A 57,671-nucleotide genomic window follows, 5' to 3' on the forward strand; every position below is an offset into this window, starting at 1 on the left:
GGCAGGGCGATGTCGGTTTCACCGGGAAGGACCTTTGCACCGAGCAGGGGATTGACCGGATGGCCGGACGTCACTCCGCCGGGGCACACCGAACAGGCCACGCCGGTGGGGGCACCAATACGTACCCCGGCTGAACCCTGAACAATGCTACCGCCATACTGCGTCATGTCACCCTGACGCGCCGCCGGTTTTCCGCTCATCGTAAAATCCTTTTCTATTATTTTAATGACAGTATCTTCATACGAAAAAGCGAAGAAAAACTTGTGGTCACAATGAATTGAAGATTTTTAGGAATATATTTAGAACGTTACAAAAGAGAAGGTTCGGATAGGGTATTTAGAGAGGAATCAGGTGTGCTAGTGGCCCTTTGTTGATCGTTCACCAAAGGACCCAATAATAGACTCAATCTTCCTTCGGCAAGCACTGCAAATGCCCGTGCCGCACGCCGCGCTGGGCGATAACGTCATCGGCAAAATGCTGCACGTCACCCATGTCACCTTTCAACACGGCGATTTCCAGACAGTCGTCGTGGTTGATGTGCACATGCAGCGTGGCGACGGAGAGGTCGTGGTGATGATGCTGGGTGGAGACAATGCGGCTGGCTAAGTCGCGTTTTTCGTGTTCATACACATACGACAGCACCGCGAAACCTTGCGTGCCGTGCTGCTGGGTGGCCTCTTGCGCCAGGGCGCTACGCAGAATGTCGCGGATAGCTTCGGAACGGTTGTTATAACCACGACGCTGGCTCAGGCTGTCCAGCGTCTCCAGTAAATCGTCATCAAGCGTGATGGTGACTCGTTGCATTTGCGTTAAACCTTTTCTGTGGTGCGACGGCGCACGGGGAATGCGGGTAATACCGCGTTTTGTAGCACACGTCCGGCGTCAGAGGAAAAGGTTAATTTCTCTCCCACCACCTGGGTTTCGACGATTTGTCCGTTGTCCATAACCATTACCCGCTGGCAAAAGCGTTCTACCAGGCGTAAGTCGTGGGTGATGAACAGGCAGGCGGTGCCAAACTGTTGTTGTAGCTTTTTCAGCAGGCGAATGACACCCGCCTGTAACACGAGATCAAGGTTAGAAACGGCTTCATCCAGAATCAGTAGTTTCGGTTCGACCGCCAGCGCGCGAGCCAGGCAGACGCGCTGGAGCTGGCCGCCGCTTAACTGCGGTGGGCGTTTGTCGAGAACGCTGTCATCGAGATCGACCGCCTTCAGCATTTCGCTGGCGCGCGCCAGTTGTTCGGATTTTTTCAGTGATAGCAGGTGGCGCATCGGTTCACGCAGGATCTCGCGCACGGTTTTGCGCGGATTCACGGCGCTGATGGAGTCCTGAAATACCATCTGAATATCGCGGCGGAACGCTTTACGCTGGGCGCGATTGAGTTTCGCCAGCGGTTCGCCACGCCAGCTAATATTCCCCTGCGCGGGCGATTCTAAACCCACCAGCAACCGCGCGAGGGTACTTTTCCCGCAGCCGCTGCGCCCCAGCAGGGCGACGGTTTCGCCGCTTTTCAGGGTCAGGGAAACGTTATTCAGCACCGCCTGATGTTGATGTTTTCCGTTAAATCCACCGTGCGCATAGTGATGGGAAAGGCCGGAGATGTTAAGTAAAGTCATGATGCCAGCTCCATACCGTAGAGGGCGAGATGAGCGGAAACCAGGCTGCGCGTCACTGTATGTTTGGGGGCGTTAAACAGCGTTTCTACATCGCCCTGTTCGACAATCTTACCGTCAGACATCACCGCCACGTCATCCGCCAGACGCGCCACAACGCCCATATCATGGGTCACCAGCAGCATTCCCGGCGCTTGTTTTTGCATAATGCTTTCCAGCAGATCGAGGATGCGCGCCTGTGCTACCACGTCGAGGTCGGTGGTCGGTTCATCGGCGATGATAAACGGTGATTCACACAGCACCGCCATCGCAATCATCATGCGCTGCAACATGCCGCCGCTCATCTCGAACGGGTACAGCTTCAGCACGCGCGCGGCGTTTTCCAGCCCCACCGCTTCTATGGCAGCGGTAAGCGTAGCGTCATCGGCGGGTTTCCCTAACGCCAGGCAGGTTTCCCGCGCGTGGGTGTGCATGGTGTGCAGTGGATTAAAGGCGCTGCGCGGGTTCTGCATGATGGTGGCAATTTTGATGCCGCGCAGGGCGCAAGGCGAAACCGGTTTGCCATCGGCTAAAATTTCCCCCGCCGTCTGGCGAACGCCAGCGGGCAAAATGCCCAGCGTCGCGGCGCAGGTTAATGATTTCCCGCTGCCGCTACCGCCGACTAACGCCAGCACGCGCCCGCGTTGCAGGGTTAACGATACACCGTGTACCAGCGGCTGCGCGGCCTGTAGCGCGATATTACGTAGTTCAATCTGTTGCGGCATTAGTGTGCGTGCTCCGTCACCAGATGAGGGTCCAGATGATCGCGCAGTGCGTCACCCACCAGGTTAAAGGCCATCACGCTGATAAACAGCGCCAGCCCCGGCCAGAACATTTGCAGCGGCTGGGTCCAGATATACTGGCGCGCGTCGTTAATCATCACGCCCCATTCGGCGGTCGGCGCGGTCACACCGAGGCCAAGGAAAGACATCCCCGCGACGTGCAGCATCATATGGCCGATATCCAGCGTTGCCAGCACCAGCAGCGAAGGGATCACCGCGCCTGCCAGATGATCGACAAACACCCGCACATGGCCCGCACCGGAAAGCCGTGACGCCAGCACAAACTCGCGTTGGCGTAGTGAAATCACCAGGCTGCGCACCATGCGTGCATACCACGCCCAGTGCGACAGGGCGATGGCGATAATTACGTTGGTCAGCCCGGTGCCGAGCACGCCAACCATAAAGAACGACAGAATCGAGGTCGGGAAGGTCATAAACATATCGGCGACGCGCATGGTGGCCTGATCAACGCGCCCGCCAATCAACCCGGCGCTGCCGCCAATAACCAGCCCTAATGTCAGCACCAGCAGCAGGCAGGCCATTACCGAACCGAGCGACACGCGGGTCGCTGCCATCAGCCGCGAGAAAATATCGCGACCTAAGTGATCGGTGCCCAGCCAGTGCTGCGCATCCGGCGAAAGCAGGCGCGACGGCAAATCAATCGCCTGGGGGTCATACGGCAGCCACCACTGGCTGGTGAGCGCAATCAGCGCCAGCAGGGCGATAATGATCAGCGCCAGGCGTACCGACCAGCGGGAAGAGAGGAAAAAGTTCACGCGTGCGCTCCTTCATGACGACGAATGCGCGGGTCCAGCGCGGCGTTGAGCAAATCGACAATCAAATTACAGACCACAAAAACCACCACCATCATCAGCGTAAAGCACTGGATCACCGGATAGTCACGGTTAAAAATCGCCGACACCGCATAGCGCCCGACGCCCGGCCAGGCAAAGATGTTTTCGATAATCATCGTCCCGCCAATCAGTTCGCCGATATGCATCCCCACGGCGGTGATCATCGGCAGCGAGGCATTGCGCAGAATATGGCGGCGTTCGGTCTGTTTGTCATTCAGGCCGCGTAGCCGCGCCCAGGTGACGTGACGCTGACCGGCGACGTCCAGCATACTGGCGCGCAGCAGTCGCGCGTTAATCGCCAGCGACATAAAGGCGATGGAAACCGCAGGCAAAATGATGTGCTGCCAGCCGCCGTAGCCCATCGCGGGTAGCCATTGCAGATACACCGAAAACGCCATCACTAGCAAAAATGCCAGCCAGAAGTTGGGCATCGACACGCCAAGAAACGCGATAAAGCGCACGGCGAAATCCGGCAAACGATCGCGGTGGCGCGCCGCCCAGATACCGAGCGGTACGGAAGTGAGCAGAATTAATACCAGCGCCGCACCTGCAAGTTCCAGCGTGGCGGGCAGGAAGTTCAGCATATCGTCCAGTACCGGGCGTTGGCTGGCGAATGAGATACCAAAGTCAAGATGCAGCGCCTTCCACAACCAGGTACCGTACTGGACGTACAGCGGCTGATCCAGCCCGAGCATGGTGCGGGTAGAGGCCAGCATCTCCGGCGTCGGCGGCAGGTTAGATAAACGCAGATAATCGAGCGCCGGGTCGCCGGTACCGAGGCGCAGCATCAGAAAAATGATCACCGAGGCGGCGAGCACCATCGGGATCAGCAGCAGAAAGCGGCGTAATACGTAACGCAACATTAAGGTTTCACCGGTTTAATCTGTTCGAACGGAATTTCGGTGGCGATCGGCGCGTAGGGGATGTTACCCAGCTCCGGTTTTGATACCACCATCATTGAGATGTAACTGATAGGCAGATAAACCGCCTCGTCATGCAGACGGGTCAGAATGTCGCGATACAGCGCCTGACGTTGCGTTTCGTCATGGGTCGCCAGCACTTCGCCGATCTCTTTATCAATCAGCGGTTTGTCGGCTAATCCTTGCTGTGCCTGGAAGTCAGCGTGTGACGGTACGCGCATTGAACTGAGGAAGGCGTGTGGATCATATGGCGCGCCCCAGGTGCGGTGGAAAATCATGCCAAAACGACCGTCGCGCTGACGAGCATAGATACTGCTCTCTTCTTCGCCAATCAGCGAGACATCTGCGCCAATCTGGCGCATATCAGCCTGAATGATTTCCGCCATCGATTTGCTTAACGCATCGGTGCCGATGAACGACAGTTCAATGCGCAGCGGCTGACCATTTTTCTCGCGGATGTCTTTGCCCGCAGGCAGCGTCCAACCGGCTTTTTCCAGCAACGCTTTCGCTTTCTGCGGATCGTACTGGCGCGGTTTCAGGCCGAGGTTGGCGTAGGGCACAGAAGGGGCAAACAGGGTGTCGGCGACCTGCTGGGTGCCATACAACGCGTTATCAATCAGCGATTTTTTGTTTACCGCGTAATTAAGAGCTTCACGTACTGCCAGCTCATTGGTGGGGGCTTTGGCGGTATTAAGCGCCAGCATCACGGTTTCGATCGGCTGTGACAGTTGGGTATGGTAAGCCGGGTTCTGGCTAAAGCGGGCGAAGGTATCGAGCGGTAATAACCCTTCGTTTCCGTACAGCAGGTCGATATCGCCAGTTTCAAACGCCACCGCGCGGGTAGTCGGGTCCGGGATGACGTTAAAGGTGATCTTTTTAATCGCTGGCTTTTCGCCCCAGTAGTTTTCGTTACGGACGAAGACATCGTACTGATTCAGTTTCGATTCCTGCAAAATCCACGGTCCGGTGCCAATCGGCGCTTTAATTCCGTTCATGGTTTCATGGTTTTTAAACTGCGAGGGGGCGATAAAGCGGAAAGGGCGCGGCAGGGCCAGTTCTTGCAGGAAAGGATAGTAGGCGCTTTTCAGGGTGATTTGCAGCTCTGTTTTACTGAGTGCTTTAACATCAACAATCTGGTTTGCCAGCTCCAGCCAGGCGTGACGTTGACGGTTATCGAGCACTGCGCGGAAGTTTTCTGCCGCCGCCTCGGCATCGAACGGTTCACCGTTGGAGAATTTCACGTCATCACGCAGGGTGAAGGTCCAGGTTTTACCATCTTCTGAATGAGTCCAGCTTTTTGCCAGCCACGGGATCACCGAACCGTCTGCCTGATATTTCACCAATGGTTCATAAACCATGCTCTGGGCGAACATCTGGTTAGGCGTGTAAAGGTGCGGGTTTAGTGGCCCGACATTCACCGGCCAGGCGGTGGTGATTTCATCTGGTGCAGCGGCATGGACGATAAAAGACGCACAAGCCAGCAGCGCAAATAGAGTGCGGCGGAGTGTGGAGAGCATGGTAACCCCAATGGATTAAAATAGATGGCGGAAATAAGTATGACGATTTTAAGTATTCGTCATACTGATTACCTGTTCTGGATCAATAGATGGGCAGTCGGGTGGGCGGATCAGTTAACTGAATCGATCCATTGCACACTCTCGGCGGTGAGCGTAAAGGGGGTGGGGGTGCAGATCGCAAGGCTTAAATTTTCTAGCTGGCAATGGCTGACTGACAGCGAGGAGTGATAGGTGCTATCTACGCTGACGATTTGCCAGGCGCTGCCGCCACGCTGTTTAACGATGGCTTCTTTGCGCGTCCAGATGCGCCAGAACATTTCCAGTTGCTGCTCAGGATGCACGGCGTCCATTTCAGCGTGTTCCCCGAGGCTGAACACGGCGTTCGCCAGCCAGCGCCAGTTGGCGCGCGGGCGAATCACTTCGATATCGCAGCCGACTTCGCCTTCATCGCTCAACAGCAGAGCGATATCGTCACCGCTATGGCTTAAGTTGAACCATAGCGGCGTTTCCGGCGCGAATGCAGGTTTGCCTTGTTCGCCATAGATGATCTCCGGTAGCGGGGAAAGCGTGTGCGAAAGCAATGCACGCCCCGCCAGCCAGCGTTCGCGTCGTGGACCTTGCGGTGCTTGCTCGCGTAAACCCGGTGGCAGTGGAGCTGCGCTTAAGGTCGAAACTTTCCCCAGAACTATCCGATACATATCAGGGCCAACGTTTAATGGAAAATGAAAGTGCGTATCGTATCACTTGTCGCCTCATCCCGGTAACCGACTTTTCGGTCTGCCTGGCCCCAGTAAAATCGCCAGTTTGCTACCGCCTTTGGTGGTTTCCATCCAGATTTTACACACACTGGTTAATGGCACCGAAAGTAGCATCCCTACCGGGCCGAGCAGCCATCCCCAAATTAACAATGAAAGAAATACCACCATGGTGGACATCCCCAGGCGATGGCCCATCATCCGTGGCTCTAAAATATTGCCGATGACCATATGGACAACTAAAAACAATGCGCCGACCAGAATACATTCGTAAATACCATTAAACAGCAGCACCTGAATCATTGGCGGTACGGCGGAAATTACCGCGCCGATATTGGGCACGTAGTTAAGCAAAAACGCCAGTACTGCCCACATCAGCGCAAACTGTACCCCCATCAGCTCCAGCCCCAGCCAGACGATGACACCTGTCCATAAACTGAGTAGCGTCTTCAATGCAAGATAGTGCGAAACGCCTTTAAGTGCGCGGTGTAATCCCGCGATGTGAATCTGTGGATTATTCAGCGCAAAACGCATTTTGTAAGGGACGTGGCGCACTTCAAACAGCATAAAAACTACGGTCATCACCAGCAAAAGCACGCTCGCCATTGCCCCGGAAAGCCCGGTCATTAGCGCTGTGGTGAAGGTAACCACTTTTTCCGAGTCCATCCGCTGCAGCATTCGCTCCGGCGACATATGCAAATTAAGAAAAGGCAACATCTCCTGCAATTTAAAAAGTTTGCGCGTCAGCTCCTTATTAAACTTCGGCAGCATAGAGATAAATTCGTTAAACGATGCCGCCAGTACGCCGACCAGCGCGGTTAGTGCGATCAGCATCACCACCACTACAATCGTAATGGCAACGGGGCGTTGTACTCCCCGACGAATAAACCAGGTGACGAGCGGGTTGAGGACGATGGCAAAAAACAGCGCCAGTAACAGCTGCACAATGATATCTGCCGCTGCGTGAATGCCCGCGAGGATCACTACCAGCGAGGCCAGCTTGAGCAGAATGTGCATGCCCGTTTTATCGGGTTGAGGGGTTTCCATTGGGGCTTCCTTGTGACTTTTTGTATTAAGTGTAGCGGGAGTCACGCCAGCAATATTCTGATTCTTACTGCTGATTTTCACGTCAGCACATGGTAAAAATGAAACACTGTTGTAAAAATGTGGTGATCCTCATGCCCGAACCCGTAGCCGAACCCGCGCTAAACGGATTGCGCCTGAATTTGCGCATTGTCTCTATAGTCATGTTTAACTTCGCCAGCTACCTCACCATCGGGTTGCCGCTCGCTGTATTACCGGGCTATGTCCATGATGTGATGGGCTTTAGCGCCTTCTGGGCAGGATTGGTTATCAGCCTGCAATATTTCGCCACCTTGCTGAGCCGCCCTCATGCCGGACGTTACGCCGATTCGCTGGGACCCAAAAAGATTGTCGTCTTCGGTTTATGCGGCTGCTTTTTGAGCGGTCTGGGGTATCTGACGGCAGGATTAACCGCCAGTCTGCCTGTCATCAGCCTGTTATTACTTTGCCTGGGGCGCGTCATCCTTGGGATTGGGCAAAGTTTTGCCGGAACGGGATCGACCCTATGGGGCGTTGGCGTGGTTGGCTCGCTGCATATCGGGCGGGTGATTTCGTGGAACGGCATTGTCACTTACGGGGCGATGGCGATGGGTGCGCCGTTAGGCGTCGTGTTTTATCACTGGGGCGGCTTGCAGGCGTTAGCGTTAATCATTATGGGCGTGGCGCTGGTGGCCATTTTGTTGGCGATCCCGCGTCCGACGGTAAAAGCCAGTAAAGGCAAACCGCTGCCGTTTCGCGCGGTGCTTGGGCGCGTCTGGCTGTACGGTATGGCGCTGGCACTGGCTTCCGCCGGATTTGGCGTCATCGCCACCTTTATCACGCTGTTTTATGACGCTAAAGGTTGGGACGGTGCGGCTTTCGCGCTGACGCTGTTTAGCTGTGCGTTTGTCGGTACGCGTTTGTTATTCCCTAACGGCATTAACCGTATCGGTGGCTTAAACGTAGCGATGATTTGCTTTAGCGTTGAGATAATCGGCCTGCTACTGGTTGGCGTGGCGACTATGCCGTGGATGGCGAAAATCGGCGTCTTACTGGCGGGGGCCGGGTTTTCGCTGGTGTTCCCGGCATTGGGTGTAGTGGCGGTAAAAGCGGTTCCGCAGCAAAATCAGGGGGCGGCGCTGGCAACTTACACCGTATTTATGGATTTATCGCTTGGCGTGACTGGACCACTGGCTGGGCTGGTGATGAGCTGGGCGGGCGTACCGGTGATTTATCTGGCGGCGGCGGGACTGGTCGCAATCGCGTTATTACTGACGTGGCGATTAAAAAAACGGCCTCCGGAACACGTCCCTGAGGCCGCCTCATCATCTTAAAACTTACTGAATAACCAGCGTATTAATGATGTTTTCTGCGGTGGTCTGCGCTTTTTGCTGATCGTCAGCGGGCAGCGTAATTTGCATGGTCAGCAGTTGATTACCCACGTTACCCAGAATAACGGAAGAGTACGCCGTCTGGCCTTTCGCGGAGATAATACTGTCTAACTGCTGCATTTTGTGACCTTTCAGCTCAATGGCTTTATTGGTTACCACTTGCAGCTGCGGATCGCGGCTACGTTGCTGATCTTCCAGACGCTTCGCCAGCACCGCCAGATCTTCTTTCGGATCATCGCCCATGATGACGATGACTGCTTTCTGCCCGGTGGCGTCGGACCAGACATGCATGTTATTGGCCTGCGTTCCCAGCTTACCGCTCTGGTCGGTCATATCCGCTGGCAGCGAGAAACTTAACTTGCCATCAAGCAGGTTGACGGGATTCCCGGTAGCGTTACTTTCCGCGACCGAACCCTGCGCCGTAGCGTTAGTGTCTTTATCATCACAGGCCGCAAGCCCCATAACCAGCAGGCCAATTCCGACATATTTAACCAGATTGCGCATTGACTTCTTCCTTTCGATAAACGGCCATAACGGCTCATTCATCCATCTTATCACAACTCTGATAACGAACCTTTAACTCGCCTGCAAAGCGTTGATTTCGGATTTATCTGCCAGTCTTTTCAACAGCATATTGAGTAATACGCCATACATTGGCAGGAAGAAAACGATACTGATTAACACTTTGAAACAGTAATCGACCAGCGCGATTTCCATCCAGTGTTCAGCCATAAAGGCATCCGGGCTACGCCAGAAGGCAATGAAGAAAAAGGCCAGCGTGTCGCTGACGTTACCGAACAGTGTGGACGCTGTCGGTGCCAGCCACCAGCGGCGACTCTGACGCAGGCGGTTAAAAACGTGCACGTCGAGGATTTGCCCCAGCGCGTAGGCCATGAAACTGGCGGTGGCGATACGGGCGACAAACAGGTTGAAGTGGGCGAGTGCGCCGAATCCCTGCCAGGAACCCATATAGAATAGCGACGAGATGACGTAGGAGATTAATAACGCAGGGATCATTACCGCGAAGATAATGCGTCGGGCCAGCGGTGCGCCAAAAATACGCACGGTCAGGTCGGTAGCAAGAAAAATAAACGGAAAGCTAAACGCGCCCCAGGTGGTATGGAAACCCAAAATGGAGACGGGAAGCTGAACCAGATAGTTACTGGAGGTGATCACCAGCAGATGAAATAACGATAACCAGAACAACGCCTTATAGCGTTGAGTTTGCGAGAAAACGTTCATATTGTACCTTTTTGATTAACCATTGGGGTGAGGGAACCCAATACGTACGACACGTCTGTTACCTTAACATAATAACGTGCTTACCCTTTTTTCGAGCCGCCGCATGATACTGCTTTACGTTGACAATGCAATGGTTAATTTTCACGCAATCGTTAACCTGGTTTGCTTACGGACTCACAGGGCGTAAACTAGCGCCGTTTTTTTATGTGATGAGAAGAAAATGACCGATCTCTTTTCCAGCCCTGACCACACACTCGACGCACTTGGCCTGCGCTGCCCGGAACCCGTAATGATGGTGCGCAAAACTGTGCGCAATATGCAGCCCGGCGAAACGTTGCTGATTATCGCCGACGATCCGGCCACTACCCGCGATATTCCTGGGTTTTGTACCTTTATGGAACACGAACTGGTTGCGAAAGAGACGGATGGACTGCCTTATCGTTATTTGATTCGTAAAGGCGGTTGATGGGGGCTGATTGGCTTCGATGCCGCCTTTTCCCCTCACCCTAACCCTCTCCCCAGAGGGGCGAGGGGACCGATCGCGCTCAATGTTGCGATCGGTTTGCCTTATCTCCTGCGCAACAATCTTAACGCATTCGCTGTCACCAGCACCGTCGCACCCGTATCTGCCAGCACCGCCAGCCATAGTCCGGTCATCCCTAAAAGCGTGGTGACGAGGAAGATCCCTTTCAGTCCCAGCGCAATGGTGATGTTCTGGCGGATATTGGCGTGAGTGGCGCGTGCCAGTTCAATCATTTGCACCAGGCCGCGCAGGTGGTTATGGGTTAATGCTGCATCAGCGGTTTCCAGCGCCACGTCTGTGCCACTGCCCATTGCAATCCCAATGGCGGCAGCTTTCATCGCTGGCGCGTCGTTAATACCGTCACCGACCATCGCCAGCGGCGCATGTTGATTCAGCTCGGTCACCGCTTTGACTTTATCTTCCGGCAACAGGCCCGCTTTAAACTCCAGCCCCAGCTCCCCGGCAATTGCCGCCGCTGCGCGTGGATTATCGCCGGTGAGGATCACCCCTTTGACGCCCAGCGCGTTCAGTTCACTGATGGCAGTTGCAGCATCGGCGCGCAGGGTATCCTGTAACGCAATGACACCAAGCACGTCATCGTTACGTACTACCAGCACTACCGTTTGCCCGGCGCTTTCCAGTTCGTTAATTAAACCAGCAAATGCATCAGCGGGATGTTTCCCGGCAGCGCAAATCAATACGCGCTCACCGTTAACCTGCGCTTCAATGCCAGACCCGACCAGCGCCCGCTGTGATTCGGCGGCGGGAATGGCGAGTGCAGCAACCTGTGCTTCGCGCACGATCGCCTGCGCCAGTGGATGCGTCGCGCCTTGCTCGACCGCCGCCGCCAGTGTCAGCAGTTCAGATTCACTAATACCCGTTGCCGGATGAATCGCGGTAACGCGCGGTTTACCGACGGTCAGCGTACCGGTTTTATCAAACGCCACCTGGGTAACACGACCTAGCTGCTCCAGCGCCGCACCGCCTTTAATTAACGCCCCACGACGTGCCGCTGCTGCCAGCCCGGAGGTAATCGCCGCGGGCGTGGAGATAACTAACGCACACGGGCAGCCAATCAGCAGCAGCGTCAGCCCTTTATAAATCCACTCTTGCCAGCTGGCGGCAAACAGCAGCGGCGGCACCAGCGTTACCAGCAGGGCGACGGCCATAATTGCTGGCGTATAAATACGGCTGAAACGGTCGATAAACCGCTCAATGGGGGCGCGGCGCTCTTCGGCTTCTTCGATCAGTTTCAGAATCCGGTCAATGGCGCTGGCACCCGGTTCTGACAGCACTTCCAGCGTTACCAGACGGTCTACGCTGGTGGCTCCTGCAGGAACTTTATCGCCCGTTGCGCGCTCCACCGGAATGGATTCGCCGGTCAGGGCGCTTTCATCAAAACTGGCAAAGGGCGAGAGCAGTTTACCGTCGGCAGGCAAACGCCCGCCCGCCGCAACTTCAATCACATCGCCAGGGCGCAGGCTGTTAATCGCCACCTCTTCCCGCTCACCGTTACGCAGGCGCGTGGCGGTTTCTGGTTTCAGCGCCATTAACGCGCTAACGCCCTGACGCGCGCGGCTGGCGGCCCAGCCTTCCAGTCGTTCACCAATCAAAAACAGCAGCAACACCATCGCAGCTTCAGCCGTTGCGCCAATAAACAGCGCACCAATAGCAGCTACGCTCATTAACGTTTCAATGGCGAAGTAACTGCCGGATTTGATCAGCCGTAATGCCTGACGAGCAATCGGGTACAGCCCAACCAGCGTGGTCGCGATAAACGCCAGTTGCCCGAACGGATGATTGAACTGCTCCAGACCCCAGCTGATTGCCATCATCACGATTAGCGTAATCAGCGGCAGATTCTCTTTCAGGCGCGATGCTTGTGGCTCGTCGGCGGCCTGCTCATCACGCAGGGAATAGCCCGCTTTTTGCACCGCAGATTCAACTTGTGCACGGATGTCATTGTCGGCATCAACCACCAGTTTTTCGGTGGCGAACAGTACCTGCACCTGATTCACGCCTGCAAGCTGGCGCACGGCATTTTCTACCTTGCGCGCACAGGCGGCGCAGTCCATGCCGCTGACTTTCCAGCTATAGCGGGTGCCGGAGACGTTTTCAGAGAGCGTTGGCGTGCTGGAACATGCGCCGTCGCAGCAACAGTCGTTGGCGTTCTGTACCGTGGTTAGCGGTTTGAACGCGGCAAATTGAGGGGCTTTCTTGCCGTGATTGTCAGGAGTCGACATGGCATCCTCCGGTTAAGTTTTTTCTCATTAACCGAAGGATACACTCTGGAGTCGACTCCAGAGTCAAGTTTTATCAGAGATACAGCGAGCGGACGATGAGGAAGTGACCGGCAAAGTAGCAGGCCGCAGCAATCGCGTTATCCGCACGGAAGCGTCGGCGATAGTGGCTACCCAGCCAGACAAAGTTACTGATAAACAGCAACGAAGCGCCGACAAACGCAGAGAGCGCCGGAGCGGTCGGACGGAAGAACCACAGTTCACCTACCAGCCACACCATCACCAGCGTCATGCCGATAAACGTGCAGATAGGCCAACGATACTCTTCCAGCCGCGTCCAGATAATCGCCAGTAACAGCGCGCCCAGAACCAGCAGTACCAACGGCAGAGGCCAGAAGAAAGAGAGCGTCATCTGACTGGCGAAATAGATGGTGTACAGCAGGTGCGAGAGGAAAAACGCGCCGATGGCGTACATCAGACGTTGACGTGGCAACAGGGTTAGCGCATCGCCCAGCAGTGAGGCGCACAGCCCCGCCAGCACCAGATAGCTAATGGCGTCGAACATCGGCGCTTGCCAGGCCAGTAACAACAGGAGAAGAAGGGTTAACGGTTTAAACACCCAGCGTTGCCAGGTTGGCCCACGATACGATGCATCCACAGATAGCCATGCGGAAAGACAGACAGCGATAAACGACCAAAGCATCTTAGTTCCTTGAATTCGTTATTTTTTCGTAAGCGGAATGCCTACGGTCTTGCTTCCAGTTTAGTGGCGAGGGTGGACGGATGACAACACCATAACTGGCAGGGTATGCTTATTTCCGCATTTTCCGATGAGGGATAAAGATGAGCAAACCACCTCTTTTCTTTATTGTTATCATTGGCTTAATTGTCGTCGCCGCATCGTTTCGTTTTATGCAACAGCGACGGGAAAAAGCTGATAATGATATGGCTCCGCTCCAGCAAAAGCTGGTGGTGGTGAGCAACAAGCGGGAAAAACCGATTAACGATCGCCGTTCGCGCCAGCAGGAAGTGACTCCGGCAGGCACCAGTATGCGCTATGAGGCAAGCTTCAAACCGCAAAGCGGAGGAATGGAGCAAACGTTTCGCCTCGACGCCCAGCAGTACCACGCCCTGACAGTGGGCGATAAAGGTACGCTGAGCTATAAAGGAACGCGCTTTGTTAGCTTTGTTGGCGAACAATAAGGTTATTTTTTAACTTTAAATTTCTTCTGCCAGACCAGCAGTTCAAACACGCCGAAAAGGAAAATCCGCACCTTTTCGGCGGTGGTCATCTGCGGGCCATCTTTCGGTAAAGTGGATTTCAATAGCGCCAGCTGCATACCATGCATCAGCACGGTAAAAATCAGCGCCACGTTAACGAAAATATTCAGCGGGCGCGGGAAGGGATGCACCAGGTTGAGGATTAAAAATCCCCAAACGCAGAGCATTAACAAACGTCCAATATTAATCAGCATCACTTTCTCCTTGTGCTTCGCGTTGATACAGCCGATAAGCCACCTGACCCGCCACTTTTTCCCGATGCAATGACCAGTTTGCCGGAACAGTGGGCAGACCGTTTTCGACTTCGCTTTCGACATAAATCAGGGCTTCGTCAGCCAGCCAGCCGTTATCTTCCAGTAAATTTATCGTCTCTTCTAACAAGCCACGGCGGAACGGTGGATCGACAAACACTATATTATGCGGTGTGCCTTTTTGCGCCAGGAATGACATCGCGTTGCTGTTCACTACGCGTGCATTGCCTGCTTTTAGTGTCGCCAGATTCTTAATTAACTGCTGAGAAACTGCACGATCCATCTCAATCAACGTGGCCTCCGCAGCGTAGCGTGATAACGCTTCCAGCCCCAGCGCGCCGCTTCCGGCGAAGCAATCCAGACATTGGGCGTCAACAATGACCGGAGCCAGCCAGTTAAATAACGTTTCGCGTACGCGGTCGGTGGTGGGGCGCAGACCTGGGCTATCAGGAACCGGTAGTTTACGGCCTCGCCACTGCCCGCCAATAATGCGGATTTGGCCGCTGCCGGAATGATTCGGTTTTTTCATGATAAATTGCTCAATCCGCCAGATAACACATACTTGCAGGCGGTGATGTGAATTAAGTTAAGTGATAGACTATTTCATCATTTTTTTAGCTGCTATGTACATAGCGTTAACGCTGTGCCATGAAGCAACAGCGAGGAGTGTAGTCGCAAATGGCGAAAGAAAAAAAACGTGGCTTTTTTTCCTGGCTGGGCTTTGGTCAAAAAGAGCAGACCCCGGAAAAAGAGACAGAAGTTCAGAATGAACAATCGGTTGTAGAAGAAATCGTTCAGGTGCAAGAGCCTGCGAAGGCTTCTGAACAAGCCGTTGAAGAGCAGCCGCAGGCGCATACTGAAGCCGAGGCGGAAACTTTTGCTGCCGACGTTGTGGAAGTCACTGAACAGGTTGCTGAAAGTGAAAAAGCGCAGCCTGAAGCGGGAGTCGTTGCACAGCCGGAACCGGTCGTAGAAGAAACGCCGGAGCCAGTGGCTATCGAACGTGAAGAGCTGCCGTTGCCGGAAGACGTCAACGCCGAAGAGGTTTCGCCAGAAGAGTGGCAGGCTGAAGCGGAAACCGTAGAGATTGTCGAAGCGGCGGAAGAAGAAGCGGCTAAAGAAGAAATCACCGACGAAGAGCTGGAAGCACAGGCGCTGGCTGCCGAAGCGGCAGAAGAGGCGGTGATGGTGGTTCCTCCGGCAGAAGAAGAGCAGCCGGTGGAAGAAATCGCTCAGGAGCAGGAAAAACCGACCAAAGAAGGTTTCTTCGCGCGCCTGAAACGCAGCCTGTTAAAAACCAAAGAAAATCTCGGTTCCGGATTTATCAGCCTGTTCCGCGGTAAAAAAATCGACGATGATCTGTTTGAAGAGCTGGAAGAACAGCTTTTGATCGCCGATGTGGGCGTGGAAACCACACGTAAAATTATCACCAATCTGACGGAAGGCGCATCCCGCAAGCAGCTTCGTGATGCCGAGGCGCTCTATGGCCTGCTGAAAGAAGAGATGGGCGAGATTCTGGCGAAAGTCGATGAGCCGCTGAATGTTGAAGGTAAAACGCCGTTCGTGATCCTGATGGTGGGCGTCAACGGTGTGGGTAAAACCACGACGATTGGTAAGCTGGCACGTCAGTTTGAGCAGCAGGGTAAATCGGTGATGCTGGCGGCGGGCGATACTTTCCGTGCAGCAGCGGTTGAACAGCTTCAGGTCTGGGGTCAGCGCAACAATATTCCGGTGATTGCCCAGCATACCGGTGCGGATTCCGCCTCTGTTATCTTCGACGCCATTCAGGCAGCTAAAGCGCGTAATATCGACGTCCTGATTGCCGATACCGCCGGACGCCTGCAGAACAAATCGCACCTGATGGAAGAGTTGAAGAAAATCGTCCGCGTGATGAAGAAACTCGACGTTGAAGCGCCGCATGAAGTTATGCTGACTATCGATGCCAGCACCGGGCAGAACGCGGTAAGCCAGGCCAAACTGTTCCATGAAGCCGTTGGTTTAACCGGCATCACGCTAACGAAACTGGACGGCACGGCGAAAGGCGGGGTAATTTTCTCGGTGGCTGACCAGTTTGGTATCCCTATCCGCTACATTGGTGTCGGCGAACGTATTGAGGATTTGCGTCCGTTTAAGGCGGACGACTTTATAGAGGCACTTTTTGCCCGAGAGGATTAACAATGATTCGCTTTGAACATGTCAGCAAGGCTTATCTCGGTGGGAGACAGGCGCTGCAGGGCGTTACGTTCCATATGCAGCCGGGTGAGATGGCGTTTCTGACCGGTCATTCCGGCGCAGGGAAAAGTACCCTCCTGAAGCTGATCTGTGGGATTGAGCGGCCCAGCGCCGGGAAAATCTGGTTTAGCGGCCATGACATCACGCGTCTGAAAAACCGTGAAGTTCCGTTTCTGCGCCGCCAGATTGGCATGATTTTCCAGGATCACCATCTACTGATGGACCGTACTGTCTACGATAACGTGGCGATCCCGCTGATTATCGCTGGTGCCAGCGGTGACGATATTCGTCGCCGGGTGTCGGCGGCACTGGATAAAGTCGGGCTACTGGACAAAGCGAAGAACTTCCCTATTCAGCTTTCGGGCGGTGAACAACAGCGTGTTGGCATTGCCCGCGCGGTGGTGAATAAGCCCGCGGTACTGCTGGCGGACGAACCGACTGGTAACCTGGACGACGCGTTGTCGGAAGGGATTCTACGTCTGTTTGAAGAGTTTAACCGCGTTGGGGTAACCGTATTGATGGCAACGCACGACCTCAACCTGATTTCACGGCGTTCCTATCGCATGCTCACCCTGAGCGATGGTCACTTGCATGGAGGCGTGGGCCATGAATAAGCGCGATGCAATCAATCATATTCGGCAGTTTGGCGGGCGTCTGGATCGCTTCCGTAAATCGGTCGGCGGCTCAGGCGATGGCGGTCGTAACGCACCGAAACGCGCGAAATCCTCGCCAAAACCGGTAAATCGCAAAACCAACGTTTTCAACGAACAGGTGCGCTATGCCTTCCACGGCGCATTGCAGGATCTGAAAAGCAAACCGTTCGCCACATTTTTAACGGTGATGGTTATCGCCATCTCCCTGACGCTGCCCAGCGTCTGTTATATGGTGTACAAAAACGTTAACCAGGCGGCGACGCAGTATTATCCGTCACCGCAAATCACTGTTTATCTGCAAAAAACGCTGGACGATGACGCTGCTGCGGGCGTGGTGGCACAGTTGCAGGCCGAGCAAGGCGTGGAGAAAGTGAATTATCTTTCTCGTGAAGACGCGCTGGGCGAGTTCCGTAACTGGTCTGGCTTTGGCGGCGCGCTGGATATGCTGGAAGAAAACCCGCTTCCGGCAGTGGCGGTGGTGATCCCGAAACTCGATTTTCAGGGGACGGAATCACTCAATACGCTGCGTGATCGTATCACGCAGATTAACGGCATTGACGAAGTGCGGATGGATGACAGCTGGTTTGCCCGTCTGGCGGCGTTGACTGGGCTGGTCGGGCGCGTTTCGGCGATGATCGGCGTATTGATGGTGGCGGCCGTGTTCCTCGTCATCGGCAACAGCGTACGTCTGAGCATCTTTGCTCGCCGTGACTCCATTAACGTGCAGAAACTGATTGGTGCGACGGATGGTTTCATCCTGCGCCCGTTCCTGTACGGTGGCGCACTGCTGGGATTTTCTGGCGCATTGTTGTCACTAATTTTGTCAGAAATTCTGGTACTGCGATTGTCATCGGCGGTTGCGGAAGTGGCACAGGTTTTCGGAACGAAGTTTGATATCAATGGTTTATCGTTCGATGAATGCCTGCTGTTGCTGCTGGTATGCTCGATGATTGGCTGGGTGGCAGCGTGGCTTGCCACGGTACAACATTTACGCCACTTTACGCCTGAATAATAAAAGCGTGTTATACTCTTTCCCTGCAATGGGTTCCGTAGCAGGGAAAGAGACCCCGTTGTCTCTTCCCGGTATTTCATCTCTATGTCACATTTTGTGCGTAATTTATTCACAAGCTTGCATTGAACTTGTGGATAAAATCACGGTCTGATAAAACAGTGAATGATAACCTCGTTGCTCTTAAGCTCTGGCACAGTTGTTGCTACCACTGAAGCGCCAGAAGATATCGATTGAGAGGATTTGAATGACTGACAAAATGCAAAGTTTAGCTTTAGCCCCAGTTGGCAACCTGGATTCCTACATCCGGGCAGCTAACGCGTGGCCGATGTTGTCGGCTGACGAGGAGCGGGCGCTGGCTGAAAAGCTGCATTACCATGGCGATCTGGAAGCAGCTAAAACGCTGATCCTGTCTCACCTGCGGTTTGTTGTTCATATTGCTCGTAATTATGCGGGCTATGGCCTGCCACAGGCGGATTTGATTCAGGAAGGTAACATCGGCCTGATGAAAGCAGTGCGCCGTTTTAACCCGGAAGTGGGTGTGCGCCTGGTCTCCTTCGCCGTTCACTGGATCAAAGCAGAGATCCACGAATACGTCCTGCGTAACTGGCGTATTGTCAAAGTTGCGACCACCAAAGCGCAGCGCAAACTGTTCTTCAACCTGCGTAAAACCAAGCAGCGTCTGGGCTGGTTTAACCAGGATGAAGTCGAAATGGTGGCCCGTGAACTGGGCGTAACCAGCAAAGACGTTCGTGAGATGGAATCACGTATGGCGGCACAGGACATGACCTTTGACCTGTCTTCCGACGACGATTCCGACAGCCAGCCGATGGCACCGGTGCTCTATCTGCAGGATAAATCATCTAACTTTGCCGACGGCATCGAAGATGATAACTGGGAAGAGCAGGCGGCAAACCGTCTGACCGACGCGATGCAAGGTCTGGACGAGCGTAGCCAGGACATCATCCGCGCGCGCTGGCTGGACGAAGACAACAAGTCCACGTTGCAGGAACTGGCTGACCGTTACGGCGTTTCCGCTGAGCGTGTGCGCCAGCTGGAAAAGAACGCGATGAAAAAATTGCGTGCTGCTATAGAAGCGTAATTTCCGCTATTAAGCAGAGAACCCTGGATGCGAGTCCGGGGTTTTTGTTTTTTGGGCCTCTGTAATAATCAATTTCCCCTCCGGCAAAACGCCAATCCCCACGCAGATTGTTAATAAACTGTCAAAATAGCTATTCCAATATCATAAAAATCGGGTATGTTTTAGCAGAGTATGCTGCTAAAGCACGGGTAGTCATGCATAAAACGAAATAAAGTGCTGAACAACAACATCACAACACACGTAATAACCAGAAGAATGGGGATTCTCAGGATGAACATAAAGGGTAAAGCGTTACTGGCAGGATGTATCGCGCTGGCATTCAGCAATATGGCTCTGGCAGAAGATATTAAAGTCGCGGTCGTGGGCGCAATGTCCGGTCCGGTGGCCCAGTACGGTGACCAGGAGTTTACCGGCGCAGAGCAGGCGGTTGCGGATATCAACGCTAAAGGCGGCATTAAAGGCAACAAACTGCAAATCGTAAAATATGACGATGCCTGTGACCCGAAACAGGCGGTTGCGGTGGCGAACAAAGTCGTTAACGACGGCATTAAATACGTGATTGGTCACCTCTGTTCTTCATCAACGCAGCCTGCGTCTGATATCTACGAAGACGAAGGCATTTTAATGATCACCCCAGCGGCAACCGCGCCGGAGCTGACCGCCCGTAGCTATCAGCTGATCCTGCGCACCACCGGCCTGGACTCCGACCAGGGGCCGACGGCGGCGAAATATATTCTTGAGAAAGTGAAACCGCAGCGTATTGCTATCGTTCACGACAAACAGCAATACGGCGAAGGTCTGGCGCGAGCGGTGCAGGACGGCCTGAAGAAAGGCAATGCTAACGTGGTGTTCTTTGATGGTATCACCGCCGGGGAAAAAGATTTCTCAACGCTGGTGGCGCGTCTGAAAAAAGAGAATATCGACTTCGTTTACTACGGCGGTTATCACCCGGAAATGGGGCAAATCCTGCGTCAGGCACGCGCGGCAGGGCTGAAAACTCAGTTTATGGGGCCGGAAGGTGTGGCTAACGTTTCGCTGTCTAACATTGCGGGCGAATCAGCGGAAGGGCTGCTGGTGACCAAGCCGAAGAACTACGATCAGGTTCCGGCGAACAAACCCATTGTTGATGCGATCAAAGCGAAAAAACAGGACCCAAGCGGCGCATTCGTTTGGACCACCTACGCCGCGCTGCAATCTTTGCAGGCGGGCCTGAATCAGTCTGACGATCCGGCTGAAATCGCCAAATACCTGAAAGCGAACTCCGTGGATACCGTAATGGGACCGCTGACGTGGGATGAGAAAGGCGACCTGAAAGGCTTTGAGTTCGGTGTATTTGACTGGCACGCCAACGGCACGGCGACCGATGCGAAGTAATCATTAATCGGCATCTTTGGGTTGCCGCCAAATTGCTAATATCGAGTACGTTGCTTCATGCCGGATGCGGCGTAAACGCCTTATCCGGCCTACAAGATCCAAAGAAATCAGTAAATTGCAGCACACATTGTAGGCCTGATAAGCGTAGCGCATCAGGCAATTTCTCGTTGGTCATCACTTTTGAAATCAAACTTGACGATTAACGCTTCTCCCAGCCGCCCTGTTGTGCCGTAAATCCCAGTGCCTGCATAAACGCCGTCATCGCACCGCGATCTTCCACGCCTGCATCCGCCATCCACCAGCATGAAACGCCAGGATTGTTACGCAAAACCTCTTCCAGCAGATATTGCCCCACACCGCGACGGCGGGTGACTTCCCGCACGCGTAGAGAATCCAGTGCTCCCTCGGTGCCGCTTAAGGTTACCCGCACGGCCGCAAGCAGACGCTCGTTAAAACGCGCGGCGTAGATACGGTGGTTATCGTCAACCTGTAAAGAGGAAGGGGAATACTCCGGCCAGATCTTTTGCAGGTCAATCCGGTCCTGGTCGCTAAAGTTTTCTAATCGAATGATGGTCAGCTTCATGGGTAACCCGTGTAAATCACAAAAGTGGAACCAGTGTAGCGAAATAATTTAATCGGAGGCTTTCTCTTTTTTATTTCTTTTGGCAGGTGATTAATTTTTTAACAGCAATAATTACAAAGTTAAAACATTAGAGAATGAAAAATACCCAGCATAATCCCCTGAATGGTAGTGAATTATTCCGCCCTTTGTGCCGTTATTTTATGCTGACAACGGCGCTTTTTTCTGTTTATCTATCAATAAATTCAGAATATTATCTGTTCTTAATCGACTGAAAAATAGGGATTTTAATCGCTATTATCACAAAATACTGCGCTAAACCCTTAATCAAACAGGCAAAAACAGTGCAGTATAAAAAAAGAACAGTCTGATTTGTTAACACATAAAAACAAAGCAACACAACATCACGAATGGGGATTTTTGACTATGAAACGGAATGCGAAAACTATCATCGCAGGGATGATTGCACTGGCAATTTCACACACCGCTATGGCTGACGATATTAAAGTCGCCGTTGTCGGCGCGATGTCCGGCCCGATTGCCCAGTGGGGCGATATGGAATTTAACGGCGCGCGTCAGGCAATTAAAGACATTAATGCCAAAGGGGGAATTAAGGGCGATAAGCTGGTTGGTGTGGAATATGACGACGCCTGCGACCCGAAACAAGCCGTTGCGGTCGCCAACAAAATCGTTAATGACGGCATTAAATACGTTATTGGTCATCTGTGTTCTTCTTCTACTCAACCTGCGTCAGATATCTATGAAGATGAAGGTATTCTGATGATCTCGCCGGGAGCGACCAATCCGGAACTGACCCAACGCGGTTATCAACACATCATGCGTACTGCCGGGCTGGACTCTTCCCAGGGGCCAACGGCGGCAAAATACATTCTTGAGACGGTGAAGCCCCAGCGCATCGCCATCATTCACGACAAACAACAGTATGGCGAAGGGCTGGCGCGTTCGGTGCAGGACGGGCTGAAAGCGGCTAACGCCAACGTCGTCTTCTTCGACGGCATTACCGCCGGGGAGAAAGATTTCTCCGCGCTGATCGCCCGCCTGAAAAAAGAAAACATCGACTTCGTTTACTACGGCGGTTACTACCCGGAAATGGGGCAGATGCTGCGCCAGGCCCGTTCCGTTGGCCTGAAAACTCAGTTTATGGGGCCGGAAGGTGTGGGTAACGCATCATTGTCGAATATTGCCGGTGATGCTGCCGAAGGCATGTTGGTCACTATGCCAAAACGCTATGACCAGGATCCGGCAAACCAGGGCATCGTTGATGCGCTGAAAGCAGACAAGAAAGATCCGTCCGGGCCTTATGTCTGGATCACCTACGCGGCGGTGCAATCTCTGGCGACTGCCCTTGAGCGTACTGGCAGCGATGAGCCGCTGGCGCTGGTGAAAGATTTAAAAGCTAACGGTGCAAACACCGTGATTGGGCCGCTGAACTGGGATGAAAAAGGCGATCTTAAGGGATTTGATTTTGGTGTCTTCCAGTGGCACGCCGACGGTTCATCCACGGCAGCCAAGTGATCATCCCACCGCCCGTAAAATGCGGGCGGGTTTAGAAAGGTTACCTTATGTCTGAGCAGTTTTTGTATTTCTTGCAGCAGATGTTTAACGGCGTCACGCTGGGCAGTACCTACGCGCTGATAGCCATCGGCTACACCATGGTTTACGGCATTATCGGCATGATCAACTTCGCCCACGGCGAGGTTTATATGATTGGCAGCTACGTCTCATTTATGATCATCGCCGCGCTGATGATGATGGGCATTGATACCGGCTGGCTGCTGGTGGCGGCGGGATTCGTCGGCGCAATCGTCATTGCCAGCGCCTACGGCTGGAGTATCGAACGGGTGGCTTACCGCCCGGTGCGTAATTCTAAGCGCCTGATTGCGCTTATTTCCGCAATCGGTATGTCCATCTTCCTGCAAAACTACGTCAGCCTGACCGAAGGTTCGCGCGATGTGGCGCTGCCCAGCCTGTTTAACGGTCAGTGGGTGGTGGGCCATAGCGAAAACTTCTCTGCCTCTATTACCACCATGCAGGCGGTGATCTGGATTGTCACCTTCCTCGCCATGCTGGCGCTGACGATTTTCATTCGCTATTCCCGTATGGGGCGCGCCTGTCGTGCCTGCGCGGAAGATCTGAAAATGGCGAGCCTGCTTGGCATCAACACCGACCGGGTGATTGCTTTGACCTTTGTTATTGGCGCGGCGATGGCGGCAGTGGCTGGCGTACTGCTCGGTCAGTTCTATGGCGTCATTAACCCCTATATCGGCTTTATGGCCGGGATGAAAGCCTTTACCGCTGCGGTGCTCGGTGGGATTGGCAGCATTCCAGGGGCGATGATTGGCGGGCTGATCTTGGGGATTGCGGAGGCGCTCTCTTCTGCCTATCTGAGTACGGAATATAAGGATGTGGTTTCATTTGCCCTGCTGATTCTGGTGCTGCTGGTGATGCCGACCGGTATTCTGGGTCGCCCGGAGGTAGAGAAAGTATGAAACCGATGCATATTGCAATGGCGCTGCTCTCTGCCGCGATGTTCTTTGTCCTCGCTGGCGTCTTTATGGGCGTGCAACTGGAGCTGGATGGCACCAAACTGGTGGTCGACAGCGCTTCGGATGTCCGTTGGCAGTGGGTGTTTATCGGCACGGCGGTGGTCTTTTTCTTTCAGCTTTTGCGACCTGCTTTCCAGAAAGGGTTGAAAAGTGTTTCCGGACCGAAGTTTATTCTGCCCGCCATTGATGGCTCTACGGTGAAGCAGAAACTGTTCCTCGTGGCGCTGCTGGTGCTTGCGGTGGCGTGGCCGTTTATGGTGTCACGTGGGACGGTGGATATCGCCACTCTGACCATGATCTACATTATCCTCGGTCTCGGGCTGAATGTGGTTGTTGGTCTTTCTGGTCTGCTGGTGCTGGGGTACGGCGGTTTTTACGCCATCGGCGCTTACACCTTTGCGCTGCTCAATCACTATTACGGCTTGGGCTTCTGGACTTGTCTGCCGATTGCCGGGTTAATGGCAGCGGCGGCGGGCTTCCTGCTCGGCTTTCCGGTGCTGCGTCTGCGTGGTGATTATCTGGCGATCGTTACCCTTGGCTTCGGCGAAATTGTGCGCATATTGCTGCTCAATAACACCGAAATTACCGGCGGCCCGAACGGAATCAGTCAGATCCCGAAACCGACTTTCTTCGGCCTTGAGTTCAGCCGTACCGCTCGTGAAGGCGGCTGGGACACGTTCAGTAATTTCTTTGGCCTGAAATACGATCCCTCCGATCGCGTCATCTTCCTGTATCTGGTGGCGTTGCTGCTGGTGGTGCTAAGCCTGTTTGTCATTAACCGCCTGCTGCGGATGCCGCTGGGGCGTGCGTGGGAAGCATTGCGTGAAGATGAAATTGCCTGCCGTTCGCTGGGCTTAAGCCCGCGTCGTATCAAGCTGACCGCCTTTACCATCAGTGCCGCGTTTGCCGGTTTTGCCGGAACGCTGTTTGCTGCGCGCCAGGGCTTTGTCAGCCCGGAATCCTTCACCTTTGCTGAATCGGCGTTTGTACTGGCGATAGTGGTGCTCGGCGGTATGGGATCGCAGTTTGCGGTGATTCTGGCGGCAATTTTGCTGGTGGTATCGCGCGAATTGATGCGTGATTTCAACGAATACAGCATGTTAATGCTCGGTGGTTTGATGGTGCTGATGATGATCTGGCGTCCGCAGGGCTTGCTGCCCATGACGCGCCCGCAACTGAAGCTGAAAAACGGCGCAGCGAAAGGAGAGCAGGCATGAGTCAGCCATTATTATCTGTGAACGGCCTGATGATGCGCTTCGGCGGCCTGCTGGCGGTGAACAACGTCAATCTTGAACTGTACCCGCAGGAGATCGTCTCGTTAATCGGCCCTAACGGTGCCGGAAAAACCACGGTTTTTAACTGTCTGACCGGATTCTACAAACCCACCGGCGGCACCATTTTACTGCGCAATCAGCACCTGGAAGGTTTACCGGGGCAGCAAATCGCCCGCATGGGCGTGGTGCGCACCTTCCAGCATGTGCGTCTGTTCCGTGAAATGACGGTGATTGAAAACTTGCTGGTGGCGCAGCATCAACAACTGAAAACCGGGCTGTTCTCTGGCCTGTTGAAAACGCCTTCTTTCCGTCGCGCCCAGAGCGAAGCGCTCGACCGCGCCGCCACCTGGCTTGAGCGCATTGGTTTGCTGGAACACGCCAACCGTCAGGCGAGTAACCTGGCCTATGGTGATCAACGCCGTCTGGAGATTGCCCGCTGCATGGTGACGCAGCCGGAGATTTTAATGCTCGACGAACCGGCGGCAGGTCTTAACCCAAAAGAAACCAAAGAGCTGGATGAGCTGATTGCCGAACTGCGCAATCATCACAACACCACTATCTTGTTGATTGAACACGATATGAAGCTGGTGATGGGAATTTCGGACCGAATTTACGTGGTCAATCAGGGGACGCCGCTGGCAAACGGTACGCCGGAGCAAATCCGTAATAACCCGGACGTGATCCGTGCCTATTTAGGTGAGGCATAAGATGGAAAAAGTCATGTTGTCCTTTGACAAAGTCAGCGCCCACTACGGCAAAATCCAGGCGCTGCATGAGGTGAGCTTGCATATCAATCAGGGCGAGATTGTCACGCTGATTGGCGCGAACGGGGCGGGGAAAACCACCTTGCTTGGTACGTTATGCGGCGATCCGCGCGCCACCAGCGGGCGAATTGTGTTTGATGATAAAGACATTACCGACTGGCAGACGGCGAAAATCATGCGCGAAGCGGTAGCGATTGTCCCGGAAGGGCGTCGCGTCTTCTCGCGGATGACGGTGGAAGAGAACCTGGCGATGGGCGGCTTCTTTGCCGAACGTGACCAGTTTCAGGAGCGCATAAAGTGGGTGTATGAACTGTTTCCACGTCTGCATGAGCGCCGTGTTCAGCGGGCGGGCACCATGTCCGGCGGTGAACAGCAGATGCTGGCGATTGGTCGCGCGCTGATGAGCAATCCGCGTTTGCTGCTACTTGATGAGCCATCGCTCGGTCTTGCGCCGATTATCATCCAGCAAATTTTCGACACCATCGAGCAGCTGCGCGAGCAGGGGATGACTATCTTCCTCGTCGAGCAGAACGCCAACCAGGCGCTAAAGCTGGCGGATCGCGGCTACGTGCTGGAAAACGGCCATGTGGTGCTCTCCGATACCGGCGACGTGCTGCTGGCGAACGAAGCAGTGAGAAGTGCGTATTTAGGCGGGTAATAACACGTTGATTGATAAGGAGTCAAAAGACTCCTTTGAGACAGGTGACAAATGTAAAATTGCCTGATGCGCTGCGCTTATCAGGCCTACTGGGTGAGTTGCAATATATTGAATTTGCACGATCTTGTAGGCCGGATAAGGCGTTTACGCCGCATCTGGCATGAAACGATGAGTAATCTGTAGAGTTTGATTCAGACCTTCTATTTTTCCGCTTATCCGTGCCCCATCTCCCATTTTCCCTCACCCACGCCGTCACCGCCTTGTCATCTTTCTGACACCTTACTATCTTACAAATGTAACAAAAAAGTTATTTTTCTGTAATTCGAGCATGTCATGTTACCCCGCGAGCATAAAACGCGTGAATTCGCGCATTCGGTACAACAAGAGAGATAAACGATGAAACCGTTACATTATACAGCTTCAGCACTGGCGCTCGGACTGGCGTTAATGGGGAATGCACAGGCAGTGACGACCATTCCGTTCTGGCATTCTATGGAAGGGGAACTGGGTAAAGAGGTGGATTCTCTGGCCCAACGTTTTAACGCCGAAAATCCGGATTACAAAATTGTACCGACCTATAAAGGCAACTACGAACAGAATTTAAGCGCGGGGATTGCCGCATTTCGTACCGGCAACGCTCCGGCTATTTTGCAGGTTTATGAAGTTGGCACCGCCACCATGATGGCATCGAAAGCCATTAAACCGGTATATGACGTGTTTAAAGAGGCGGGGATTCAATTCGATGAGTCGCAGTTTGTGCCGACGGTTTCCGGTTACTACTCCGACAGCAAAACGGGCCACTTACTCTCCCAGCCATTCAACAGCTCGACCCCCGTTCTCTATTACAACAAAGACGCCTTCAAGAAAGCAGGATTAGACCCGGAACAACCGCCGAAAACCTGGCAGGATCTGGCGGACTATGCCGCGAAACTGAAAGCCTCCGGCATGAAGTGCGGCTACGCCAGCGGCTGGCAGGGCTGGATCCAACTGGAAAACTTTAGCGCCTGGAACGGTCTGCCGTTTGCCAGCAAAAACAACGGCTTTGACGGCACGGACGCGGTGCTGGAGTTCAACAAGCCGGAGCAGGTGAAACACATCGCCATGCTCGAGGAGATGAACAAGAAGGGCGACTTCAGCTACGTCGGTCGTAAGGATGAATCCACCGAGAAGTTCTATAACGGTGATTGCGCGATGACCACCGCCTCTTCCGGTTCTCTTGCCAACATTCGCGAGTACGCCAAATTTAACTACGGCGTAGGCATGATGCCTTACGACGCCGATGCGAAAGATGCGCCACAAAACGCCATTATCGGCGGAGCCAGCCTGTGGGTGATGCAGGGTAAAGATAAAGAAACGTATACCGGTGTGGCGAAGTTCCTCGATTTCCTCGCGAAGCCAGAAAACGCTGCCGAGTGGCATCAGAAAACCGGTTATCTGCCAATCACCAAAGCAGCGTATGACCTGACCCGTGAGCAGGGCTTTTATGAGAAAAACCCAGGGGCGGATACCGCGACGCGTCAGATGCTGAATAAGCCGCCGTTGCCGTTCACCAAAGGGCTGCGTCTGGGCAACATGCCGCAGATCCGCGTGATTGTGGATGAAGAGCTGGAGAGCGTGTGGACCGGTAAGAAGACACCACAGCAGGCACTGGATACCGCCGTTGAGCGTGGAAATCAGTTGCTGCGCCGCTTTGAGAAATCGACGAAGTCTTAATCAGTGTAATGTCGGATGCGTTTCGCTTATCTGACCTGGCATCGCGTGTAGGCCGGATAAGCGAAGCGCATCCGGCACAGTTCAGGAATTAACCGTAATGTCATCATCCCGTCCGGTGTTCCGCTCGCGCTGGCTGCCTTATCTGCTGGTCGCGCCGCAGCTCATCATCACCGTTATCTTTTTTATCTGGCCTGCGGGCGAAGCGTTGTGGTACTCGCTACAAAGCGTCGATCCGTTTGGTTTCTCCAGCCAGTTTGTCGGCCTGGATAACTTCGTCACGCTGTTCCATGACAGCTACTATCTCGACTCCTTCTGGACGACGATAAAATTCAGCACCTTTGTCACCGTCAGCGGTTTGCTGGTATCGCTGTTCTTTGCGGCGCTGGTGGAGTACATCGTGCGCGGCAGCCGTTTCTATCAAACCTTAATGTTGCTGCCTTACGCCGTGGCTCCCGCCGTTGCCGCCGTATTGTGGATCTTCCTGTTTAACCCCGGTCGCGGGCTGATCACCCATTTTCTCGCGGAGTTCGGCTACGACTGGAACCACGCGCAAAACAGCGGTCAGGCAATGTTTCTGGTGGTGTTTGCCTCAGTATGGAAGCAAATCAGCTACAACTTCCTGTTCTTCTATGCCGCGCTGCAATCCATTCCCCGTTCGTTGATCGAAGCCGCAGCCATCGACGGTGCAGGGCCGATTCGCCGCTTCTTTAAGATTGCGCTGCCGCTTATCGCCCCGGTGAGTTTCTTCCTGCTGGTAGTGAACCTGGTGTATGCCTTCTTCGACACCTTCCCGGTGATCGACGCCGCCACGTCCGGCGGGCCGGTTCAGGCCACCACGACGCTGATTTATAAGATCTACCGCGAAGGTTTTACCGGACTGGATCTGGCTTCGTCTGCCGCACAGTCGGTGGTGTTGATGTTCCTCGTCATCGTGCTGACGGTGGTGCAGTTCCGCTATGTTGAAAGCAAGGTGCGTTACCAATGATTGAGAACCGTCCGTGGCTGACGATATTCAGCCATACCATGCTGATCCTCGGGATCGCGGTGATCCTCTTCCCGCTGTACGTGGCGTTTGTCGCGGCGACGCTGGATAAACAGGCCGTCTATGCCGCGCCGATGACGCTCATCCCCGGCACACATCTGCTGGAAAACATCCACAACATCTGGGTGAACGGGGTAGGCACGAATAGCGCGCCGTTCTGGCGGATGTTGCTTAACAGCTTTGTGATGGCGTTCAGCATTACGCTCGGCAAAATTACCGTCTCGATGCTCTCGGCATTTGCCATTGTCTGGTTTCGTTTTCCGCTACGTAACCTCTTCTTCTGGATGATTTTTATCACCCTGATGCTGCCGGTTGAAGTACGTATCTTCCCGACGGTGGAAGTCATCGCCAACCTGCAGATGCTCGACAGCTACGCCGGTTTAACGCTGCCGCTGATGGCCTCGGCGACCGCTACTTTCCTGTTCCGCCAGTTCTTTATGACGCTGCCGGATGAGCTGGTGGAAGCGGCGCGGATCGACGGCGCATCGCCAATGCGCTTCTTTTGCGACATCGTTTTTCCGCTCTCCAAAACTAATCTGGCGGCGCTGTTTGTGATCACCTTTATCTACGGCTGGAATCAGTATTTGTGGCCGTTGTTGATTATTACCGATGTGGATCTCGGCACCACCGTGGCAGGGATCAAAGGGATGATCGCTACAGGCGAAGGCACCACGGAATGGAACTCAGTGATGGCGGCGATGTTGTTAACGCTTATCCCTCCGGTGGTGATTGTTTTAGTGATGCAGCGTGCCTTCGTGCGCGGCCTGGTCGATAGTGAGAAATAAGATGGCAGGACTGAAATTACAGGCAGTAACCAAAAGCTGGGATGGTAAAACCCAGGTCATTAAACCGCTGACCCTTGATGTGGCGGATGGCGAATTTATCGTGATGGTCGGGCCGTCTGGCTGCGGGAAATCGACGCTGCTGCGCATGGTTGCCGGGCTGGAGCGGGTGACAGAAGGCGATATCTGGATCAACGACCAGCGCGTGACTGAAATGGAGCCAAAAGATCGCGGGATTGCGATGGTGTTCCAGAACTACGCGCTTTATCCGCATATGAGTGTCGAAGAAAACATGGCGTGGGGGCTGAAAATTCGCGGCATGGGCAAGCAGCAAATTGCCGAGCGCGTTAAAGAAGCGGCGCGCATTCTGGAGCTGGACGGTCTGCTCAAACGTCGCCCGCGCGAGCTTTCCGGCGGTCAGCGCCAGCGTGTGGCGATGGGCCGCGCGATTGTGCGCGATCCGGCGGTGTTCCTGTTTGATGAGCCGCTCTCTAACCTCGATGCCAAGCTGCGCGTGCAGATGCGTCTTGAACTGCAACAGTTGCACCGTCGCCTGAAAACGACTTCACTCTACGTTACTCACGATCAGGTTGAAGCGATGACGCTCGCCCAGCGAGTAATGGTGATGAACGGCGGTGTTGCCGAACAGATTGGCACACCAGTTGAAGTCTACGAAAAGCCCGCCAGCCTGTTTGTAGCGAGTTTTATCGGCAGTCCGGCGATGAACCTGCTGACAGGCCGCGTGAATAACGAAGGCACGCATTTCGAACTGGACGGCGGTATTGAGCTGCCGCTAAACGGTGGCTACCGTCAGTATGCCGGGCGTAAAATGACTCTCGGCATTCGCCCGGAACATATTGCGCTAAGCTCGCAGGCAGAAGGCGGCGTACCGATGGTGATGGACACGCTGGAGATCCTCGGCGCAGATAACCTGGCGCACGGACGCTGGGGCGAGCAGAAGCTGGTGGTGCGACTGGCGCATCAGGAGCGCCCGACGGCAGGCAGCACGCTGTGGCTGCATCTGGCGGAAAATCAGCTGCATCTTTTTGATGGTGAAACAGGACAACGAGTATGAGTAACTGGCCTTATCCCCGCATCGTCGCTCATCGTGGCGGCGGTAAGCTGGCCCCGGAAAACACCCTGGCGGCAATCGACGTCGGGGCAAAATACGGTCATAAGATGATCGAATTTGACGCGAAGTTATCGAAAGATGGCGAGATCTTCCTGCTTCATGACGACAATCTCGAACGCACCAGCAACGGCTGGGGCGTCGCGGGTGAACTGAACTGGCAGGATTTACTGCGCGTGGATGCGGGCAGTTGGTACAGCAAAGCGTTTAAAGGTGAGCCGCTGCCGTTGCTTTCGCAGGTGGCGGAACGCTGTCGTGAACACGGGATGATGGCGAATATCGAAATCAAACCCACCACTGGCACTGGACCATTAACGGGCAAAATGGTGGCGCTGGCGGCACGCCAACTGTGGGCCGGTATGACGCCGCCGCTGCTGTCATCGTTTGAGATTGATGCTTTAGAAGCCGCACAACAGGCAGTACCGGAACTGCCGCGCGGTTTGTTGCTGGATGAGTGGCGCGACGACTGGCGCGAACTGACCGCGCGGCTGGGCTGCGTCTCTATTCATCTCAATCATAAGTTACTCGATAAAGTGCGAGTGATGCAGTTGAAAGACGCCGGACTGCGGATTCTGGTTTATACCGTCAATAAACCCCAGCGCGCGGCAGAGTTGCTGCGCTGGGGCGTGGATTGCATCTGTACCGATGCGATTGACGTGATTGGTCCGAACTTTACGGCCCAATAGTTTTCAACGGAATGTCAGGCTGCGGCGTGCTGGGCTGATTCAGCATGTCGCCGTTTCTCCTCTCCGGCAGCATATGCTGCTGATTCAACGAACTATCCGGATTACGGTTGCTGTTTAACATCCCGCCGTTGGTGTTGGGCAGCATTTGCTGCCGGGCGGGATTTCGCTTCCCCGGCTGTGACTGCAACACCCGCTGAGAATTATTGTTTATCTGGTTTTCTAAATGCTGCTGTTGCAACTGAGTTTGCGTTTTCAGTTGCTGATTCAGCATCCCTTTTTGCTGGATTTGCTGCGTTTGCATCTGGGTTTGCATCCGCTGCTGGCTGGGTATCTGATACCCCGGCTGGTTAGGGTTGTTCAGAGTATTAATGGGCTGTGCAAAGCCGACAAACGGCAGGAGTGCCGTAAGAATCAGAAGTCGTTTCATCGCGTATCCTCCTCTGAAGATATCCTTTAAGTTTACTCGCTTCCCGACAAAACGATGATTAATTCAGAGTTATATACCAGGCTTAGCTGGGGTTGCCCCTTAATCTCTGGAGAATAACGATGATAAAACCGACGTTTTTACGCCGGGTGGCCATTGCTGCTCTGCTCTCAGGAAGTTGTTTTAGCGCCGCCGCCGCGCCTCCTGCGCCGCCGCCGCGCCTCCTGCGCCGCCCGTCTCGTATGGTGTGGAGGAAGATGTCTTCCACCCGGTACGCGCGAAACAGGGAATGGTAGCGTCTGTGGACGCCACTGCCACTCAGGTGGGGGTGGATATTCTCAAGGAGGGCGGGAATGCCGTTGATGCCGCCGTGGCGGTGGGCTACGCGCTGGCGGTAACGCATCCGCAGGCAGGGAATCTGGGCGGTGGTGGTTTTATGTTAATCCGCTCGAAAAATGGCAATACCACGGCTATCGATTTCCGCGAAATGGCACCCGCCAAAGCGACCCGCGATATGTTCCTCGATGATCAGGGCAACCCGGACAGCAAAAAATCACTCACTTCGCATCTGGCTTCCGGCACACCGGGTACGGTAGCAGGTTTCTCGCTGGCGCTGGATAAATACGGCACCATGCCGCTGAACAAAGTCGTGCAGCCCGCGTTTAAACTGGCACGCGATGGTTTTATCGTTAACGACGCGCTGGCTGACGATCTCAAAACCTACGGTAGCGAAGTGTTGCCGAATCACGAAAACAGTAAAGCTATCTTCTGGAAAGAGGGCGAGCCGCTGAAAAAGGGCGACACGCTGGTGCAGGCGAACCTGGCAAAGAGCCTGGAGATGATTGCTGAAAACGGCCCGGACGAATTCTATAAAGGCACGATTGCGGAACAGATCGCCCAGGAGATGCAGAAAAACGGTGGCTTGATCACTAAAGAAGATTTAGCAGCCTATAAAGCGGTCGAACGCACTCCGATAAGCGGCGATTATCGCGGGTATCAGGTTTACTCCATGCCACCGCCATCCTCCGGCGGGATCCATATCGTACAAATCCTCAATATTCTGGAAAACTTCGATATGAAGAAATACGGCTTTGGCAGCGCCGATGCGATGCAAATCATGGCAGAAGCGGAGAAATACGCCTACGCCGACCGCTCGGAATATCTTGGCGACCCGGATTTTGTCAAAGTACCGTGGCAGGCGCTGACCAATAAAGCCTATGCCAAATCTATTGCCGATCAAATTGATATCAATAAAGCGAAGCCATCCAGCGAAATTCGCCCCGGCAAGCTTGCGCCTTATGAGAGTAATCAAACTACCCATTACTCAGTGGTGGATAAAGATGGTAACGCGGTGGCGGTGACCTATACGCTGAACACCACCTTCGGTACGGGCATTGTCGCGGGCGAGAGCGGTATTCTGCTTAATAACCAGATGGATGATTTCTCCGCCAAACCGGGCGTACCGAACGTTTACGGGCTGGTGGGCGGTGATGCCAACGCCGTCGGGCCGAACAAACGCCCGCTGTCGTCGATGTCGCCGACCATTGTGGTGAAAGACGGTAAAACCTGGCTGGTTACCGGTAGCCCAGGCGGTAGCCGGATCATCACTACAGTGCTGCAAATGGTGGTGAATAGCATCGATTATGGCTTGAACGTCGCCGAAGCGACCAATGCGCCGCGTTTCCACCATCAGTGGTTGCCGGACGAGCTGCGTGTCGAAAAAGGGTTTAGCCCGGATACGCTCAAGCTGCTGGAAGCAAAAGGTCAGAAAGTGGCGCTGAAAGAGGCGATGGGCAGTACACAAAGCATTATGGTTGGGCCGGACGGTGAGTTGTACGGCGCATCCGACCCGCGCTCGGTGGATGATTTAACGGCGGGGTACTAAGGTTAGCGGCCCTCTTCGTGGGAAGAGGGCTATTTTGTCAGGGCAAGCCGAAGGTAGCCTTTTTTATTTCGTAATCCTGTAGATATTCTTCCAGCGGTTTTGCCGTTCCCAGAGAATGAATTTCACCACTGTCTTTATCAATAATAAAAGGTGCGTTACCAGCTAAGCGCGCGGCCTCATCTCCAGTTTCGAGAAATTCTCGTGCTTCGAAACAGAAATACCAGCCCTGGCTAAAGCGTCCATGTAGAGTAATGACGACCGGGAGATCTGCATCATCAAGGTAATGGTTCGCTTTCGCGAATGCGTCGTGATAAGTAATCATAATTATAATAAATATTATTGTTGAGTGTTATATTATTATTCCTGTGTGATACATTGAGCAAAGACGCGTTCATCTTCGTCAAAGATATTATTAAATGCTGGTTTTGAAAAAAGTTCATCGGATAAGATATAGTCACGAAATAAGTATCTGCTAATATTTTATGATTTCTTTTTCAGATCGTCGAACGGGATTTTCTTATTTAAGATATCAGAATCTTATGATTCGGGTAAAATTCTAAATAAATCAACATGTCATTAAAATCATCATAGCCATTAGCTATTTCGGCTAAAATAGAGACTACATGTCTTCGGTCCATCTCACTTAAGGAGTGTAGTTCCGTTGTAAGTTTTTCCATAGCTTGCACTGCTAAATTTCGAACAAGGAATTTTCTGCTGGTAATCTCTAAAAAGATGGCATGGTTTACAATGATTTTTGTTTCCTTTTGATTATTATGAACAACTGTCCATGATTTCGTTTAAGAATGAAGAGAAATCACTAAACGAACTGAATATATTTTCTGTGCCAATATTATCTCTAATTTCAAAAAAGTTACTTTTAATGTCATAAGTAAATATTGAAATGCTATCATCCCCGATCACTAACCGTTCTTGTAGATCAGGGTTTATGAAATCATCATTATTTCTATAAAATTCATTTACGGCAAAAAGGTTTTTAACTGAAGGTTCTGGAATCGAGAGGCTAAATAATCGTAATCCATTAACTTCGAATCCATCCATTGCTCTTAAAAAAGTAAGATAATCAGGTTGATTCTTAAAAAGAATACTAACTTCATTACATAACTTCTCCAGGCAATTAGTTGAATTAGAATTAAATTCTATTTGGATTATACTTTCAATAAATGATTCCTTGAGCGGTGCTTCAAATGGATAGTCTAAATCATTCATCATTTTTATTAATTTATTTATTTGGGTTTTAGTCATCATTTTGTGTGGTCCATAATATTTTTCATGGGAGGATAAATTGAGCCAGATGGAATGGCCCAGGGAGTGATTTTGCTTTCACCTACTAATATTCCCTTAGCTATTCGTGATTGCATGTTAGTAAAAACTTTATGATATGGTTCGTTTTCGATTAATACTAAATTTTCGAAATCATTAGTACCACCATCATCTAGAGATAGTTTATGGTGAACATTATAATTTAGAGGAACATTGCCCTTTCTCATTCTTAAAAGGTCTTCGGCGTTGAATCTTCCAGATGCTTCGGAGGTTTTTGCAAGTTTGATAAGAAAATTTTTTCTTACAGTTTTATTAAACTCCTTTCGTAAGTTAGCTAAGTCTTTTGAAGGTCTCTTAATGTATATTATTTCTATTATGTCTATACCATCAAGAAGTTTTTGTTGACCTCTAAGTTTGCCTAAGTAACTATTTATTTCTGTATATGTATCAACATTAGAACGCTTTGTTAAAAGAATAGATGCTGTTGCTATCGCTATGCCCGCTGTTTTTTCATTTAGTATTTGATCATAGCCTTTTATTGCATCTCCACCCAGTTTTTCCGCAGTATCTCTGAATCCTTCAATGTTCCCATTGTATACGCCACCAGCAGCAAGTAGCCTGCCAATAGCTTTGCTGTTTAACGTTTTGAAACGATTATTTGTTTGGTTTTTTGAATTTGGTAAAAACAAACGGTTATAATTTTCAGGGAGTGCCAAATAGCTGAACTCGGTATTTGCGATAAGATGTTGACAGAGGATAAATTCATAACTAATAGTTATTGTTTCTGTATCCAGTTGGTTTTCAATGATCTGGTGATGAATAGCCGATAAAAAAGCGCCTCTTAGTTGTATATAATAATACTTTTCCAATCTACCAAATCTATTTATTCGATAGAAGTCAAATCCCATAAATAATTGTTCATTATTGTTAATGGAATTAATAAATAATGGAGTGCTTTTATCAATTAATTTACAAAATGTTATACCATGGAACTGTGAACCAAGCCCCGTATTATTAATATTATTTAAGAGTGAGAATGTAAATATTTCATCCTCATGCCCGCTCTGCCAACGATTACCTGTAGACTCAGAAGTCCCACAACCTGCGGAGATGCTTCCTTGTTGTTCTCCCGTTACTGTCAGGTAAACAATATTACTCATCCCTGAAAAGTCCTTTTATGGCATGCTATTTTATCAATGGCAATATTATGCTTGTTAATTGTTATTTATTTACTCCAGGAAATTGTAGGCGTATATATTAAAAAATAAAATATTACACTTTAGGAAGTAATTATGAGTTAAATCTCAATATATGTATTGGGCAAATAAATACCTTAAAGGAAGGTATGTCGATTTTGAATGACACCCTTTTTCCATCTCAGAAAAAGGGCACTATCTTACTTCACCCGCGCCATATAATATGCATCGACATATTCACCATTACGCAATGCGTACTTCTTACCAGTCCCTTCAATTTCAAAGCCGTATTTTTTATAGACCTTAATTGCCGGGGCGTTATCGACAAACACGGTTAGTTCAATGCGATCTACCCGCAACCAGTTGTCGCACATTTCAATCATCTCTCGCATCAGGGCGCTGGCGACGCCGCGGTTCTTCCAACGAGAGTCGACACAGATACCAAAATCGGCAACATGACTGCGGCGTGGGCGCTGTTGCACGTCAATGGTGAGATGGCCCACGACGTCTCCATCAATACAGGCGACGAGTTGCTTGATGCCGGGACGATCGGCGAGTCGCTCCTGCCACATATGATCGGAAGGATGAGGCACCTGTAGTGTGTTGCAATACACCTCCGGCTGGGCGTGAATCTGCCTGATGGCCTCGTAATCCCGTGTTTCTGCGTGGCGTATTACTATCTCACTCATTCCTTTGTCCTCTTTGGGGTAAATGTCCCTTTCAACATCATTGACTTTCAAATGCGAGTCAAATGCATTTTTTTGCAAAAAGTGTTGGACAAGTGCGAATGAGAATGATTATTATTGTCTCGCGATCAGGAAGACCCTCGCGGAGAACCTGAAAGCACGACATTGCTCACATTGCTTCCAGTATTACTTAGCCAGCCGGGTGCTGGCTTTTTTTTTGATCTTTCGTTCTCAATTTATCCACGGGAGTGCTTGTGTTCGTTATGCGCACTCCAGTAGGAACCACGTCCGCTTTGCGCTAAGGTGTAAATAACCACCTTAAAAAGGACGAAATCATGGTCATCAACTGCGCCTTTATTGGCTTCGGCAAAAGCACCACCCGTTACCATCTGCCGTATGTACTTAACCGCAAGGATAGCTGGCATGTCGCGCATATTTTTCGTCGCCATGCGAAGCCGGAAGAACAGGCTCCCATTTATTCCCATATCCATTTCACCAGCGATCTCGACGAAGTACTAAACGATCCCGATGTTAAGCTGGTTGTTGTCTGCACCCACGCGGACAGCCATTTCGAGTACGCGAAACGCGCGCTGGAAGCCGGGAAAAATGTGCTGGTCGAAAAACCGTTCACCCCGACGCTTGCCCAGGCGAAGGAGCTGTTTGCGTTGGCGAAAAGCAAAGGGCTGACCGTCACGCCGTATCAGAATCGTCGCTTTGACTCCTGCTTCCTGACAGCGAAAAAAGCGATTGAAAGTGGCAAGTTGGGAGAGATTGTTGAAGTGGAAAGCCATTTTGACTATTACCGCCCGGTCGCAGAAACCAAACCTGGGTTGCCGCAGGATGGCGCGTTCTATGGCCTTGGTGTGCATACGATGGACCAGATTATTTCTCTGTTCGGTCGCCCGGATCACGTCGCTTATGACATCCGCAGCCTGCGCAATAAAGCCAATCCTGACGATACTTTCGAAGCGCAACTGTTTTATGGCGATCTAAAAGCCATCGTCAAAACCAGCCATCTGGTGAAAATCGATTATCCGAAATTTATCGTTCACGGTAAGAAAGGTTCGTTTATTAAATATGGTATCGACCAGCAGGAAACCAGCCTGAAGGCTAATATTATGCCGGGCGAACCGGGATTCGCAGCGGATGATTCGGTCGGTGTGCTGGAGTATGTCAATGACGAGGGCGTGACGGTCAGAGAAGAGATTAAGCCGGAGATGGGCGATTACGGGCGCGTTTATGATGCGTTGTATCAAACCATCACCCACGGTGCGCCAAATTACGTCAAGGAATCTGAAGTTCTTACGAATCTGGAAATCCTTGAACGCGGATTCGAGCAAGCCTCTCCCTCCACAGTGACTCTCGCGAAGTAAGTTTGATGGCCCCTCGAATAGTTCAATTTTTTTGAACAGAGGGGTCAATTTTCACCCTCTATCATCCCAGGCAGATCGGGTCCACACTAAGCCCATCGAAATCATTCAGGGGGCGAATACAAATGATCTACTTACGCAAAGCAAATGAACGTGGTCATGCAAATCATGGCTGGCTGGACTCCTGGCATACTTTCTCTTTTGCCAACTATTACGATCCGAACTTTATGGGCTTCTCCGCGCTGCGCGTGATTAACGACGACGTGATTGAAGCAGGGCAGGGCTTCGGCACTCACCCACATAAAGATATGGAAATTTTGACCTACGTGCTGGAAGGTACTGTTGAGCACCAGGACAGCATGGGCAATAAAGAGCAGGTTCCGGCGGGTGAGTTCCAGATTATGAGTGCGGGTACGGGTATTCGTCACTCAGAGTACAACCCAAGCAGCACCGAGCGTCTGCATCTGTATCAGATCTGGATCATGCCTGAAGAAAACGGTATTACGCCGCGTTATGAACAGCGTCGCTTCGATGCCGTACAGGGCAAACAGCTGGTGCTCTCGCCGGATGCTCGAGATGGTTCATTGAAAGTGCATCAGGATATGGAACTGTATCGTTGGGCGTTGCTGAAAGATGAGCAGTCGGTGCATCAGATTGCCGCTGAACGCCGCGTCTGGATCCAGGTGGTGAAAGGCAATGTCACCATTAACGGCGTGAAAGCCTCGACCAGCGATGGTCTGGCAATCTGGGATGAGCAGGCAATCTCCATCCATGCGGATAGCGACAGCGAAGTGTTACTGTTCGATCTGCCGCCGGTTTAAAGCTCCACGGCATTTTTGAAGCCTGCCTTTTTGCAGGCTTCCTCGCTCGCTCCGGTCGCGTGCTGATGCACGCTTCCGGGGTTTTGCCGCGTCGTTAGCACAATGCGATGCAATTGATTTAGTGTATATCTAATAATTGTAAACAAGCACTGTTTTCCCCGGGAAGGTTCTGATGCGTCCGTGTTAAACTAAGAGAATCTATCTCTTTTGTACCTTCAGGACGATGAAAAAGAAAAGACCCGTACTTCAGGATGTGGCTGACCGTGTAGGCGTGACCAAAATGACGGTCAGCCGTTTTTTACGCAACCCGGAGCAGGTTTCCGTCGCTCTACGCGGCAAGATTGCCGCCGCTCTTGATGAACTGGGCTATATTCCCAATCGTGCGCCCGATATCCTCTCTAACGCTACCAGCCGGGCGATTGGCGTCCTGTTACCTTCTCTCACCAACCAGGTTTTCGCGGAAGTATTACGCGGAATCGAAAGCGTCACCGACGCGCACGGTTATCAGACGATGCTGGCGCACTACGGTTATAAACCGGAAATGGAGCAAGAACGTCTCGAATCCATGCTCTCCTGGAATATCGACGGCCTGATCCTCACCGAACGTACCCACACGCCGCGCACCTTAAAGATGATTGAAGTGGCGGGGATCCCGGTGGTGGAGTTGATGGACAGCCAGTCGCCGTGCCTCGATATCGCCGTCGGTTTTGATAACTTTGAAGCGGCACGCCAGATGACTACCGCCATTATTGCGCGCGGGCATCGCCACATTGCCTATCTCGGCGCACGTCTCGACGAACGTACTATCATCAAACAGAAGGGATACGAACAGGCGATGCTGGATGCAGGCCTGGTGCCGTATAGCGTGATGGTTGAGCAATCTTCTTCTTACTCTTCCGGTATTGAACTGATTCGCCAGGCGCGGCGGGAATATCCGCAGCTGGATGGCGTGTTCTGTACTAATGATGATCTGGCGGTCGGCGCGGCGTTTGAATGTCAGCGTCTGGGGTTAAAAGTTCCTGACGATATGGCGATTGCCGGTTTCCACGGTCATGACATTGGTCAGGTGATGGAGCCACGACTGGCGAGCGTGCTGACGCCGCGTGAGCGGATGGGCAGTATTGGCGCTGAACGCCTGCTGGCGCGTATTCGTGGCGAATCTGTGACACCGAAAATGTTAGATTTAGGTTTCACCTTGTCACCGGGCGGATCTATTTAAGCCCACAAATTTGAAGTAGCTCACACTTATACACTTAAGGCATGGATGGATATTGCTTCTGATATTGTCCGGCTGGACAATGTTACCGATAACAGTTACCCGTAACATTTTTAATTCTTGTATTGTGGGGGCACCACTTTGAGCACGACTAACCATGATCACCACATTTACGTCTTGATGGGCGTATCGGGCAGCGGCAAATCTGCGGTCGCCAGTGAAGTGGCGCATCAACTTCATGCCGCGTTTCTTGATGGCGATTTCCTCCATCCACGGCGCAATATCGAAAAAATGGCGTCTGGCGAACCACTGAATGACGACGATCGCAAACCGTGGTTGCAGGCGCTGAACGACGCCGCGTTTGCTATGCAGCGCACTAATAAAGTGTCGCTGATCGTCTGTTCTGCATTGAAAAAACACTATCGCGACTTGCTGCGTGAAGGTAATCCGAATCTCTCTTTCATCTATTTGAAAGGCGATTTTGATGTGATTGAAAGCCGCCTGAAAGCGCGCAAAGGCCATTTCTTTAAAACCCAAATGTTGGTGACGCAGTTTGAAACGCTGCAGGAGCCGGGTGCGGACGAAACCGATGTACTGGTGGTGGATATCGATCAACCGCTGGAAGGTGTTGTGGCAAGCACCATTGAGGTTATTAAAAAAGGCAAATAAGTAGTGACTACATTAACGCTTGTTTTAACAGCAGTAGGGTCTGTTTTACTGCTGCTGTTTTTAGTCATGAAGGCGCGTATGCACGCTTTCCTGGCTTTAATGGTGGTGTCCATGGGGGCTGGCCTTTTTTCCGGTATGCCGCTCGATAAAATCGCAGCGACGATGGAAAAAGGGATGGGAGGCACCCTCGGCTTCCTGGCGGTGGTTGTCGCCCTGGGAGCTATGTTTGGCAAGATCTTACATGAAACCGGCGCAGTCGATCAGATTGCCGTCAAAATGCTCAAATCCTTCGGTCACAGCCGCGCGCATTATGCCATCGGCCTTGCGGGGCTGGTCTGTGCGCTACCGCTGTTCTTTGAAGTGGCGATTGTTCTGCTGATTAGCGTTGCTTTCTCAATGGCGCGCCACACCGGTACGAACCTGGTGAAGCTGGTAATCCCATTATTTGCAGGCGTGGCGGCAGCGGCGGCATTTCTGGTGCCTGGACCAGCGCCGATGCTGCTGGCATCGCAGATGAATGCCGACTTTGGCTGGATGATCCTGATTGGCCTGTGTGCGGCAATTCCGGGAATGATTATTGCCGGGCCGCTGTGGGGTAACTTCATCAGCCGTTACGTTGAGCTGCATATTCCTGACGACATCAGCGAACCGCATCTCGGCGAAGGCAAAATGCCATCTTTCGGATTCAGCCTGTCGCTGATCCTGCTGCCGCTGGTGCTGGTAGGGCTGAAAACCATTGCCGCGCGTTTTGTGCCGGAAGGATCAACTGCTTACGAATGGTTTGAGTTTATCGGTCATCCGTTTACCGCGATTCTGGTTGCTTGTCTGGTGGCGATTTACGGTCTGGCAATGCGTCAGGGCATGCCAAAAGACAAAGTGATGGAGATTTGCGGTCACGCGCTGCAACCGGCGGGGATCATTCTGCTGGTGATTGGTGCGGGCGGCGTGTTCAAACAGGTGCTGGTTGACTCTGGCGTAGGTCCGGCACTGGGCGAAGCGTTAACCGGCATGGGCCTGCCGATTGCTATCACCTGCTTCGTGCTGGCCGCTGCAGTGCGCATCATTCAGGGGTCTGCCACCGTAGCCTGTTTAACGGCGGTGGGACTGGTGATGCCAGTCATTGAACAACTGAACTACTCTGGTGCGCAAATGGCGGCACTGTCGATTTGTATCGCTGGTGGTTCGATTGTTGTCAGCCACGTTAACGACGCTGGTTTCTGGTTGTTCGGTAAATTTACCGGCGCGACCGAAGCCGAAACGCTGAAAACCTGGACCATGATGGAAACCATCCTCGGCACTGTCGGTGCCATCGTTGGGATGATTGCGTTCCAGCTGTTGAGTTAAGTTTGTTCGCCCGGTAGTTGTGACGCTACCGGGTTCTTTTCGAAAAACTCTCCTCGTTACCCCTTCATCCACATTCGAATGCCGTCGAGGAACATCTGGGTTGCCATCATCACCAGAATCAATCCCATCAGGCGTTCAAGTGCGTTCACCCCTTTCTCGCCCAGCAGACGTAAAAATAGCGAAGACTGTAGCAGGATGACAAAGGTGCCGCCCCAGGCCAGCAGCAGAGCAATCACCAGATGCCCCATCTGATTCGGGTACTGATGAGACAACAACATCAGCGTGGCGAGAATAGTCGGCCCGGCGACTAACGGAATTGCCAACGGCACGATAAATGGCTCTTCACCTGCAGGAAGCCCGCTGCTATTTCCTGAAGCGCTGGGGAAAATCATCTTAATGGCGATCAGAAACAGAATGATGCCGCCAGAAATGGAGACGGTTTCTGCTCGCAGGCTGAGAAATGCCAGAATTTTCTCACCCGCAAACAGGAACACCAGCATCACCAGGAGAGCAATAAGCAACTCTCGCACCATGATTGCCCGCCGTCTTTTCGGTTCAGTATGTTTCAGTACGGACATGAAAATAGGTAGGTTTCCGAGCGGATCCATAATCAGGATCAATAAAACTGCTGCAGAAATGATTTCATTCATAACTCAAATTCCCTGATAATTGCCGCGGACTTTCTGCGTGCTAACAAAGCAGGATAAGTCGCATTACTGATGGCTTCGCTATCATTGATTAATTTCACTTGCGACTTTGGCTGCTTTTTGTATGGTGAAAGATGTGCCAAGAGGAGACCGGCACATTTATACAGCACACATCTTTGCAGGAAAAAAACGCTTATGAAAAATGTTGGTTTTATCGGCTGGCGCGGTATGGTCGGCTCCGTTCTCATGCAACGCATGGTTGAAGAGCGCGACTTCGACGCCATTCGCCCTGTCTTCTTTTCTACTTCTCAGCTTGGCCAGGCTGCGCCGTCTTTTGGCGGAACCACTGGCACACTTCAGGATGCCTTTGATCTGGAGGCGCTAAAGGCCCTCGATATCATTGTGACCTGTCAGGGCGGCGATTATACCAACGAAATCTATCCAAAGCTTCGTGAAAGCGGATGGCAAGGTTACTGGATTGACGCAGCATCGTCTCTGCGCATGAAAGATGACGCCATCATCATTCTTGACCCCGTCAATCAGGACGTCATTACCGACGGATTAAATAATGGCATCAGGACTTTTGTTGGCGGTAACTGTACCGTAAGCCTGATGTTGATGTCGTTGGGTGGTTTATTCGCCAATGATCTTGTTGATTGGGTGTCCGTTGCAACCTACCAGGCCGCTTCCGGCGGTGGTGCGCGACATATGCGTGAGTTATTAACCCAGATGGGCCATCTGTATGGCCATGTGGCAGATGAACTCGCGACCCCGTCCTCTGCTATTCTCGATATCGAACGCAAAGTCACAACCTTAACCCGTAGCGGTGAGCTGCCGGTGGATAACTTTGGCGTGCCGCTGGCGGGTAGCCTGATTCCGTGGATCGACAAACAGCTCGATAACGGTCAGAGCCGCGAAGAGTGGAAAGGGCAGGCGGAAACCAACAAGATCCTCAACACATCTTCCGTAATTCCGGTAGATGGTTTATGTGTGCGTGTCGGGGCATTGCGCTGCCACAGCCAGGCATTCACTATTAAATTGAAAAAAGATGTGTCTATTCCGACCGTGGAAGAACTGCTGGCTGCGCACAATCCGTGGGCGAAAGTCGTTCCGAACGATCGGGAAATCACTATGCGTGAGCTAACCCCAGCTGCCGTTACCGGCACGCTGACCACGCCGGTAGGCCGCCTGCGTAAGCTGAATATGGGACCAGAGTTCCTGTCAGCCTTTACCGTGGGCGACCAGCTGCTGTGGGGGGCCGCGGAGCCGCTGCGTCGGATGCTTCGTCAACTGGCGTAATCTTTATTCATTAAATCTGGGGCGCGATGCCGCCCCTGTTAGTGCGTAATACAGGAGTAAGCGCAGATGTTTCATGATTTACCGGGAGTTAAATAGAGCATTGGCTATTCTTTAAGGGTGGCTGAATACATGAGTATTCACAGCCTTACCTGAAGTGAGGACGACGCAGAGAGGATGCACAGAGTGCTGCGCCGTTCAGGTCAAAAAAATGTCACAACCAGAAGTCAAAAATCCAATTGGATGGGGTGACACAATAAAACAGGAAGACAAGCATGTCCGATCGTATCGATAGAGACGTGATTAACGCGCTAATTGCAGGCCATTTTGCGGATCCTTTTTCCGTACTGGGAATGCATAAAACCACCGCGGGACTGGAAGTCCGTGCCCTTTTACCCGACGCTACCGATGTGTGGGTGATTGAACCGAAAACCGGGCGCAAACTCGCAAAACTGGAGTGTCTCGACTCACGGGGATTCTTTAGCGGCGTCATTCCGCGACGTAAGAATTTTTTCCGCTATCAGTTGGCTGTTGTCTGGCATGGTCAGCAAAACCTGATTGATGATCCTTACCGTTTTGGTCCGCTAATCCAGGAAATGGATGCCTGGCTATTATCTGAAGGTACTCACCTGCGCCCGTATGAAACCTTAGGCGCGCATGCAGATACTATGGATGGCGTCACAGGTACGCGTTTCTCTGTCTGGGCTCCAAACGCCCGTCGGGTCTCGGTGGTTGGGCAATTCAACTACTGGGACGGTCGCCGTCACCCGATGCGCCTGCGTAAAGAGAGCGGCATCTGGGAACTGTTTATCCCTGGGGCGCATAACGGTCAGCTCTATAAATACGAGATGATTGATGCCAATGGCAACTTGCGTCTGAAGTCCGACCCTTATGCCTTTGAAGCGCAAATGCGCCCGGAAACCGCGTCTCTTATTTGCGGGCTGCCGGAAAAGGTTGTACAGACTGAAGAGCGCAAAAAAGCGAATCAGTTTGATGCGCCAATCTCTATTTATGAAGTTCACCTGGGTTCCTGGCGTCGCCACACCGACAACAATTTCTGGTTGAGCTACCGCGAGCTGGCCGATCAACTGGTGCCTTATGCTAAATGGATGGGCTTTACCCACCTCGAACTACTGCCCATTAACGAGCATCCCTTCGATGGCAGTTGGGGTTATCAGCCAACCGGCCTGTATGCGCCAACCCGCCGTTTTGGTACTCGCGACGACTTCCGTTATTTCATTGATGCCGCACACGCAGCTGGTCTGAACGTGATTCTCGACTGGGTGCCAGGCCACTTCCCGACTGATGACTTTGCGCTTGCCGAATTTGATGGCACGAACTTGTATGAACACAGCGATCCGCGTGAAGGCTATCATCAGGACTGGAACACGCTGATCTACAACTATGGTCGCCGTGAAGTCAGTAACTTCCTCGTCGGTAACGCGCTTTACTGGATTGAACGTTTTGGTATTGATGCGCTGCGCGTCGATGCGGTGGCGTCAATGATTTATCGCGACTACAGCCGTAAAGAGGGGGAGTGGATCCCGAACGAATTTGGCGGGCGCGAGAATCTTGAAGCGATTGAATTCTTGCGTAATACCAACCGTATTCTTGGTGAGCAGGTTTCCGGTGCGGTGACAATGGCTGAGGAGTCTACCGATTTCCCTGGCGTTTCTCGTCCGCAGGATATGGGCGGTCTGGGCTTCTGGTACAAGTGGAACCTCGGCTGGATGCATGACACCCTGGACTACATGAAGCTCGACCCGGTTTATCGTCAGTATCATCACGATAAACTGACCTTCGGGATTCTCTACAACTACACTGAAAACTTCGTCCTGCCGTTGTCGCATGATGAAGTGGTCCACGGTAAAAAATCGATTCTCGACCGCATGCCGGGCGACGCATGGCAGAAATTCGCGAACCTGCGCGCCTACTATGGCTGGATGTGGGCATTCCCGGGCAAGAAACTACTGTTCATGGGTAACGAATTTGCCCAGGGCCGCGAGTGGAACCATGACGCCAGCCTCGACTGGCATCTGTTGGAAGGCGGCGATAACTGGCACCACGGTGTCCAGCGTCTGGTGCGCGATCTGAACCTCACCTACCGCCACCATAAAGCAATGCATGAACTGGATTTTGACCCGTACGGCTTTGAATGGCTGGTGGTGGATGACAAAGAACGCTCGGTGCTGATCTTTGTGCGTCGCGATAAAGAGGGTAACGAAATCATCGTTGCCAGTAACTTTACGCCGGTACCGCGTCATGATTATCGCTTCGGCATAAACCAGCCGGGCAAATGGCGTGAAATCCTCAATACCGATTCCATGCACTATCACGGCAGTAATGCAGGCAATGGCGGCACGGTACACAGCGATGAGATTGCCAGCCACGGTCGTCAGCATTCACTAAGCCTGACGCTACCACCGCTGGCCACTATCTGGCTGGTTCGGGAGGCAGAATGACACAACTCGCCATTGGCAAACCCGCTCCCCTCGGCGCGCATTACGACGGTCAGGGCGTCAACTTCACACTTTTCTCCGCTCATGCCGAGCGGGTAGAACTGTGTGTCTTTGACGCCAATGGCCAGGAACATCGCTATGACTTGCCAGGGCACAGTGGCGACATTTGGCACGGTTATCTGCCGGATGCGCGCCCGGGTTTGCGTTATGGTTATCGCGTTCATGGCCCCTGGCAACCCGCCGAGGGGCATCGCTTTAACCCGGCGAAGTTGTTGATTGATCCTTGCGCGCGGCAAATTGACGGGGAGTTTAAAGATAACCCGCTGCTGCACGCCGGTCATAATGAACCTGACTATCGCGACAACGCCGCCATTGCGCCGAAATGCGTAGTGGTGGTTGATCACTATGACTGGGAAGATGATGCCCCGCCGCGCACGCCGTGGGGCAGCACCATCATTTATGAAGCCCATGTCAAAGGATTAACGTACTTGCACCCGGAGATCCCGGTCGAGATCCGTGGCACTTATAAAGCCCTCGGGCATCCGGTGATGATCAACTATTTGAAACAATTGGGCATTACCGCGCTGGAACTGCTGCCAGTGGCGCAGTTTGCCAGTGAACCACGTCTGCAACGCATGGGGCTAAGTAACTACTGGGGTTACAACCCGGTGGCGATGTTTGCGCTGCATCCGGCGTATGCCTGCTCGCCAGAAACGGCGCTGGATGAGTTTCGCGATGCAATCAAAGCACTGCATAAAGCGGGTATCGAAGTCATTCTTGATATCGTGCTCAACCATAGTGCGGAACTGGACCTCGACGGCCCGTTATTCTCGCTGCGTGGGATCGATAACCGTAGCTATTATTGGATAAGAGAAGACGGCGATTATCACAACTGGACCGGTTGCGGCAACACGCTCAATTTGAGTCATCCGGCGGTGGTGGATTATGCCAGCGCCTGCCTGCGTTATTGGGTAGAAACCTGCCACGTCGATGGTTTCCGCTTTGATCTGGCGGCAGTCATGGGCCGTACGCCAGAGTTCCGTCAGGATGCGCCGTTGTTTACCGCTATCCAGAACTGCCCGGTGCTCTCGCAGGTGAAGTTAATTGCTGAACCGTGGGATATCGCTCCTGGTGGTTATCAGGTGGGAAATTTCCCGCCGCTGTTTGCCGAGTGGAACGATCATTTCCGCGATGCTGCCCGTCGTTTCTGGCTACATTATGATTTGCCTCTGGGGGCGTTTGCCGGGCGTTTTGCTGCCTCCAGCGATGTTTTTAAACGTAATGGTCGTCTGCCGAGTGCCGCGATTAATCTCGTCACCGCGCATGACGGTTTTACGCTTCGCGACTGTGTTTGCTTCAACCATAAACACAATGAAGCAAACGGAGAAGAAAATCGCGACGGGACCAACAACAATTACAGTAACAATCATGGTAAAGAAGGGTTAGGCGGTTCTCTTGACCTGGTTGAACGGCGGCGCGACAGCATTCACGCCCTGTTAACAACGTTGTTGCTCTCCCAGGGTACGCCGATGTTACTGGCCGGTGACGAACATGGTCACAGCCAGCATGGCAATAACAATGCCTACTGTCAGGATAACCAATTAACCTGGTTGGACTGGTCGCAGGCAAGCAGTGGTTTAACCGCATTTACCGCCGCGTTAATCCATCTGCGCAAGCGCATTCCCGCTTTGGTGGAGAATCGCTGGTGGGAAGAAGGCGACGGCAATGTCCGTTGGCTAAATCGATATGCTCAACCTTTAAGCACGGATGAGTGGCAAAACGGGCCGAAACAGCTGCAAATTCTGCTCTCGGATCGCTTTTTGATCGCAATTAACGCCACGCTTGAGGTAACAGAGATTGTTTTACCTGCTGGGGAGTGGCACGCCATTCCCCCATTCGCTGGAGAGGATAACCCAGTGATTACGGCTGTCTGGCAGGGACCTGCACACGGATTGTGTGTGTTCCAGAGATGATAAAAAAGGAGTTAGTCATGGTTAGTTTAGAGAAGAACGATCACTTAATGTTGGCGCGCCAGCTGCCATTGAAATCTGTTGCCCTGATACTGGCGGGAGGACGTGGTACCCGCCTGAAGGATTTAACCAATAAGCGAGCAAAACCGGCCGTACACTTCGGCGGTAAGTTCCGCATTATCGACTTTGCGCTGTCTAACTGCATCAACTCCGGGATCCGTCGTATGGGCGTGATCACCCAGTACCAGTCCCACACTCTGGTGCAGCACATTCAGCGCGGCTGGTCATTCTTCAATGAAGAAATGAACGAGTTTGTCGATCTGCTGCCAGCACAGCAGAGAATGAAAGGGGAAAACTGGTATCGCGGCACCGCAGATGCGGTCACCCAAAACCTCGACATTATCCGCCGTTATAAAGCGGAATACGTGGTGATCCTGGCGGGCGACCATATCTACAAGCAAGACTACTCGCGTATGCTTATCGATCACGTCGAAAAAGGCGCACGTTGCACCGTTGCTTGTATGCCAGTACCGATTGAAGAAGCCTCCGCATTTGGCGTTATGGCGGTTGATGAGAACGATAAAATTATCGAATTCGTTGAAAAACCTGCTAACCCGCCGTCAATGCCGAACGATCCGAGCAAATCTCTGGCGAGTATGGGTATCTACGTCTTTGACGCCGACTATCTGTATGAACTGCTGGAAGAAGACGATCGCGATGAGAACTCCAGCCACGACTTTGGCAAAGATTTGATTCCCAAGATCACCGAAGCCGGTCTGGCCTATGCGCACCCGTTCCCGCTCTCTTGCGTACAATCCGACCCGGATGCCGAGCCGTACTGGCGCGATGTGGGTACGCTGGAAGCTTACTGGAAAGCGAACCTCGATCTGGCCTCTGTGGTGCCGGAACTGGATATGTACGATCGCAATTGGCCAATTCGCACCTACAATGAATCATTACCGCCAGCGAAATTCGTGCAGGATCGCTCCGGTAGCCACGGGATGACCCTTAACTCACTGGTTTCCGGCGGTTGTGTGATCTCCGGTTCGGTGGTGGTGCAGTCCGTTCTGTTCTCGCGCGTTCGCGTGAATTCATTCTGCAACATTGATTCCGCCGTATTGTTACCGGAAGTATGGGTAGGTCGCTCGTGCCGTCTGCGCCGCTGCGTCATCGATCGTGCTTGTGTTATTCCGGAAGGCATGGTGATTGGTGAAAACGCAGAGGAAGATGCACGTCGTTTCTATCGTTCAGAAGAAGGCATCGTGCTGGTAACGCGCGAAATGCTACGGAAGTTAGGGCATAAACAGGAGCGATAATGCAGGTTTTACATGTATGTTCAGAGATGTTCCCGCTGCTTAAAACCGGCGGTCTGGCTGATGTTATTGGGGCATTACCCGCAGCACAAATCGCAGACGGCGTTGACGCTCGCGTACTGTTGCCTGCATTTCCCGATATTCGCCGTGGCGTGACCGATGCGCAGGTAGTATCCCGTCGTGATACCTTCGCCGGACATATCACGCTGTTGTTCGGTCATTACAACGGGGTTGGCATTTACCTGATTGACGCGCCGCATCTCTATGATCGTCCGGGAAGCCCGTATCACGATACCAACTTATTTGCCTATACCGACAACGTATTGCGTTTTGCGCTGCTGGGGTGGGTTGGGGCAGAAATGGCCAGCGGGCTTGACCCATTCTGGCGTCCTGATGTGGTGCATGCGCACGACTGGCATGCAGGCCTTGCGCCTGCGTATCTGGCGGCGCGCGGGCGTCCGGCGAAGTCGGTGTTTACTGTGCACAACCTGGCCTATCAAGGCATGTTTTATGCACATCACATGAATGACATCCAATTGCCATGGTCATTCTTTAATATTCATGGGCTGGAATTCAACGGACAAATCTCTTTCCTGAAGGCCGGTCTGTACTATGCCGATCACATTACGGCGGTCAGTCCAACCTACGCTCGCGAGATCACCGAACCGCAGTTTGCCTACGGTATGGAAGGTCTGTTGCAACAGCGTCACCGTGAAGGGCGTCTTTCCGGCGTACTGAACGGCGTGGACGAGAAAATCTGGAGTCCAGAGACGGACTTACTGTTGGCCTCGCGTTACACCCGCGATACGTTGGAAGATAAAGCGGAAAATAAGCGCCAGTTACAAATCGCAATGGGGCTTAAGGTTGACGATAAAGTGCCGCTTTTTGCAGTGGTGAGCCGTCTGACCAGCCAGAAAGGTCTCGACCTGGTGCTGGAAGCCTTACCGGGCCTTCTGGAGCAGGGCGGGCAGCTGGCGCTACTCGGCGCGGGCGATCCGGTGCTGCAGGAAGGTTTCCTTGCGGCGGCAGCGGAATACCCCGGTCAGGTGGGCGTTCAGATTGGCTATCACGAAGCATTTTCGCATCGCATTATGGGCGGCGCGGACGTCATTCTGGTGCCCAGCCGTTTTGAACCGTGCGGCTTAACGCAACTTTATGGATTGAAGTACGGTACGCTGCCGTTAGTGCGGCGCACCGGTGGGCTTGCTGATACGGTTTCTGATTGTTCTCTTGAGAACCTTGCAGATGGCGTCGCCAGTGGGTTTGTCTTTGAAGATAGTAATGCCTGGTCGCTGTTACGGGCTATTCGGCGTGCTTTTGTACTGTGGTCCCGTCCTTCACTGTGGCGGTTTGTGCAACGTCAGGCTATGGCAATGGATTTTAGCTGGCAGGTCGCGGCGAAGTCGTACCGTGAGCTTTACTATCGCTTGAAATAGTTTTCAGGAAACGCCTATATGAATGCTCCGTTTACATATTCATCGCCCACGCTTAGCGTAGAAGCTCTTAAGCACTCTATCGCTTACAAGCTGATGTTTACGATTGGAAAGGACCCGGTCGTCGCCAATAAACATGAATGGCTGAACGCAACGTTATTTGCTGTGCGCGATCGTCTCGTGGAGCGCTGGTTACGTTCAAACCGTGCCCAGTTGTCGCAAGAAACTCGTCAGGTTTACTACCTGTCGATGGAGTTTTTGATTGGCCGTACGCTCTCCAACGCCATGTTGTCGCTAGGAATTTACGAAGATGTACAGGGCGCACTGGAAGCGATGGGGTTAAATCTCGAAGAGCTGATTGATGAAGAAAATGACCCGGGCCTCGGTAACGGTGGCCTGGGACGTCTGGCGGCTTGCTTCCTAGATTCTCTGGCGACGTTAGGGTTGCCGGGGCGCGGTTACGGCATCCGCTATGACTACGGTATGTTCAAGCAGAACATCGTTAACGGTAGCCAGAAAGAGTCGCCTGACTACTGGCTGGAATACGGTAACCCTTGGGAATTCAAACGCCACAACACGCGTTATAAAGTCCGTTTTGGCGGTCGCATTCAGCAGGAAGGTAAAAAAACGCGCTGGATTGAAACCGAAGAGATTCTGGGAGTCGCTTACGATCAGATAATCCCTGGTTACGACACCGACGCGACCAACACGCTGCGTTTGTGGAGTGCGCAAGCCAGTAGCGAAATTAACCTCGGTAAATTCAACCAGGGTGACTACTTCGCGGCAGTGGAAGATAAAAACCACTCCGAGAACGTATCTCGCGTACTGTATCCGGATGACTCCACCTACTCCGGGCGTGAGCTGCGCCTGCGTCAGGAATACTTCCTGGTTTCCTCGACCATTCAGGACATTTTAAGCCGCCATTATCAGTTGCATAAAACCTACGATAACCTGGCGGATAAAATCGCGATTCATCTCAACGATACCCATCCGGTGCTGTCGATTCCTGAGATGATGCGTCTGCTGATCGATGAGCACCAATTTAGCTGGGACGACGCGTTTGAGGTGTGTTGTCAGGTCTTCTCCTACACTAACCACACGCTGATGAGCGAGGCGCTGGAAACCTGGCCGGTTGATATGCTGGGTAAAATTCTGCCGCGTCACCTGCAGATCATCTTTGAAATCAACGACTATTTCCTGAAAACCTTGCAGGAACAGTATCCGAACGATACCGATCTGCTGGGACGGGCGTCGATCATTGATGAATCCAACGGTCGTCGTGTGCGTATGGCCTGGCTGGCGGTTGTGGTGAGCCACAAAGTTAACGGTGTATCGGAACTGCACTCTAATCTGATGGTGCAATCGTTGTTTGCCGACTTTGCGAAAATATTCCCGGGTCGTTTCACCAACGTCACCAACGGTGTGACGCCGCGTCGCTGGCTGGCGGTAGCGAACCCATCGCTTTCAGCCGTGCTGGACGAACACCTGGGCCGTAACTGGCGCACCGACCTTAGCCTGCTTAATGAGCTGCAACAACACTGTGATTTCCCAATGGTTAATCACGCTGTGCATCAGGCGAAGCTGGAGAACAAAAAGCGTCTGGCAGAGTATATCGCCCAGCAGCTGAATGTGGTGGTGAATCCAAAGGCGTTGTTCGATGTACAAATCAAACGTATTCACGAATACAAACGTCAATTGATGAATGTGTTGCATGTGATTACCCGCTATAACCGCATCAAGGCCGACCCGGATGCGAAGTGGGTACCGCGCGTGAATATTTTTGGCGGTAAGGCGGCTTCGGCCTATTACATGGCGAAGCACATTATTCATTTGATCAATGACGTAGCGAAAGTGATCAACAACGATCCGCAGATTGGCGATAAGCTGAAAGTCGTGTTCATCCCGAACTACAGCGTTAGCCTGGCGCAGTTGATCATTCCGGCGGCAGATCTGTCTGAACAGATTTCGCTGGCAGGGACGGAAGCTTCCGGCACCAGTAACATGAAGTTTGCGCTTAACGGTGCGCTGACTATCGGTACGTTGGACGGTGCGAATGTCGAGATGCTGGATCATGTCGGTGCTGACAATATCTTTATTTTTGGTAACACAGCGGAAGAAGTGGAAGAACTGCGTCGTCAGGGCTACAAACCGCGTGAATACTACGAGAAAGATGAGGAGCTGCATCAGGTGCTGACGCAAATCGGCAGCGGTGTATTCAGTCCGGAAGATCCGGGTCGCTATCGCGATCTGGTTGATTCGCTGATCAACTTCGGCGATCACTACCAGGTACTGGCGGATTATCGCAGCTATGTCGATTGTCAGGATAAAGTCGACGAACTCTACGAGCTTCAGGAAGAGTGGACCGCAAAAGCGATGCTGAACATTGCCAATATGGGCTACTTCTCTTCTGACCGTACTATCAAAGAGTACGCCGATCATATCTGGCATATCGATCCGGTGAGATTGTAAGTTCGCTAAAAAACAGAACGGGGCCACAAGGTCCCGTTTTTTTCGCCTTTATTTCGGAAAAGTGTCCAGAGGGGGCGAGGGTTCTCGGGGAGTATAATTCCGTCATTCAGGAAGAAAGGACAGAATGATGCCAAATAGAAAATGGATTTTGACCTCGCTGATAATGACTTTTTTCGGCATCCCCATACTGGCGCAATTTTTGGCGGCGGTTATTGCCATGCTGGGTGTCGGACTTGCCGGTATTATTGAAGTTTGTAATATCCTTATCACGCCAACAATTTACCTTCTGCTCAACATTTTTATGCTGGCGCTGGGCGCATTAATGCTATTTTTCTCGGGGCGAGTGTGGGCGGACGATAGTGCACCAGAAAAAAGAGAAATAGCCGTCTGGCGACAATGTCTTTTTTTAGTACCCGCATTATTAACCCTGGGGGTCTGGATAATCGCGCTGCATCTGGCAGATTATCAATTTCGCCAGATGGGAGCGGGTTGGTTGGCTGATCTTATGCTCCCCTGGCTGGGCGTTTTGTTAGCCTCATTAGTCGGTGGTGAGTACTGGTGGTTAGTCATTATACCTGTTGGCGCGCATATCAGTTTTTCGCTGGGGTACGGCTGGCCGACCAGATATCCTTTAACGGGCACGTCCGGGTTACGTTGCCGTAATTCTCTCTTGTTTATCCTTCTCATGCTTGGTTTTGTCGCCGGTTACCAGGCTTATTTATATAAACAGCTTAATCCCGGCGTCGGTGTGCGTGAAAATATTGATACCTGGGCCTGGCGACCCGATAAACTCAATAATCAACTGACACCACTGCGTGGTAAACCGCAAATTCAGTTCACGCAAAACTGGCCGCGACTTGATGGCGCAACGGCGGCGTACCCCATTTATGCCTCTGCCTTTTATGCACTAAGCGTTTTGCCGGAAGATTTTCACGAATGGGAATATCTGGCGAACTCTCGTACTCCCGAAGCATATAACAAGATTGTTAAAGGTAATGCCGATATTATCTTTGTGGCTCAACCTTCCGGTGGGCAGAAAAAACGCGCGGAGGAATCGGGCGTCACTTTGATTTACACGCCTTTTGCCCGTGAAGCGTTTGTTTTCATCGTCAATGCAGATAACCCGGTTAATTCCCTGACCGAACAACAAGTGCGTGACATCTTCAGTGGTGCAATTACCAACTGGCGCACGGTTGGCGGTAACGATCAGGAGATCCAGACCTGGCAACGCCCGGAAGACTCTGGTAGCCAGACGGTGATGCAATCCCAGGTCATGAAAAATGTCCGCATGATCTCGCCGCAGGAAACAGAAGTGGCAAGTATGATGGAGGGAATGATTAAAGTCGTTGCCGAATACCGTAATACAAACAACGCAATAGGTTACACCTTCCGTTATTACGCAACACAAATGAACGACGATAAAAATATAAAACTGCTAGCGATTAACGGTATTGCACCGACTGCCGAAAACATTCGCAACGGCAAATATCCCTATATCGTCGATGCCTTTATGGTAACGCGGGAAAATACGACGTCAGAGACACAAAAATTGTTGGAGTGGTTTTTAACGCCGCAGGGACAGAGTTTGGTGGAAGATGTAGGTTATGTCCCGATGTATAAGACGCTACCTTAAAGCTGGATAATAAAAATGGAATTAGTTAATACATTATTTGCAAGCCTTGCCGGTACTGATCCCTTCACAGGCGTGGATATTACGATTGCCAACTGCAAATCGGCATACTGGGATGAAGGCATTGTTCAGCAACTCATTAACCAGGCCCTGGATGAAGGGGAAAAGTTCGTCGGTGCTGACGGTCTTGAGGGATTGCTTCGATATAATGTCACATTAAATATTGGCTTAACGTCCAGCAATGTATGGCCGGGATTTTCCCTCGATACCGCCACCATTAGCCGTCTTTGTGCCTGTGGTGCTGACTTTGGATTTGACCCCTATATCAGTGATGTACCAGATGTTCAATGTGATCTGAACACGACAAATGACCTCACCGTTCAATTTACGGCGATGCTAAACCCGGATGAGCGGGTGATCATAGCAAAGCGCCCGCTAAAAAAATGTGAGTCCTGGATTGAGGATATCTACATTTTTCAGGTCTTTAAAGATGCCTGGAAATTTCATAACGATAACAGTTTACGCGGATTTCGTGATAAGCAAGCGGAACTGAAACTCTACGCTCGTTATTACACAGTGGAAAATTGCGCTGAAGAAAGCTGTCGAGACTGCAATAGTTGCATTCGCCCCAGCTTTTCCCTCTCTCGTAGTGCCATTATTCGCCTGAACGTGGCGAATGCTCGTTTTGTTTATCAACCGTTTACACGCGATCAGCGGGCGAGGGGGTAATTATGCAACCCAGCCCCGCCATGCAGGCATTAATTGAGCAGATTTATCATATTTTTCGTCGTTATCCGGTGCCGCAGAAATTTGTGGTTTGTTGTGAATATTGCCTGAGTCAGCAGGAACAAAAGGCATTACGGAGTACATCGTTACGAGCGATCCCGTATTCCTTAATCAATGCCTGGAATAGTAGCCCAGGGCCTGATCCGCAAAATAGCGATGAGGTCCGCTATTTTCTGCCGCGTTTACTGGAATTTGTTGCACAGGGGCATTTTGACAATATTCACGTAGTTTTTTCTCTGCGCCGTATCAACCTTGCCAGTAAAGAAAATTGGCGTGAGGATGAATGGAAAATTTTGCAACGATTTGCCTGCCAGTATATGACTGATTGGGTATCCGGCGATGAAACTGTCGAATTACAGTATATGCTGGAAATGTTTTTCCGTGCCGATATCGCTCTTGCGCCATTGCTGGATGCCATTAATTCAGTTCCCGGCTTTTGGTCGACCGTTTCTCTTGCCTGTTTATTGAACAGATATTGTGAGGATTATATCAGAGATAACCAGGACGATATCGATAACGTCATTACCACCCAAATCAATGCCTGGGCCTTCAACAATCAATCCATCTTGAAAGAACGCGCGCGGCAGGCGATTGAGAACCCACCAAAGCAGCCAGAACAGGGCACACAGCATCAGGTCTGGGTAGACGACTGGATAATTGATGAGTGTTTATGCGCGATGTATGACGCATCATCCGAATCACCAGGAAAATAAAAATGATTAAATTCCGGCTTTATATTCC

56 protein-coding genes and 2 pseudogenes (1 of these 58 running past the window's edge) are annotated in these 57,671 nt (G+C 52.3%); 35 read left to right on the forward strand and 23 right to left on the reverse strand.

Going from position 1 to position 57,671, the window contains the following annotated elements; genetic code table 11:
* The 9 genes from K0778_RS05485 to K0778_RS05525 form a co-directional block, all read right to left on the reverse strand.
* Nucleotides 1–200 (reverse strand): rhsA element core protein RshA (locus K0778_RS05485; RefSeq protein ID WP_001320259.1); only part of this gene is annotated, 200 nt, incomplete at its 3' end.
* A gap of 202 nt (nt 201–402) precedes the next feature.
* On the reverse strand, nt 403–804 hold the full coding sequence (nikR, locus tag K0778_RS05490; protein WP_001190062.1) for a nickel-responsive transcriptional regulator NikR: 402 nt from the start codon (nt 802–804) through the stop codon (nt 403–405).
* A 5-nt stretch (nt 805–809) separates the two neighbouring features.
* Nucleotides 810–1,616, reverse strand: coding sequence for a nickel import ATP-binding protein NikE (nikE, locus tag K0778_RS05495; RefSeq protein WP_000173631.1), 807 nt, complete (start codon nt 1,614–1,616; stop codon nt 810–812).
* Nucleotides 1,613–2,377, reverse strand: coding sequence for a nickel import ATP-binding protein NikD (gene nikD / locus K0778_RS05500; protein WP_001136229.1), 765 nt, complete (start codon nt 2,375–2,377; stop codon nt 1,613–1,615). Before nikD ends, nikE begins: the two co-directional genes overlap by 4 nt.
* On the reverse strand, nt 2,377–3,210 hold the full coding sequence (nikC, locus tag K0778_RS05505) for a nickel ABC transporter permease subunit NikC (protein WP_001008963.1): 834 nt from the start codon (nt 3,208–3,210) through the stop codon (nt 2,377–2,379). The genes nikD and nikC overlap by 1 nt, the downstream gene beginning before the upstream one ends.
* The gene (gene nikB, locus K0778_RS05510) at nt 3,207–4,151 is read right to left on the reverse strand and encodes a nickel ABC transporter permease subunit NikB (RefSeq protein WP_000947068.1); all 945 of its coding nucleotides are present in this window, start codon (nt 4,149–4,151) and stop codon (nt 3,207–3,209) included. Before nikB ends, nikC begins: the two co-directional genes overlap by 4 nt.
* Nucleotides 4,151–5,725 carry a nickel ABC transporter substrate-binding protein gene (gene nikA / locus K0778_RS05515; protein WP_000953353.1) on the reverse strand — a complete coding sequence of 525 codons (1,575 nt, stop codon included), beginning with the start codon at nt 5,723–5,725 and terminating at the stop codon, nt 4,151–4,153. Before nikA ends, nikB begins: the two co-directional genes overlap by 1 nt.
* 110 nt (nt 5,726–5,835) lie before the next feature.
* The gene (gene acpT, locus K0778_RS05520; protein WP_000285791.1) at nt 5,836–6,423 is read right to left on the reverse strand and encodes a 4'-phosphopantetheinyl transferase AcpT; all 588 of its coding nucleotides are present in this window, start codon (nt 6,421–6,423) and stop codon (nt 5,836–5,838) included.
* A 54-nt stretch (nt 6,424–6,477) separates the two neighbouring features.
* A complete protein-coding gene (locus tag K0778_RS05525; protein WP_001297848.1) occupies nt 6,478–7,527 on the reverse strand; it encodes an AI-2E family transporter in 1,050 nt (349 codons plus the stop codon).
* Nucleotides 7,528–7,658: 131 nt separating this feature from the next.
* Here K0778_RS05525 and K0778_RS05530 point away from each other — a divergent pair, with 131 nt between their 5' ends.
* On the forward strand, nt 7,659–8,876 hold the full coding sequence (locus K0778_RS05530) for an MFS transporter (RefSeq protein ID WP_001300943.1): 1,218 nt from the start codon (nt 7,659–7,661) through the stop codon (nt 8,874–8,876).
* Nucleotides 8,877–8,879: 3 nt separating this feature from the next.
* Here the strand turns inward: K0778_RS05530 and dcrB are convergent, their stop codons facing one another.
* A complete protein-coding gene (dcrB, locus tag K0778_RS05535; RefSeq protein WP_001245295.1) occupies nt 8,880–9,437 on the reverse strand; it encodes a phage sensitivity protein DcrB in 558 nt (185 codons plus the stop codon).
* 72 nt (nt 9,438–9,509) lie between these two features.
* Complete coding sequence (locus K0778_RS05540) at nt 9,510–10,175, reverse strand: 7-cyano-7-deazaguanine/7-aminomethyl-7-deazaguanine transporter (RefSeq protein WP_001100469.1); 666 nt, start codon at nt 10,173–10,175, stop codon at nt 9,510–9,512.
* A 220-nt stretch (nt 10,176–10,395) separates the two neighbouring features.
* Between K0778_RS05540 and tusA the strand changes: the two genes are divergently transcribed.
* Nucleotides 10,396–10,641: a sulfurtransferase TusA gene (tusA, locus tag K0778_RS05545; RefSeq protein WP_000130621.1), complete on the forward strand. Its 246-nt coding sequence runs from the start codon at nt 10,396–10,398 to the stop codon at nt 10,639–10,641.
* A 101-nt stretch (nt 10,642–10,742) separates the two neighbouring features.
* Here tusA and zntA read toward each other — a convergent pair whose 3' ends face one another.
* Both zntA and K0778_RS05555 read right to left on the reverse strand, forming a co-directional pair.
* A complete protein-coding gene (gene zntA, locus K0778_RS05550) occupies nt 10,743–12,941 on the reverse strand; it encodes a Zn(II)/Cd(II)/Pb(II) translocating P-type ATPase ZntA (protein ID WP_000106560.1) in 2,199 nt (732 codons plus the stop codon).
* A 73-nt stretch (nt 12,942–13,014) separates the two neighbouring features.
* The gene (locus tag K0778_RS05555; protein WP_000964724.1) at nt 13,015–13,641 is read right to left on the reverse strand and encodes a lysoplasmalogenase; all 627 of its coding nucleotides are present in this window, start codon (nt 13,639–13,641) and stop codon (nt 13,015–13,017) included.
* 140 nt (nt 13,642–13,781) lie between these two features.
* On the opposite strand from K0778_RS05555, the gene K0778_RS05560 reads away from it, so the two are divergent.
* Complete coding sequence (locus tag K0778_RS05560) at nt 13,782–14,141, forward strand: DUF2500 domain-containing protein (RefSeq protein WP_000042900.1); 360 nt, start codon at nt 13,782–13,784, stop codon at nt 14,139–14,141.
* Between the two features lie 2 nt (nt 14,142–14,143).
* On the opposite strand, the gene K0778_RS05565 is transcribed toward K0778_RS05560, so the two are convergent.
* Both K0778_RS05565 and rsmD read right to left on the reverse strand, forming a co-directional pair.
* Nucleotides 14,144–14,413, reverse strand: coding sequence for a DUF1145 family protein (locus K0778_RS05565; RefSeq protein ID WP_001295207.1), 270 nt, complete (start codon nt 14,411–14,413; stop codon nt 14,144–14,146).
* Entirely contained in the window at nt 14,403–14,999 is a 597-nt protein-coding gene (gene rsmD / locus K0778_RS05570; RefSeq protein WP_000743181.1) for a 16S rRNA (guanine(966)-N(2))-methyltransferase, read from the reverse strand. The genes K0778_RS05565 and rsmD overlap by 11 nt, the downstream gene beginning before the upstream one ends.
* A gap of 149 nt (nt 15,000–15,148) precedes the next feature.
* Between rsmD and ftsY the strand changes: the two genes are divergently transcribed.
* From ftsY to K0778_RS28550, 6 genes and pseudogenes are all read left to right on the forward strand, one after another.
* Nucleotides 15,149–16,645 carry a signal recognition particle-docking protein FtsY gene (gene ftsY / locus K0778_RS05575; protein ID WP_001040683.1) on the forward strand — a complete coding sequence of 499 codons (1,497 nt, stop codon included), beginning with the start codon at nt 15,149–15,151 and terminating at the stop codon, nt 16,643–16,645.
* A 2-nt stretch (nt 16,646–16,647) separates the two neighbouring features.
* Nucleotides 16,648–17,316, forward strand: coding sequence for a cell division ATP-binding protein FtsE (gene ftsE / locus K0778_RS05580; RefSeq protein WP_000617726.1), 669 nt, complete (start codon nt 16,648–16,650; stop codon nt 17,314–17,316).
* Nucleotides 17,309–18,367, forward strand: coding sequence for a permease-like cell division protein FtsX (gene ftsX, locus K0778_RS05585; protein WP_001042003.1), 1,059 nt, complete (start codon nt 17,309–17,311; stop codon nt 18,365–18,367). The genes ftsE and ftsX overlap by 8 nt, the downstream gene beginning before the upstream one ends.
* A gap of 244 nt (nt 18,368–18,611) precedes the next feature.
* Nucleotides 18,612–19,466, forward strand: a complete 855-nt coding sequence (gene rpoH, locus K0778_RS05590) for an RNA polymerase sigma factor RpoH (protein ID WP_000130217.1) — start codon at nt 18,612–18,614, stop codon at nt 19,464–19,466.
* A 270-nt stretch (nt 19,467–19,736) separates the two neighbouring features.
* A complete protein-coding gene (livJ, locus tag K0778_RS05595) occupies nt 19,737–20,840 on the forward strand; it encodes a branched chain amino acid ABC transporter substrate-binding protein LivJ (RefSeq protein ID WP_001022007.1) in 1,104 nt (367 codons plus the stop codon).
* A 59-nt stretch (nt 20,841–20,899) separates the two neighbouring features.
* A pseudogene (locus K0778_RS28550) lies at nt 20,900–20,999 on the forward strand (hypothetical protein); the annotation flags it as partial.
* A gap of 40 nt (nt 21,000–21,039) precedes the next feature.
* On the opposite strand, the gene panM reads toward K0778_RS28550, so the two are convergent.
* Complete coding sequence (panM, locus tag K0778_RS05600) at nt 21,040–21,423, reverse strand: aspartate 1-decarboxylase autocleavage activator PanM (RefSeq protein WP_000778792.1); 384 nt, start codon at nt 21,421–21,423, stop codon at nt 21,040–21,042.
* A 423-nt stretch (nt 21,424–21,846) separates the two neighbouring features.
* On the opposite strand from panM, the gene livK reads away from it, so the two are divergent.
* The 10 genes from livK to ugpQ all read left to right on the forward strand — a co-directional run bounded on the left by livK (nt 21,847) and on the right by ugpQ (nt 32,035).
* Nucleotides 21,847–22,956, forward strand: coding sequence for a high-affinity branched-chain amino acid ABC transporter substrate-binding protein LivK (gene livK, locus K0778_RS05605; RefSeq protein WP_000827696.1), 1,110 nt, complete (start codon nt 21,847–21,849; stop codon nt 22,954–22,956).
* A gap of 47 nt (nt 22,957–23,003) precedes the next feature.
* Nucleotides 23,004–23,930, forward strand: a complete 927-nt coding sequence (gene livH / locus K0778_RS05610) for a high-affinity branched-chain amino acid ABC transporter permease LivH (protein ID WP_001295111.1) — start codon at nt 23,004–23,006, stop codon at nt 23,928–23,930.
* Entirely contained in the window at nt 23,927–25,204 is a 1,278-nt protein-coding gene (gene livM / locus K0778_RS05615) for a branched chain amino acid ABC transporter permease LivM (protein WP_000803782.1), read from the forward strand. Before livH ends, livM begins: the two co-directional genes overlap by 4 nt.
* Nucleotides 25,201–25,968 carry a high-affinity branched-chain amino acid ABC transporter ATP-binding protein LivG gene (livG, locus tag K0778_RS05620; protein WP_000082110.1) on the forward strand — a complete coding sequence of 256 codons (768 nt, stop codon included), beginning with the start codon at nt 25,201–25,203 and terminating at the stop codon, nt 25,966–25,968. Before livM ends, livG begins: the two co-directional genes overlap by 4 nt.
* Before the next feature lies 1 nt (nt 25,969).
* A complete protein-coding gene (gene livF, locus K0778_RS05625; protein WP_000416900.1) occupies nt 25,970–26,683 on the forward strand; it encodes a high-affinity branched-chain amino acid ABC transporter ATP-binding protein LivF in 714 nt (237 codons plus the stop codon).
* 396 nt (nt 26,684–27,079) lie between these two features.
* Nucleotides 27,080–28,396, forward strand: coding sequence for a sn-glycerol-3-phosphate ABC transporter substrate-binding protein UgpB (ugpB, locus tag K0778_RS05630; protein ID WP_000803190.1), 1,317 nt, complete (start codon nt 27,080–27,082; stop codon nt 28,394–28,396).
* A gap of 97 nt (nt 28,397–28,493) precedes the next feature.
* Complete coding sequence (gene ugpA / locus K0778_RS05635) at nt 28,494–29,381, forward strand: sn-glycerol-3-phosphate ABC transporter permease UgpA (RefSeq protein ID WP_000099289.1); 888 nt, start codon at nt 28,494–28,496, stop codon at nt 29,379–29,381.
* The gene (ugpE, locus tag K0778_RS05640) at nt 29,378–30,223 is read left to right on the forward strand and encodes a sn-glycerol-3-phosphate ABC transporter permease UgpE (protein WP_000572176.1); all 846 of its coding nucleotides are present in this window, start codon (nt 29,378–29,380) and stop codon (nt 30,221–30,223) included. Before ugpA ends, ugpE begins: the two co-directional genes overlap by 4 nt.
* A 1-nt stretch (nt 30,224) precedes the next feature.
* A complete protein-coding gene (ugpC, locus tag K0778_RS05645; protein WP_000907792.1) occupies nt 30,225–31,295 on the forward strand; it encodes a sn-glycerol 3-phosphate ABC transporter ATP binding protein UgpC in 1,071 nt (356 codons plus the stop codon).
* On the forward strand, nt 31,292–32,035 hold the full coding sequence (gene ugpQ, locus K0778_RS05650; RefSeq protein ID WP_000073599.1) for a glycerophosphodiester phosphodiesterase: 744 nt from the start codon (nt 31,292–31,294) through the stop codon (nt 32,033–32,035). The genes ugpC and ugpQ overlap by 4 nt, the downstream gene beginning before the upstream one ends.
* Here the strand turns inward: ugpQ and K0778_RS05655 are convergent.
* Nucleotides 32,022–32,462 (reverse strand): DUF2756 family protein, encoded by a 441-nt coding sequence (locus K0778_RS05655; RefSeq protein ID WP_063084815.1) that lies wholly within the window; start codon nt 32,460–32,462, stop codon nt 32,022–32,024. The genes ugpQ and K0778_RS05655 overlap by 14 nt on opposite strands.
* 119 nt (nt 32,463–32,581) lie before the next feature.
* Here K0778_RS05655 and ggt point away from each other — a divergent pair.
* Nucleotides 32,582–34,344, forward strand: a pseudogene (gene ggt, locus K0778_RS05660) (gamma-glutamyltransferase).
* A 37-nt stretch (nt 34,345–34,381) separates the two neighbouring features.
* Here ggt and K0778_RS05665 read toward each other — a convergent pair.
* The 5 genes from K0778_RS05665 to yhhY all read right to left on the reverse strand — a co-directional run bounded on the left by K0778_RS05665 (nt 34,382) and on the right by yhhY (nt 37,510).
* Complete coding sequence (locus tag K0778_RS05665) at nt 34,382–34,666, reverse strand: YrhB family protein (protein ID WP_000634159.1); 285 nt, start codon at nt 34,664–34,666, stop codon at nt 34,382–34,384.
* A gap of 199 nt (nt 34,667–34,865) precedes the next feature.
* A complete protein-coding gene (gene yrhD, locus K0778_RS05670; RefSeq protein WP_001307436.1) occupies nt 34,866–35,021 on the reverse strand; it encodes a protein YrhD in 156 nt (51 codons plus the stop codon).
* Between the two features lie 94 nt (nt 35,022–35,115).
* On the reverse strand, nt 35,116–35,610 hold the full coding sequence (yrhA, locus tag K0778_RS05675) for a protein YrhA (RefSeq protein ID WP_000988496.1): 495 nt from the start codon (nt 35,608–35,610) through the stop codon (nt 35,116–35,118).
* The gene (tssD, locus tag K0778_RS05680; RefSeq protein ID WP_000065894.1) at nt 35,607–36,785 is read right to left on the reverse strand and encodes an Hcp1 family type VI secretion system effector; all 1,179 of its coding nucleotides are present in this window, start codon (nt 36,783–36,785) and stop codon (nt 35,607–35,609) included. The genes yrhA and tssD overlap by 4 nt, the downstream gene beginning before the upstream one ends.
* A gap of 236 nt (nt 36,786–37,021) precedes the next feature.
* Nucleotides 37,022–37,510, reverse strand: a complete 489-nt coding sequence (yhhY, locus tag K0778_RS05685) for an N-acetyltransferase (protein WP_001295206.1) — start codon at nt 37,508–37,510, stop codon at nt 37,022–37,024.
* 332 nt (nt 37,511–37,842) lie between these two features.
* On the opposite strand from yhhY, the gene K0778_RS05690 reads away from it, so the two are divergent.
* The 5 genes from K0778_RS05690 to gntU all read left to right on the forward strand — a co-directional run bounded on the left by K0778_RS05690 (nt 37,843) and on the right by gntU (nt 42,927).
* Nucleotides 37,843–38,880, forward strand: coding sequence for an oxidoreductase (locus tag K0778_RS05690; protein ID WP_001618924.1), 1,038 nt, complete (start codon nt 37,843–37,845; stop codon nt 38,878–38,880).
* 122 nt (nt 38,881–39,002) lie between these two features.
* Complete coding sequence (yhhW, locus tag K0778_RS05695) at nt 39,003–39,698, forward strand: quercetin 2,3-dioxygenase (protein WP_000639811.1); 696 nt, start codon at nt 39,003–39,005, stop codon at nt 39,696–39,698.
* A gap of 223 nt (nt 39,699–39,921) precedes the next feature.
* Entirely contained in the window at nt 39,922–40,917 is a 996-nt protein-coding gene (gntR, locus tag K0778_RS05700) for a gluconate operon transcriptional repressor GntR (RefSeq protein ID WP_000730263.1), read from the forward strand.
* 138 nt (nt 40,918–41,055) lie between these two features.
* Nucleotides 41,056–41,583, forward strand: a complete 528-nt coding sequence (gene gntK / locus K0778_RS05705; protein WP_000108330.1) for a gluconokinase — start codon at nt 41,056–41,058, stop codon at nt 41,581–41,583.
* A gap of 3 nt (nt 41,584–41,586) precedes the next feature.
* Nucleotides 41,587–42,927: a gluconate transporter gene (gene gntU, locus K0778_RS05710; RefSeq protein WP_000210111.1), complete on the forward strand. Its 1,341-nt coding sequence runs from the start codon at nt 41,587–41,589 to the stop codon at nt 42,925–42,927.
* 56 nt (nt 42,928–42,983) lie between these two features.
* On the opposite strand, the gene yhgN is transcribed toward gntU, so the two are convergent.
* Entirely contained in the window at nt 42,984–43,577 is a 594-nt protein-coding gene (yhgN, locus tag K0778_RS05715; RefSeq protein ID WP_001002544.1) for an NAAT family transporter YhgN, read from the reverse strand.
* Between the two features lie 192 nt (nt 43,578–43,769).
* Between yhgN and asd the strand changes: the two genes are divergently transcribed.
* The 10 genes from asd to K0778_RS05770 all read left to right on the forward strand — a co-directional run.
* Nucleotides 43,770–44,873, forward strand: a complete 1,104-nt coding sequence (gene asd, locus K0778_RS05720; RefSeq protein WP_000799956.1) for an aspartate-semialdehyde dehydrogenase — start codon at nt 43,770–43,772, stop codon at nt 44,871–44,873.
* Nucleotides 44,874–45,145: 272 nt separating this feature from the next.
* Complete coding sequence (gene glgB / locus K0778_RS05730) at nt 45,146–47,332, forward strand: 1,4-alpha-glucan branching enzyme (RefSeq protein ID WP_001283723.1); 2,187 nt, start codon at nt 45,146–45,148, stop codon at nt 47,330–47,332.
* On the forward strand, nt 47,329–49,302 hold the full coding sequence (gene glgX, locus K0778_RS05735) for a glycogen debranching protein GlgX (RefSeq protein WP_000192523.1): 1,974 nt from the start codon (nt 47,329–47,331) through the stop codon (nt 49,300–49,302). The genes glgB and glgX overlap by 4 nt, the downstream gene beginning before the upstream one ends.
* A gap of 17 nt (nt 49,303–49,319) precedes the next feature.
* Nucleotides 49,320–50,615, forward strand: coding sequence for a glucose-1-phosphate adenylyltransferase (gene glgC / locus K0778_RS05740; protein WP_000253975.1), 1,296 nt, complete (start codon nt 49,320–49,322; stop codon nt 50,613–50,615).
* Complete coding sequence (glgA, locus tag K0778_RS05745; protein WP_001197646.1) at nt 50,615–52,048, forward strand: glycogen synthase GlgA; 1,434 nt, start codon at nt 50,615–50,617, stop codon at nt 52,046–52,048. The genes glgC and glgA overlap by 1 nt, the downstream gene beginning before the upstream one ends.
* Nucleotides 52,049–52,066: 18 nt before the next feature.
* Nucleotides 52,067–54,514 carry a glycogen phosphorylase gene (gene glgP / locus K0778_RS05750; protein ID WP_000993449.1) on the forward strand — a complete coding sequence of 816 codons (2,448 nt, stop codon included), beginning with the start codon at nt 52,067–52,069 and terminating at the stop codon, nt 54,512–54,514.
* A gap of 124 nt (nt 54,515–54,638) precedes the next feature.
* A complete protein-coding gene (locus K0778_RS05755; protein ID WP_122987001.1) occupies nt 54,639–56,147 on the forward strand; it encodes a PstS family phosphate ABC transporter substrate-binding protein in 1,509 nt (502 codons plus the stop codon).
* 15 nt (nt 56,148–56,162) lie between these two features.
* A complete protein-coding gene (locus K0778_RS05760; protein ID WP_000424548.1) occupies nt 56,163–56,873 on the forward strand; it encodes a hypothetical protein in 711 nt (236 codons plus the stop codon).
* A 2-nt stretch (nt 56,874–56,875) separates the two neighbouring features.
* The gene (locus tag K0778_RS05765) at nt 56,876–57,643 is read left to right on the forward strand and encodes a hypothetical protein (protein ID WP_001183144.1); all 768 of its coding nucleotides are present in this window, start codon (nt 56,876–56,878) and stop codon (nt 57,641–57,643) included.
* Nucleotides 57,644–57,645: 2 nt separating this feature from the next.
* Nucleotides 57,646–57,671: the 5' end (the start) of a hypothetical protein gene (locus K0778_RS05770; protein ID WP_000589359.1), read on the forward strand. 580 nt of this gene lie beyond the right edge of the window; only the first 26 of its 606 coding nucleotides appear in the window; its start codon is at nt 57,646–57,648; its stop codon lies beyond the right edge, outside the window.

Source organism: Escherichia sp. XD33 (assembly GCF_019375075.1).
GTDB lineage: Bacteria > Pseudomonadota > Gammaproteobacteria > Enterobacterales > Enterobacteriaceae > Enterobacter > Enterobacter flexneri_A.

Bases quoted from the DNA above. Each gene is read 5' to 3' on its own strand.
- nikR (WP_001190062.1), bottom strand. From the start codon at position 804: ATGCAACGAGTCACCATCACGCTTGATGACGATTTACTGGAGACGCTG.
- nikE (WP_000173631.1), bottom strand. From the start codon at position 1,616: ATGACTTTACTTAACATCTCCGGCCTTTCCCATCACTATGCGCACGGT.
- nikD (WP_001136229.1), bottom strand. From the start codon at position 2,377: ATGCCGCAACAGATTGAACTACGTAATATCGCGCTACAGGCCGCGCAG.
- nikB (WP_000947068.1), bottom strand. From the start codon at position 4,151: ATGTTGCGTTACGTATTACGCCGCTTTCTGCTGCTGATCCCGATGGTG.
- nikA (WP_000953353.1), bottom strand. From the start codon at position 5,725: ATGCTCTCCACACTCCGCCGCACTCTATTTGCGCTGCTGGCTTGTGCG.
- acpT (WP_000285791.1), bottom strand. From the start codon at position 6,423: ATGTATCGGATAGTTCTGGGGAAAGTTTCGACCTTAAGCGCAGCTCCA.
- K0778_RS05525 (WP_001297848.1), bottom strand. From the start codon at position 7,527: ATGGAAACCCCTCAACCCGATAAAACGGGCATGCACATTCTGCTCAAG.
- K0778_RS05530 (WP_001300943.1), top strand. From the start codon at position 7,659: ATGCCCGAACCCGTAGCCGAACCCGCGCTAAACGGATTGCGCCTGAAT.
- dcrB (WP_001245295.1), bottom strand. From the start codon at position 9,437: ATGCGCAATCTGGTTAAATATGTCGGAATTGGCCTGCTGGTTATGGGG.
- K0778_RS05540 (WP_001100469.1), bottom strand. From the start codon at position 10,175: ATGAACGTTTTCTCGCAAACTCAACGCTATAAGGCGTTGTTCTGGTTA.
- tusA (WP_000130621.1), top strand. From the start codon at position 10,396: ATGACCGATCTCTTTTCCAGCCCTGACCACACACTCGACGCACTTGGC.
- zntA (WP_000106560.1), bottom strand. From the start codon at position 12,941: ATGTCGACTCCTGACAATCACGGCAAGAAAGCCCCTCAATTTGCCGCG.
- K0778_RS05555 (WP_000964724.1), bottom strand. From the start codon at position 13,641: ATGCTTTGGTCGTTTATCGCTGTCTGTCTTTCCGCATGGCTATCTGTG.
- K0778_RS05560 (WP_000042900.1), top strand. From the start codon at position 13,782: ATGAGCAAACCACCTCTTTTCTTTATTGTTATCATTGGCTTAATTGTC.
- K0778_RS05565 (WP_001295207.1), bottom strand. From the start codon at position 14,413: ATGCTGATTAATATTGGACGTTTGTTAATGCTCTGCGTTTGGGGATTT.
- rsmD (WP_000743181.1), bottom strand. From the start codon at position 14,999: ATGAAAAAACCGAATCATTCCGGCAGCGGCCAAATCCGCATTATTGGC.
- ftsY (WP_001040683.1), top strand. From the start codon at position 15,149: ATGGCGAAAGAAAAAAAACGTGGCTTTTTTTCCTGGCTGGGCTTTGGT.
- ftsE (WP_000617726.1), top strand. From the start codon at position 16,648: ATGATTCGCTTTGAACATGTCAGCAAGGCTTATCTCGGTGGGAGACAG.
- ftsX (WP_001042003.1), top strand. From the start codon at position 17,309: ATGAATAAGCGCGATGCAATCAATCATATTCGGCAGTTTGGCGGGCGT.
- rpoH (WP_000130217.1), top strand. From the start codon at position 18,612: ATGACTGACAAAATGCAAAGTTTAGCTTTAGCCCCAGTTGGCAACCTG.
- livJ (WP_001022007.1), top strand. From the start codon at position 19,737: ATGAACATAAAGGGTAAAGCGTTACTGGCAGGATGTATCGCGCTGGCA.
- panM (WP_000778792.1), bottom strand. From the start codon at position 21,423: ATGAAGCTGACCATCATTCGATTAGAAAACTTTAGCGACCAGGACCGG.
- livK (WP_000827696.1), top strand. From the start codon at position 21,847: ATGAAACGGAATGCGAAAACTATCATCGCAGGGATGATTGCACTGGCA.
- livH (WP_001295111.1), top strand. From the start codon at position 23,004: ATGTCTGAGCAGTTTTTGTATTTCTTGCAGCAGATGTTTAACGGCGTC.
- livM (WP_000803782.1), top strand. From the start codon at position 23,927: ATGAAACCGATGCATATTGCAATGGCGCTGCTCTCTGCCGCGATGTTC.
- livG (WP_000082110.1), top strand. From the start codon at position 25,201: ATGAGTCAGCCATTATTATCTGTGAACGGCCTGATGATGCGCTTCGGC.
- livF (WP_000416900.1), top strand. From the start codon at position 25,970: ATGGAAAAAGTCATGTTGTCCTTTGACAAAGTCAGCGCCCACTACGGC.
- ugpB (WP_000803190.1), top strand. From the start codon at position 27,080: ATGAAACCGTTACATTATACAGCTTCAGCACTGGCGCTCGGACTGGCG.
- ugpA (WP_000099289.1), top strand. From the start codon at position 28,494: ATGTCATCATCCCGTCCGGTGTTCCGCTCGCGCTGGCTGCCTTATCTG.
- ugpE (WP_000572176.1), top strand. From the start codon at position 29,378: ATGATTGAGAACCGTCCGTGGCTGACGATATTCAGCCATACCATGCTG.
- ugpC (WP_000907792.1), top strand. From the start codon at position 30,225: ATGGCAGGACTGAAATTACAGGCAGTAACCAAAAGCTGGGATGGTAAA.
- ugpQ (WP_000073599.1), top strand. From the start codon at position 31,292: ATGAGTAACTGGCCTTATCCCCGCATCGTCGCTCATCGTGGCGGCGGT.
- K0778_RS05655 (WP_063084815.1), bottom strand. From the start codon at position 32,462: ATGAAACGACTTCTGATTCTTACGGCACTCCTGCCGTTTGTCGGCTTT.
- K0778_RS05665 (WP_000634159.1), bottom strand. From the start codon at position 34,666: ATGATTACTTATCACGACGCATTCGCGAAAGCGAACCATTACCTTGAT.
- yrhD (WP_001307436.1), bottom strand. From the start codon at position 35,021: ATGGAAAAACTTACAACGGAACTACACTCCTTAAGTGAGATGGACCGA.
- yrhA (WP_000988496.1), bottom strand. From the start codon at position 35,610: ATGATGACTAAAACCCAAATAAATAAATTAATAAAAATGATGAATGAT.
- tssD (WP_000065894.1), bottom strand. From the start codon at position 36,785: ATGAGTAATATTGTTTACCTGACAGTAACGGGAGAACAACAAGGAAGC.
- yhhY (WP_001295206.1), bottom strand. From the start codon at position 37,510: ATGAGTGAGATAGTAATACGCCACGCAGAAACACGGGATTACGAGGCC.
- K0778_RS05690 (WP_001618924.1), top strand. From the start codon at position 37,843: ATGGTCATCAACTGCGCCTTTATTGGCTTCGGCAAAAGCACCACCCGT.
- yhhW (WP_000639811.1), top strand. From the start codon at position 39,003: ATGATCTACTTACGCAAAGCAAATGAACGTGGTCATGCAAATCATGGC.
- gntR (WP_000730263.1), top strand. From the start codon at position 39,922: ATGAAAAAGAAAAGACCCGTACTTCAGGATGTGGCTGACCGTGTAGGC.
- yhgN (WP_001002544.1), bottom strand. From the start codon at position 43,577: ATGAATGAAATCATTTCTGCAGCAGTTTTATTGATCCTGATTATGGAT.
- asd (WP_000799956.1), top strand. From the start codon at position 43,770: ATGAAAAATGTTGGTTTTATCGGCTGGCGCGGTATGGTCGGCTCCGTT.
- glgB (WP_001283723.1), top strand. From the start codon at position 45,146: ATGTCCGATCGTATCGATAGAGACGTGATTAACGCGCTAATTGCAGGC.
- glgX (WP_000192523.1), top strand. From the start codon at position 47,329: ATGACACAACTCGCCATTGGCAAACCCGCTCCCCTCGGCGCGCATTAC.
- glgC (WP_000253975.1), top strand. From the start codon at position 49,320: ATGGTTAGTTTAGAGAAGAACGATCACTTAATGTTGGCGCGCCAGCTG.
- glgA (WP_001197646.1), top strand. From the start codon at position 50,615: ATGCAGGTTTTACATGTATGTTCAGAGATGTTCCCGCTGCTTAAAACC.
- glgP (WP_000993449.1), top strand. From the start codon at position 52,067: ATGAATGCTCCGTTTACATATTCATCGCCCACGCTTAGCGTAGAAGCT.
- K0778_RS05755 (WP_122987001.1), top strand. From the start codon at position 54,639: ATGATGCCAAATAGAAAATGGATTTTGACCTCGCTGATAATGACTTTT.
- K0778_RS05760 (WP_000424548.1), top strand. From the start codon at position 56,163: ATGGAATTAGTTAATACATTATTTGCAAGCCTTGCCGGTACTGATCCC.
- K0778_RS05765 (WP_001183144.1), top strand. From the start codon at position 56,876: ATGCAACCCAGCCCCGCCATGCAGGCATTAATTGAGCAGATTTATCAT.